General features: G+C 42.5%; 50 protein-coding genes, 1 rRNA gene and 3 pseudogenes. 32 read left to right on the top strand and 22 right to left on the bottom strand.

Annotated features, from left to right (window positions below; all coding sequences use genetic code 11):
• The first annotated feature begins 114 nt into the window (after positions 1-114).
• Positions 115-229: ribosomal RNA gene (gene rrf / locus AVJ20_RS12435) — 5S ribosomal RNA — on the top strand.
• A gap of 139 nt (positions 230-368) precedes the next feature.
• On the opposite strand, the gene AVJ20_RS12440 is transcribed toward rrf, so the two are convergent.
• The 4 genes from AVJ20_RS12440 to AVJ20_RS12455 all read right to left on the bottom strand — a co-directional run bounded on the left by AVJ20_RS12440 (position 369) and on the right by AVJ20_RS12455 (position 3,985).
• Positions 369-1,742, bottom strand: a complete 1,374-nt coding sequence (locus AVJ20_RS12440) for a dihydrolipoyl dehydrogenase (RefSeq protein ID WP_111885463.1) — start codon at positions 1,740-1,742, stop codon at positions 369-371.
• Positions 1,743-1,825: 83 nt separating this feature from the next.
• Positions 1,826-3,031, bottom strand: a complete 1,206-nt coding sequence (locus tag AVJ20_RS12445; RefSeq protein WP_111885428.1) for a hypothetical protein — start codon at positions 3,029-3,031, stop codon at positions 1,826-1,828.
• A 203-nt stretch (positions 3,032-3,234) separates the two neighbouring features.
• Positions 3,235-3,657 (bottom strand): beta-lactamase hydrolase domain-containing protein, encoded by a 423-nt coding sequence (locus tag AVJ20_RS12450; RefSeq protein WP_111885429.1) that lies wholly within the window; start codon positions 3,655-3,657, stop codon positions 3,235-3,237.
• The gene (locus tag AVJ20_RS12455; protein ID WP_111885430.1) at positions 3,650-3,985 is read right to left on the bottom strand and encodes a TIGR01244 family sulfur transferase; all 336 of its coding nucleotides are present in this window, start codon (positions 3,983-3,985) and stop codon (positions 3,650-3,652) included. The genes AVJ20_RS12450 and AVJ20_RS12455 overlap by 8 nt, the downstream gene beginning before the upstream one ends.
• Positions 3,986-4,109: 124 nt before the next feature.
• Here AVJ20_RS12455 and AVJ20_RS12460 point away from each other — a divergent pair, with 124 nt between their 5' ends.
• The 3 genes from AVJ20_RS12460 to AVJ20_RS12470 are packed head-to-tail and all read left to right on the top strand — an operon-like array spanning position 4,110 to position 5,879.
• Positions 4,110-5,006 carry an alpha/beta hydrolase gene (locus tag AVJ20_RS12460; protein WP_111885431.1) on the top strand — a complete coding sequence of 299 codons (897 nt, stop codon included), beginning with the start codon at positions 4,110-4,112 and terminating at the stop codon, positions 5,004-5,006.
• Positions 5,007-5,438: a thioredoxin TrxC gene (trxC, locus tag AVJ20_RS12465; RefSeq protein ID WP_078191319.1), complete on the top strand. Its 432-nt coding sequence runs from the start codon at positions 5,007-5,009 to the stop codon at positions 5,436-5,438.
• Between the two features lie 21 nt (positions 5,439-5,459).
• The gene (locus AVJ20_RS12470) at positions 5,460-5,879 is read left to right on the top strand and encodes an acyl-CoA thioesterase (protein ID WP_078191328.1); all 420 of its coding nucleotides are present in this window, start codon (positions 5,460-5,462) and stop codon (positions 5,877-5,879) included.
• 63 nt (positions 5,880-5,942) lie between these two features.
• Here AVJ20_RS12470 and AVJ20_RS12475 read toward each other — a convergent pair.
• From AVJ20_RS12475 to AVJ20_RS12485, 3 genes and pseudogenes are all read right to left on the bottom strand, one after another.
• A pseudogene (locus AVJ20_RS12475) lies at positions 5,943-6,443 on the bottom strand (ester cyclase).
• A 132-nt stretch (positions 6,444-6,575) separates the two neighbouring features.
• Positions 6,576-7,079 carry a DUF4442 domain-containing protein gene (locus AVJ20_RS12480; RefSeq protein WP_111885433.1) on the bottom strand — a complete coding sequence of 168 codons (504 nt, stop codon included), beginning with the start codon at positions 7,077-7,079 and terminating at the stop codon, positions 6,576-6,578.
• A 27-nt stretch (positions 7,080-7,106) separates the two neighbouring features.
• The gene (locus AVJ20_RS12485; protein WP_078191316.1) at positions 7,107-7,595 is read right to left on the bottom strand and encodes a YajQ family cyclic di-GMP-binding protein; all 489 of its coding nucleotides are present in this window, start codon (positions 7,593-7,595) and stop codon (positions 7,107-7,109) included.
• 92 nt (positions 7,596-7,687) lie between these two features.
• On the opposite strand from AVJ20_RS12485, the gene AVJ20_RS12490 reads away from it, so the two are divergent.
• On the top strand, positions 7,688-8,002 hold the full coding sequence (locus AVJ20_RS12490; RefSeq protein WP_078191315.1) for a rhodanese-like domain-containing protein: 315 nt from the start codon (positions 7,688-7,690) through the stop codon (positions 8,000-8,002).
• A 44-nt stretch (positions 8,003-8,046) separates the two neighbouring features.
• On the opposite strand, the gene mnmC is transcribed toward AVJ20_RS12490, so the two are convergent.
• From mnmC to AVJ20_RS12510, 4 genes are read right to left on the bottom strand one after another with little or no spacing between them, the layout of a single operon-like run.
• Complete coding sequence (mnmC, locus tag AVJ20_RS12495) at positions 8,047-9,993, bottom strand: FAD-dependent 5-carboxymethylaminomethyl-2-thiouridine(34) oxidoreductase MnmC (RefSeq protein ID WP_111885434.1); 1,947 nt, start codon at positions 9,991-9,993, stop codon at positions 8,047-8,049.
• A 37-nt stretch (positions 9,994-10,030) separates the two neighbouring features.
• Positions 10,031-10,546, bottom strand: coding sequence for a hypothetical protein (locus tag AVJ20_RS12500; protein ID WP_111885435.1), 516 nt, complete (start codon positions 10,544-10,546; stop codon positions 10,031-10,033).
• Between the two features lie 5 nt (positions 10,547-10,551).
• On the bottom strand, positions 10,552-10,854 hold the full coding sequence (locus AVJ20_RS12505) for a YciI family protein (RefSeq protein ID WP_111885436.1): 303 nt from the start codon (positions 10,852-10,854) through the stop codon (positions 10,552-10,554).
• 28 nt (positions 10,855-10,882) lie between these two features.
• The gene (locus AVJ20_RS12510; protein ID WP_078191311.1) at positions 10,883-11,494 is read right to left on the bottom strand and encodes an inner membrane-spanning protein YciB; all 612 of its coding nucleotides are present in this window, start codon (positions 11,492-11,494) and stop codon (positions 10,883-10,885) included.
• 44 nt (positions 11,495-11,538) lie between these two features.
• Between AVJ20_RS12510 and AVJ20_RS12515 the strand changes: the two genes are divergently transcribed.
• Positions 11,539-12,396, top strand: coding sequence for a PHP domain-containing protein (locus AVJ20_RS12515; protein ID WP_111885437.1), 858 nt, complete (start codon positions 11,539-11,541; stop codon positions 12,394-12,396).
• Here the strand turns inward: AVJ20_RS12515 and AVJ20_RS12520 are convergent.
• The 3 genes from AVJ20_RS12520 to radC form a co-directional block, all read right to left on the bottom strand.
• The gene (locus AVJ20_RS12520; RefSeq protein ID WP_111885438.1) at positions 12,383-13,432 is read right to left on the bottom strand and encodes a hypothetical protein; all 1,050 of its coding nucleotides are present in this window, start codon (positions 13,430-13,432) and stop codon (positions 12,383-12,385) included. The two genes, AVJ20_RS12515 and AVJ20_RS12520, sit on opposite strands and share 14 nt — an antisense overlap.
• 77 nt (positions 13,433-13,509) lie before the next feature.
• Entirely contained in the window at positions 13,510-14,421 is a 912-nt protein-coding gene (locus AVJ20_RS12525) for a bestrophin family protein (RefSeq protein ID WP_078191309.1), read from the bottom strand.
• Positions 14,422-14,496: 75 nt separating this feature from the next.
• Positions 14,497-15,198: a RadC family protein gene (radC, locus tag AVJ20_RS12530; protein WP_111885439.1), complete on the bottom strand. Its 702-nt coding sequence runs from the start codon at positions 15,196-15,198 to the stop codon at positions 14,497-14,499.
• Positions 15,199-15,310: 112 nt separating this feature from the next.
• Here radC and coaBC point away from each other — a divergent pair, with 112 nt between their 5' ends.
• Together coaBC and AVJ20_RS12540 are read left to right on the top strand one after the other, a co-directional pair.
• Entirely contained in the window at positions 15,311-16,582 is a 1,272-nt protein-coding gene (gene coaBC / locus AVJ20_RS12535; RefSeq protein WP_078191307.1) for a bifunctional phosphopantothenoylcysteine decarboxylase/phosphopantothenate--cysteine ligase CoaBC, read from the top strand.
• Positions 16,583-16,971: 389 nt separating this feature from the next.
• Positions 16,972-17,493, top strand: a complete 522-nt coding sequence (locus tag AVJ20_RS12540; RefSeq protein WP_111885440.1) for an Asp-tRNA(Asn)/Glu-tRNA(Gln) amidotransferase subunit GatC — start codon at positions 16,972-16,974, stop codon at positions 17,491-17,493.
• Positions 17,494-17,611: 118 nt separating this feature from the next.
• Here the strand turns inward: AVJ20_RS12540 and dusA are convergent, their stop codons facing one another.
• Entirely contained in the window at positions 17,612-18,643 is a 1,032-nt protein-coding gene (gene dusA, locus AVJ20_RS12545) for a tRNA dihydrouridine(20/20a) synthase DusA (RefSeq protein ID WP_111885441.1), read from the bottom strand.
• A 284-nt stretch (positions 18,644-18,927) separates the two neighbouring features.
• Here dusA and AVJ20_RS12550 point away from each other — a divergent pair, with 284 nt between their 5' ends.
• The 3 genes from AVJ20_RS12550 to AVJ20_RS12560 all read left to right on the top strand — a co-directional run bounded on the left by AVJ20_RS12550 (position 18,928) and on the right by AVJ20_RS12560 (position 21,684).
• Positions 18,928-20,343 carry a methylenetetrahydrofolate reductase C-terminal domain-containing protein gene (locus AVJ20_RS12550; RefSeq protein ID WP_111885442.1) on the top strand — a complete coding sequence of 472 codons (1,416 nt, stop codon included), beginning with the start codon at positions 18,928-18,930 and terminating at the stop codon, positions 20,341-20,343.
• Between the two features lie 227 nt (positions 20,344-20,570).
• A complete protein-coding gene (locus tag AVJ20_RS12555; protein ID WP_111885443.1) occupies positions 20,571-20,942 on the top strand; it encodes a hypothetical protein in 372 nt (123 codons plus the stop codon).
• A 97-nt stretch (positions 20,943-21,039) separates the two neighbouring features.
• Positions 21,040-21,684 (top strand): HEPN domain-containing protein, encoded by a 645-nt coding sequence (locus tag AVJ20_RS12560; RefSeq protein ID WP_111885444.1) that lies wholly within the window; start codon positions 21,040-21,042, stop codon positions 21,682-21,684.
• Positions 21,685-21,738: 54 nt separating this feature from the next.
• Here AVJ20_RS12560 and AVJ20_RS12565 read toward each other — a convergent pair whose 3' ends face one another.
• Positions 21,739-22,935 carry an MFS transporter gene (locus AVJ20_RS12565; protein WP_111885445.1) on the bottom strand — a complete coding sequence of 399 codons (1,197 nt, stop codon included), beginning with the start codon at positions 22,933-22,935 and terminating at the stop codon, positions 21,739-21,741.
• A 123-nt stretch (positions 22,936-23,058) separates the two neighbouring features.
• Positions 23,059-23,976, bottom strand: coding sequence for a DMT family transporter (locus tag AVJ20_RS12570; protein ID WP_111885446.1), 918 nt, complete (start codon positions 23,974-23,976; stop codon positions 23,059-23,061).
• Between the two features lie 940 nt (positions 23,977-24,916).
• Here AVJ20_RS12570 and AVJ20_RS12580 point away from each other — a divergent pair.
• The 5 genes from AVJ20_RS12580 (at position 24,917) to AVJ20_RS12600 (ending at position 30,128) form a co-directional block, all read left to right on the top strand.
• Positions 24,917-26,044 (top strand): Re/Si-specific NAD(P)(+) transhydrogenase subunit alpha, encoded by a 1,128-nt coding sequence (locus AVJ20_RS12580; protein ID WP_111885447.1) that lies wholly within the window; start codon positions 24,917-24,919, stop codon positions 26,042-26,044.
• Positions 26,045-26,055: 11 nt separating this feature from the next.
• Positions 26,056-26,376 (top strand): proton-translocating transhydrogenase family protein, encoded by a 321-nt coding sequence (locus AVJ20_RS12585; RefSeq protein ID WP_078191287.1) that lies wholly within the window; start codon positions 26,056-26,058, stop codon positions 26,374-26,376.
• 3 nt (positions 26,377-26,379) lie between these two features.
• Positions 26,380-27,834, top strand: coding sequence for an NAD(P)(+) transhydrogenase (Re/Si-specific) subunit beta (locus AVJ20_RS12590; RefSeq protein ID WP_078191286.1), 1,455 nt, complete (start codon positions 26,380-26,382; stop codon positions 27,832-27,834).
• Between the two features lie 331 nt (positions 27,835-28,165).
• The gene (locus AVJ20_RS12595; RefSeq protein ID WP_111885448.1) at positions 28,166-29,497 is read left to right on the top strand and encodes an ammonium transporter; all 1,332 of its coding nucleotides are present in this window, start codon (positions 28,166-28,168) and stop codon (positions 29,495-29,497) included.
• A 13-nt stretch (positions 29,498-29,510) separates the two neighbouring features.
• A complete protein-coding gene (locus AVJ20_RS12600; RefSeq protein ID WP_111885449.1) occupies positions 29,511-30,128 on the top strand; it encodes a hypothetical protein in 618 nt (205 codons plus the stop codon).
• 92 nt (positions 30,129-30,220) lie between these two features.
• Here AVJ20_RS12600 and rsfS read toward each other — a convergent pair whose 3' ends face one another.
• The 5 genes and pseudogenes from rsfS to AVJ20_RS12625 all read right to left on the bottom strand — a co-directional run bounded on the left by rsfS (position 30,221) and on the right by AVJ20_RS12625 (position 36,146).
• Positions 30,221-30,622, bottom strand: a complete 402-nt coding sequence (rsfS, locus tag AVJ20_RS12605; RefSeq protein WP_078191283.1) for a ribosome silencing factor — start codon at positions 30,620-30,622, stop codon at positions 30,221-30,223.
• Positions 30,623-30,695: 73 nt separating this feature from the next.
• The gene (locus AVJ20_RS12610) at positions 30,696-31,493 is read right to left on the bottom strand and encodes a hydroxypyruvate isomerase family protein (RefSeq protein WP_078191282.1); all 798 of its coding nucleotides are present in this window, start codon (positions 31,491-31,493) and stop codon (positions 30,696-30,698) included.
• Between the two features lie 42 nt (positions 31,494-31,535).
• Complete coding sequence (locus AVJ20_RS12615) at positions 31,536-32,405, bottom strand: NAD(P)-dependent oxidoreductase (protein ID WP_111885450.1); 870 nt, start codon at positions 32,403-32,405, stop codon at positions 31,536-31,538.
• Positions 32,406-32,437: 32 nt separating this feature from the next.
• Positions 32,438-33,227: pseudogene (locus AVJ20_RS12620) on the bottom strand (crotonase/enoyl-CoA hydratase family protein).
• A 111-nt stretch (positions 33,228-33,338) separates the two neighbouring features.
• Entirely contained in the window at positions 33,339-36,146 is a 2,808-nt protein-coding gene (locus tag AVJ20_RS12625; RefSeq protein WP_111885451.1) for an ATP-binding protein, read from the bottom strand.
• 153 nt (positions 36,147-36,299) lie between these two features.
• On the opposite strand from AVJ20_RS12625, the gene cysM reads away from it, so the two are divergent.
• From cysM to AVJ20_RS12705, 16 genes and pseudogenes are all read left to right on the top strand, one after another.
• Positions 36,300-37,220: a cysteine synthase CysM gene (gene cysM, locus AVJ20_RS12630; protein WP_111885452.1), complete on the top strand. Its 921-nt coding sequence runs from the start codon at positions 36,300-36,302 to the stop codon at positions 37,218-37,220.
• A 32-nt stretch (positions 37,221-37,252) separates the two neighbouring features.
• On the top strand, positions 37,253-38,071 hold the full coding sequence (locus tag AVJ20_RS12635; RefSeq protein ID WP_078191277.1) for a 3'-5' exonuclease: 819 nt from the start codon (positions 37,253-37,255) through the stop codon (positions 38,069-38,071).
• Positions 38,072-38,077: 6 nt separating this feature from the next.
• A complete protein-coding gene (gene rlmD / locus AVJ20_RS12640; protein WP_111885453.1) occupies positions 38,078-39,466 on the top strand; it encodes a 23S rRNA (uracil(1939)-C(5))-methyltransferase RlmD in 1,389 nt (462 codons plus the stop codon).
• A gap of 33 nt (positions 39,467-39,499) precedes the next feature.
• On the top strand, positions 39,500-41,806 hold the full coding sequence (locus tag AVJ20_RS12645) for a RelA/SpoT family protein (protein WP_078191275.1): 2,307 nt from the start codon (positions 39,500-39,502) through the stop codon (positions 41,804-41,806).
• Positions 41,807-41,999: 193 nt separating this feature from the next.
• A complete protein-coding gene (locus AVJ20_RS12650; protein WP_111885454.1) occupies positions 42,000-42,623 on the top strand; it encodes a beta-ketoacyl synthase chain length factor in 624 nt (207 codons plus the stop codon).
• Positions 42,617-43,429: a lysophospholipid acyltransferase family protein gene (locus AVJ20_RS12655; RefSeq protein ID WP_111885455.1), complete on the top strand. Its 813-nt coding sequence runs from the start codon at positions 42,617-42,619 to the stop codon at positions 43,427-43,429. Before AVJ20_RS12650 ends, AVJ20_RS12655 begins: the two co-directional genes overlap by 7 nt.
• On the top strand, positions 43,413-43,673 hold the full coding sequence (locus AVJ20_RS12660; protein WP_086178413.1) for a phosphopantetheine-binding protein: 261 nt from the start codon (positions 43,413-43,415) through the stop codon (positions 43,671-43,673). The genes AVJ20_RS12655 and AVJ20_RS12660 overlap by 17 nt, the downstream gene beginning before the upstream one ends.
• Positions 43,674-43,682: 9 nt before the next feature.
• Positions 43,683-43,931: an acyl carrier protein gene (locus tag AVJ20_RS12665; RefSeq protein WP_111885456.1), complete on the top strand. Its 249-nt coding sequence runs from the start codon at positions 43,683-43,685 to the stop codon at positions 43,929-43,931.
• A complete protein-coding gene (locus tag AVJ20_RS12670) occupies positions 43,928-44,482 on the top strand; it encodes a septation protein IspZ (RefSeq protein WP_111885457.1) in 555 nt (184 codons plus the stop codon). Before AVJ20_RS12665 ends, AVJ20_RS12670 begins: the two co-directional genes overlap by 4 nt.
• Positions 44,483-44,536: 54 nt before the next feature.
• Positions 44,537-46,204 carry an AMP-binding protein gene (locus AVJ20_RS12675; RefSeq protein ID WP_111885458.1) on the top strand — a complete coding sequence of 556 codons (1,668 nt, stop codon included), beginning with the start codon at positions 44,537-44,539 and terminating at the stop codon, positions 46,202-46,204.
• Between the two features lie 15 nt (positions 46,205-46,219).
• Positions 46,220-46,954: a glycosyltransferase family 2 protein gene (locus AVJ20_RS12680; RefSeq protein ID WP_111885459.1), complete on the top strand. Its 735-nt coding sequence runs from the start codon at positions 46,220-46,222 to the stop codon at positions 46,952-46,954.
• Between the two features lie 68 nt (positions 46,955-47,022).
• Complete coding sequence (locus tag AVJ20_RS12685; protein WP_111885464.1) at positions 47,023-47,901, top strand: acyltransferase; 879 nt, start codon at positions 47,023-47,025, stop codon at positions 47,899-47,901.
• Between the two features lie 5 nt (positions 47,902-47,906).
• Positions 47,907-49,430, top strand: a complete 1,524-nt coding sequence (locus tag AVJ20_RS12690; protein ID WP_111885460.1) for an HAL/PAL/TAL family ammonia-lyase — start codon at positions 47,907-47,909, stop codon at positions 49,428-49,430.
• 15 nt (positions 49,431-49,445) lie between these two features.
• Positions 49,446-49,865, top strand: a complete 420-nt coding sequence (locus AVJ20_RS12695) for an acyl-CoA thioesterase (RefSeq protein ID WP_111885461.1) — start codon at positions 49,446-49,448, stop codon at positions 49,863-49,865.
• A 70-nt stretch (positions 49,866-49,935) separates the two neighbouring features.
• Positions 49,936-50,514: an outer membrane lipoprotein carrier protein LolA gene (locus tag AVJ20_RS12700; protein WP_228157209.1), complete on the top strand. Its 579-nt coding sequence runs from the start codon at positions 49,936-49,938 to the stop codon at positions 50,512-50,514.
• Positions 50,489-51,470, top strand: a pseudogene (locus AVJ20_RS12705) (hypothetical protein); the annotation flags it as partial. The gene AVJ20_RS12700 and the pseudogene AVJ20_RS12705, both read left to right, overlap by 26 nt.

The following is a 51,470-nucleotide window of genomic DNA, read 5'->3' on the forward strand; positions in this document are numbered from 1 at the left end:
CAATGAACACCTTAAATTAACTCAAGTACTTCTGTTAATAACTCATTTGGTAGAAAACTTAGCACGAAGAGCACTGCTCTGAGATTAGACTAAGCAAGTATCCATAACAGTTGTGCTGGCGACAATAGCAAGAGTGAACCACCTGATCCCTTCCCGAACTCAGAAGTGAAACCTCTTAGCGCTGATGGTAGTGTGGGGTTACCCATGTGAGAGTAAGTCATCGCCAGCTCATTATTCGAAAACACCCCCTTCAAAGCGAAGGGGGTGTTTTTTTATGTGGAAGAAAAAGGGAAAGGAAAAAGATAGAGGGGGATACGGAAATTAAGCGTTGGATATCCAACGCTATAAATTTACATAGAGCGATAAAATTATCTTAACTGACGTCGTGCATGCTTTAATGCTGTTCTTAACCCTTCTTCTAAAGTTGGATGATAGAAAGGTTTATCCAAAATTTCATGTATGCTTAGTTCTTCTGAAATCATCCAAGCAAGCAAATGTGCTAAATGTTCAGCTTCTGCACAGAATAGCTCAGCTCCTAATAGTGTATGGTTAATTGTATCCACATATACTTCGGCAGCCCCTTTATTTTTAGCAGCAACAATCGCACGACCTTGTTTTTCGTAAGAAACGAAACCAATGACGAATTCTGTGTTTTTATCTTGTAGTTGCTTATAGCTTTGACCAATAGTTGCCATTTGTGGTGTAGAAAATAAGATGCCTAAAGGGGTTAGCGTCTTGATGGATTTAATTTGTGGAAAGTTTAAACAGTTTTGTACTGTAAATTTACCTTCATGAGCTGCTTCGTGTTGGATAGGGGTATTGGTATGTGCATCACCGACTATAAAAATTGGATAATCAGCTAGTTGCTTTGTATGCGGATTGATCGGTAAATTTTTAATATCTTTAAATTCTGCACTTATACGTTCTAAACCTAAGGTATTTAATAATGTACGTCTGCCAGTTGCAGCTAAAACATAGTCAACTTGTAGCGACTTTTGTACGTTTTCTTCAGTATAGGTTAAATGAATTAGATCGCCTTCAAGAGAGTAATGTTCAGGTAAAATTTCAAACTTTAGCTTTAATTCTTTACTTAACTCTTCCTGTGCGAGCTTTTGTAATATGGGGCTAGTCAATGAGCCAATTTTTCGACTACGTGCAAAAACAGTAGTGTTTACATTGAGGCGTGTTAAAGCCTGAGCCAATTCTAAAGCGATCACGCCACTTCCAATAACTGCGACAGATTTTGGTAGTTGTTCTAATTCGAATATCTGATCGGACGTAATTAATTTATGGCCTAATATTTGTTTTTGTTCAGTATCTATAGCAGGCGTTGTACCTACTGCAAGGATAAATGACTTGGCTTGATATGTTTGGTTATTTACTTGAATTGTATTTGAATCAATAAATTTAGCTTTTCCTGAAATTTTATGTTGGCTTGGCCAACTTTTAACATCTTTTAAGGTGGCTAGTGTAAAACGATCACGTAAGGTTTGAACATGTTGCATGACGCTAGAGGTATCAATTTCACTTTTGACATCTAGCCCTAAATTATTAGCATGTCCTATTTCGTACATACGGTTGGCAGTAGAGATGAGTATTTTACTTGGCATGCAACCGACCCGTGCACAGGTGGTGTCCCAAGGACCATCATTAATGATAAGAATATTCTGTGTTTTTTTGATTGCTTCTTTATAGGCTGAAATGCCTGCTGTTCCTGCACCGATAATGATGATGTCATACATTTGGATATGCTTCATTTCATGAGTTTAGATCTAATATATAAAAAAACCCTCAGTATAGAGGGTTTAATTGCATTTTTTTACACTTAAAATTTAATACCAAAAGGTAATGTTAAACTTGTACTTACAGTTCCTGCATTATTAGTAGATGAACCTTTGAATGTTATTCCATTAATAGCATGTTCAAAACTAAGACTACCACTTGTAGCTTGTTTAAATTTCAAAATGTTCGTCCCTGTTAATTTAATGCTTCCAGTAAATGTCTGGCTATTTAAACTAGAGGCTTCATTCTCAACTCGAGTCCCATCGATTGTTGTGATGCTAGGTAAAATTAGTTCTTGTTCACCTGAAGCTTTCACACGATAACTTGCTGAACTTGTGGTACCTGGTGTTGAGTTTAATACGAATGAAATTGGTTCTGCAAAAGGAATATTTGGGTTATCGTTAATTAATACATTAAATCCTGATCCAGATTGAATATTGTATAAATCTCCATCGAGAGAAGAGAGATCTTTGTAAATACTGATAGCACCTGTTGTTACTTCACGTTCAATATCATCACCAGTTTCTGGATCCGTAACTATTGCTGTTGTTGTAATTTTATAGTCGCTTGTATTGCCATTTATTAAAACAAACCTTTTTTGTTGAGTTTGTTGTATTCCCCAAGACTGTTGAAATGGATAAGCAAATGCACCAGTAATTGTTACATCATGGAAATTTTTATCTCCATTTTCATTTTCAAATACGTAAATGCGAGTATTGGATTCATATTCTTCTAAGTTTGGTGTCACTTCATCATGTTGTAATTTGATGTTTTTTAGATCATTAGCTGTAATATCGAAATCCCAGTTGTCATAACCCGGTAAGACATTTTTAATATCTTCGCCAATAAAAACATAACATGCTCTATAGTCAGTTTTACTTAAATAGAAACATTTATCTCTGTAGTGATAAGTATTTTTATATGAGTTTAAGTTTATTTTTCTAATATCTAAACTTAATTGTAATGGGCCTTGCGCAAATGTATCCATTGAATGATCAATATAGCCTTTTGCTGTTGATGCATCGTTAGGATCATAATTACCGAATAAATATTGCCCTTCACGTTTTAGAATATCTAACTGTGCTTTTGCAATTTCAGTTGGGGTTGTTGTACCACCATTGTTATTATTATTGTTTTGATTAGAAGAATCTGTTCCTTCGTTATTAAAATATCCATCACTACCACCACCACCACAAGCTGTAAGTATAGTGGCTAAAGTAAGTACAAGTGTCCCTTGAACGAATTTCATGAAGTACCCCAAAATAGTTATTTATGTATAGAAAAAGTTATATTGCGTAAAGATACCACACATAAAAAATGGCGCAAATAGCGCCATCTTTATATTCGTCATTTTATAGTGCAGTCCCGACACTTACACCAACGGTTGGACGTACATTCATAGAATTACACCCTGTTAGCAACAACGTTGTAAATAAAACGGTAAACACGAATTTATTCATTGAGCAAACCTTGAGCTTTAGCTTGATTGAAAAGAGATGTCGAACGAGAACCGCTACGACAAATCATCAAAATGGGTTTAGGAAGCTCATTATAGTATTTGGCAAATTCCTTCACGTCTGTTTGAGAAATTTTACCGCTTTGCACAGGTTGATACACAACACTCACATGAGACTTTTCCGCAATGCCTCGTAACTGTAAAACAGTCACTTCATTGCCCGCCTCATTATCTGGTCGATTCACAATTACAGATTTAAATTTAAGTTGTTTGAGTAAACTTGAAAACTTATCTGTGGTCATTTGTCCAGAGACACTTAAATTTGCATTTAAGGGCTGACTGTTATTATCAGAAAATGTGGGTGCAGAAAAGATGCATGTTGCGATCAATAAAGCTTTTTGAATGAAAGCCTTAGTCATCCAAAAGATCCATCTGTTTTGCTAGTTGATATAGATTATTTGAACGGTTACCTGTACGGCAGAACATTAGAACAGGCTTTGGCAATTCATTAAAATGATTAGCAAAGTTACGGACATCTAGCTCAGAAATTTGACCCGCAACAACCGGTTGATGAACATAATCTAAACCAGCGGTACGAGCTGCTTCTTCAATTTGAGCACTGGTTGGTTGCTCAGGACCACCTTCCATGTCAGGGCGGTTATTGATAATCGATTTAAAGCCTTTTTCAACCACTTGCGCTACATGTTCTGGGCCGATTTGACCTGCAAAACCAACATTTTCGCTCATTGAGTCACTCCATAATTTAATTCATAGATTTATGCTTTATGATAGCATTAAGCACAAACTTGAGCAGAATGTTCTTAAATTTTTATAAGCGATTACAACCATAAAATAACGCAATGGAGCGCGTATGCACGCCTATACAGTCGAACCACTGTATGTCAAAAGCGGACAAGATGTTATAGCTGCTGACTTTTATCGTCCAAAATCTGTTGAAAAACCAGCAGTCATTCTCATGGCGCATGGTTTGGCTGCATTACGCCAATTTAAATTAGTGCAATATGCCAAGCGCTTTGTACAAGCGGGCTATGCTGTCGTGTTGTTTGATTATCGCTATTGGGGGGGCAGCACAGGGCGTCCGAGAGAGTTGGTGAATCTTAAAGCCCAACTTGAAGATTGGCGGACCATGATCGATCATTTACAGCAGCGTAAATCGATTGATTCGAGACGCATTGTATTATGGGGAACATCGCTGAGTGGTGGCTATGTACTCAGTTTAGCGGCAGAGCTTAAAAATATTAAAGCGGTGATGGTACAAGTTCCATTTGTCGACGGCGCTGAAAGTGCAAAATTGTATCCCTTACAGCAATTACCCAAAGCGTTAAAATTATCGAGTCAGGACTATATGGGTTCTAAAGTTGGGATGAGCCCAACGACTTTACCTGTAGTTCATCCACATCGATTGTGTTTTTTACAGTCTGAAGACAGTTATGCGGGCTACTTATCGATTGTAAATTCTGATTTTTATTGGAGTGGCGAAATTCCGGCTCGGGCCTTTTTTAAGTTAATCCGTTATCGCCCAATATTGGATGTCCGTAAAATTAACATACCGGTACTTTTTATTGCAGCCAAAGAAGATAGTTTGATTCCCATTGAATCAAGCCGAGAAACTGCGACCAATATTGCACCGTATGTGCAGTATTATGAGTGGGAAATGCAACATTTTGATATTTATCACGGGCAATGGTTTGAAAAAGCCATGGCAACCCAATTAGAATTTTTACATCAACATGTTGGAGTCAGCTAAATGATCGTTGTGTGTCCTGAATGTGGTGCAAAAAACCGTGTACCTGAAGAAAAACTCGAAGTTGGACCTGCATGTGGTCAATGTCACCAAGCATTGATTCCATTGGCGCCCATCGAGTTGAATGAAAAGAACTTTGCAAATTTTATTAGCAATAGTGATTTACCTGTGCTGATCGATTTATGGGCTGAGTGGTGTGGACCATGTAAGATGATGGCGCCACACTTTGCACAAGTTGCAAAATCAAATCCGAAGGTGGTTTTTGCCAAAATTGATACAGAAGCAAACCCTCGATTGAGCGGTGCATTTAATGTTCGCAGTATTCCTACACTGGTTTTGATGAATAAAACCAACGAAATTGCTAGAATAAGCGGTGCAATGCGTGCTGGTGAGTTACAACAATGGCTCAATCAGCAGTTAAATCTACCTCAATAAATGTCAGCGCCAGGAGCTAAAGTGTCAGAAACTCATGTAAAACCTGAAGGAACGCTTTCCCTACAAACCATCGCGATGCCTGCAGACACCAACTGGAGTGGTGATGTTTTCGGTGGTTGGATCGTGTCACAAATGGACTTGGCCGGTGCAATTCACGCAGAGCGTTTCAGTCAAGGACGCTGTGCAACGATTTCAATTAACCAAATGACCTTCCTCGTTCCTGTGAAAGTCGGGGATGTCATCAGTGTATATACCAAAATTTTAAAAGTGGGTAATACATCTATCCAAATGCAGATTGAAGTTTGGGATAGTCATGACAGCTCACGTGATCCAATTCGCGTAACCGAAGGTGTGTTTACATTTGTCGCTGTGGATGTGAAAGGTGCTAAGCGTCAAATTCCTGCGGATGCAAAAGCTAAATTTGCAGCAGATCAAGCTTAATTAAAGTTAGACGCAAAAAAGCCGCTCAATCGAGTGGCTTTTTTATTGATAGCGAATTGGAAATTAGAACATCGTGTTTGAATTGGCACTGGTTTCAGGAATGCTTTGTTGCACATCCCAATGCTCGACGATCTTACCATTTGCAACACGGAAGATATCAATAATGGCTTCTCCACGGTCTTGATTATTTTGCGTAGAGTGCACATGTAAATAGACCAAATCACCTTCGGCAGCAGCACGTTTGATCTGGTTTTTTGCTTCAGGATTTTGTTTAAAATACTCGGTAAAATAATCAACAAAAGGCGCTTTGCCATCAGGAACATGCGGATTATGTTGAATATATTGATTGCCAATATATCGGTCAGCATATGCTTTAACCTGATGTTTAAGAAAAACGCCTTCATAAAAATCAATGACGATTTTCTTATTTTACGCCGCTTGGCTGGTTTGAATATTGCTTTCAGCCACTTGAGTTGAAGTCGTTGGCGTTGCAGGAATTGTGCTTTGGCAAGCTGTTAAAAACACCGCCAGGCTGATGAGTGAAAGGGGAATGATTTTTTTCATAAAGTGCTCAATATATTTGTGTCGTGCAAGCATATTGAGCGGAATTACGGCGTATAAATAGTAAAAAACAGTCTTGATTTTGCTGAAATTTGGTAAAACTTATACTTACCTAAAAGTAAGTTTTATTTACATTTATTTATTTTTCAGAGCGGATTTTGCCACCCACGCCCAGAGCATTTCACATTGAATTGGTGCCTCACCAGATTCATCGGTGACTAAGACCTGTACTAAGGTTTCACCTTTTTCTGTGCTTTGCATTTGTTGTTGCTGTTCAGGTGTAAGTGTTGCGATGGCTTTCATCCCACCTTGGGTTGGACGTTTAAAATCAACTTTCAGACTTTTAATCAGAACAATGGCGCTATCAGGGACGTTCATTGCTGTGACAAATCCTGTGGCTGTTTCTGCGATCAGTGCCATGGCACAGGCATGTACTTGCCCGATATGGTTTTGCATCGCCTTATGATTGGCGATGCTCACCTCAACACGCTCAGGGCTGACATGTTTATACTGGATTTTAGCTGTTCCAACCATGGGTACGACACGACCAAAAGCTCGACTGAGCAAACGACTTTGAATACCTTTGGGTAATTTAGAGCTTGCTTTGACCAGTTTATTTAGACGATTTGGACGTGCCATATTGACCTCAATGGCAGTTGTACTGCCTTAATCTTTAAAGTTGTTAAATTGAAGCGGCACACCAAACTGTTGCTCTTTTAAGAACGCCATCACTTGTTGCAAAGTGTCACGTTTCTTGTCAGTCACACGAATTTTGTCGCCTTGAATAGAAGATTGCACTTTAATGCCGCTTTCTTTAATGGCTTTATTGATTTTTTTTGCAGTATCAGAGTCAAGTCCGTCTTTCAGTTTGATCACTTGAATGACATTTTTACCAGAAGCGGTCATTTTTTGTGGATCGAGCGCTTGAATGTCGACTTTACGTTTGAAGAAATGATTTTCGAGCATGGTATACACTTGCTCACATTGGAAATCGCTTTCTGTTGAGATTTTGATTTCCTTATTTTTCTCATTTAACTCAATTGAAACGTCATGACCGCGGAAGTCAAAACGCGTCGCAATTTCTTTTTGCGTGTTTTGAACTGCATGATTTACTTCAAAAACTTCTAATTCGGAAACAATATCAAAAGAAGGCATAGATTAGACCTTTACAAAGGGAAAGAATATCTGAGATGCTAGGGATGTTTTCTTCATTTGCCAAGTGTTGTTTACATCAAAAGGAGTGCGCAATGATCCGTAAACAAGAAATTACAACATTTGAGTTCCCAGAAGACTCGATTATCTGGGATGTTCGCGATGCAAGTGCTTATGCTGAGGCACATGTGAAAGGTGCGGTTAACCAACCGATCACCGCATTGTCATCAGATGCACTGACTCAGGTGTCAACGGATCAACCCATTTACATTTTATGTGGTGGCGGAAGTAAAGCTCCACGTGCAGCAGAGTTACTAGAGGGTTTTGACAGCTCACGTGAATATGTAATCTTAATGGGCGGCACGCGTGCTGCTCGTGATGCCGGTCTTCCTTTGGAACAAGGGAAATAAGATCGAATCAAAAAAAGCGCCGAAAGGCGCTTTTTTATTGCAAGTTATTTTTCTTGAGGTGGAGATGACGGGATCTGACCTTGAAAATAAGGCTTCTTGGTTTTTTGTTTCGCTTTAGCGCGTCGTATAAAACGTGCTGCATGAATCCTATCTAGTAGCTGTGTTGGAATAGGGCAGGCTTCTTTTAAGACCAGCGCGACAATGATTTCACTACAGAGCGGGGCATACAGGAAACCTTTAGAACCGAGTCCACTACAGCTATAAATTTGCTGATCTTCATGGACTGCACCAATTACAGGGAAAAAGTCTTTTGTCTGTGCGCGAATTGCGGCACGTCCTTGCCATTGCTCAATCGGTGCTAAGGTTTTGGCAAAGTCGGGGAACACACTGTGGATAAGTTCATAGTTATGCACATGATCTTCTGTGAGAACGTCGGTGTCATCACGGCCGGGATAAAATGACGCGCCCATAATCATCTGTTCGGCATCCAGTTGCATGCAATAGCCTCCATAACTATAGGCGGTATGCATATCCATCTGTTGAGCGGGATTGTTCAACCAACTGACTTGTCCACGAATGGCACGCAGCTCTGGATAATCTGTTTGTAGCTGCATACTTTCACGTGCTGCACAGAGAATGACATGCTCGGCAGATGGAAGCTGCTGATCCACTGTAAATAGCGCAACGCCATTTTGTTGCTGTTCAATGCGTTGAATATCTGCTTGTAACAATTCAATGTGTGGATGTGCCAAGATTTGGTCACGAAGCTGATGTGGACTGACTGCGCCTGCTTGTTTGAGGAGCAGGGTTGGATATGTTGAGGCTAATTGATTTAGCGTGCCTTCTTCAGCAGCTAATACCTCTGAAGGATAACTTTGAGCTAAATCAAGGTGTTCTGCTTTATTTTTTAAAATAGATTGGTGAATCTGTAAGGGACGAAATGCCTTGAAGTTTTGATAATGCTTGAGTGCATATAACCAGCTCAAGGTCATCAAATGTTCAGCACTTTGTTCAATTGGACTGAGTTTAGGGTTGAGTAGGGCAAGAGGATTACCCGACCCACCGCTGAGTGGTGCTGATTTCTCGTAAATACGCACTTGATGCCCACGTTGAGCAAATGCCCAAGCACAGCTTAAACCGGCGATGCCAGCGCCAATAATCGCGATTTGACGGGGCTTATGACCTACAGTGATTTCAGGATTTTTTTTTTCGTCTAAAGTGGGTATGTCAGCAGCATTGGATTGATCATCTAACTTTTCAGGTGCGAGCCAAAAGGCTTTGAGCATTTCACGCTTATGAGCAAAGCCACGTGGTCGTGTAATGGTAATGCCATGCTCACGTAAGCCGCGTTTGAGTACACCTGCCACACTAAATGAGGCGAAGGTCGTCCCAATGTCTGATAGACGTACGATATTTTTGAGTACGTTTTCTTCCCACATGTCAGGATTACAGGCGGGTGCAAAACCGTCCAAGAACCATGCATTGACCGTAGCAGTTTTTGCCATGACCGGAAACACGTCGTGTGCATCGCCTAACCAAAGATCAATTGAAAAACGTTCTTCTGGAAAATTGAGTCGATGACATCCCGCAATGGGTTCAGGGTATTGCGCAATCAGTTGCTGTGCCAAAGGTTGTAATTCAGGCCATGCATTTAATGCACGAATGAGGTCTACTTTAGATAAAGGGAATTTTTCTACAGAAATAGCATGCAGATGACTGTGATTATCTGGACGAACCTGTTGCCATAATTGCCACAAGGCCAAAATATTTAAGCCTGTACCAAAACCTGTTTCGCCGACACTGAAATATTCAAAATCAGTCAGTGCCGCAAGGCGAGTGTCGAGGTCATTCCCTTTTAAAAACACATGACGTGTTTCGAGTAGGCCGTTATCCTTCGAAAAATACACATCACCAAACTGTTTAGACACTGGAATATCAATGCCATCGATCATTTGCCAATCGAGATCGGCAGTCTGAATTGCACCTGACAAAACTCAAGCAACCTTTAAATTGAAGTAGAAAAACGAATTACCATTGACGACGACGTTTGGTATAGACGTAACTGGCCAATAAGAAACCTAAAATCACGCCAACACCAAGTGTGGTCCCGCCATATAAAAACATCTGCGCGCTACGTTCACTTTGTAGCACTTGTACTTGTACGCCCAAGCTATCATTTTTAAGTTGTAATTCTTGGTTTTGCGCCAAGGCTTCAAGGTTAGCTTTTTCTAACTGTTGTAAACGTACAGATTGGTCTTTGACCATCGCTTTGACTTTGGCATCTTGCAGTGCTTTATTTTTTGCCAGTTGTTCAATGGTCAATGGATTTGCATCTTGAGGTTGACCATTGGGATTGACAGTTGCCGCCACTTTAATGATGCCCGGTTTATTGGCAGGAATGGTATGCGGCACAGGATTGGGAGGAAGCGTTGCAGTCGTTGCTTGAGCAGCAGGGGCTACAGCAGGTGCAGGAGCCGGTTCTTCAGCCCATGCAGTTGAACAAATTAAAGATAAGCCCAGTAAACTAGAAACAACGACGCGCATGAACCTTATCCTTTAGGAAATGCTTTGTTAAATGGTTTGACATCAATTTGGCCATAAACCCCTTCTTTGAGGAAAGGTTCATCTGCCAACCATTGGTCTAAGTCTTCACGACTATCAAAATCGACAATGATCGTACTGCCATAAAAACCAGCTTGTGGGTTTGCCGGATCTTTAGGCATCGCACCTGCAACAATCAGACGACCTTCATCATCAAGTTTTTGTAGACGTTCAAGATGTTGAGGGCGAACTGCAAGGCGCTTTTCTACTGTACCTTCATTATCTGTACAGCTTACGACGAATAATGGCATGACTTTTCCTGATTTTTGACCGAATGGATTATTCTGAGGTCTTAAAGTATTTACGTAATACAATAAACTGAATAATGATAAAGGAAAACATCACGATCATGTCACCAAAAGCAGTGAATTCACCCCAATATTTTCCGTCTGCAAACAAATAAGCGAAAAAGGTGTGTAAACATGACATCACCACGAACATTGCAGCCCATGCATAGTTCAATCGTTTCCAACCGACAGCGGTTAAATTTAAGACTGGACCAAATAAACGTTCGATGAGCGGTTTCTTATCTTTACTAAACAGTGGAGAAAGTAAAAACGCCCCTGCGAAAACTAAGTTCAGTAAAACGGCTTTTAAGCGAATATAAAAATCATCGCTTAGCATCAGGGTAATACCACCAAAAATCACGGTCATGAACAACACAATCCATTGTTGTTTATCTAGACGGAATTTTTGCATGACAAACAATGCACCATAAACCACAAGCATGGAAATGATGAGACCTGATGTTGCCACAAGAATGTTATTGTTATCGACACCCCCAGCAGAACCAATTAATTGTAATAATGGGTGCTGCGTATCTTTTGGATCTACAGTTTTATATAAATAAAAGAAAATAATGAGTGGCACAAAGTCTAAAAGTGCTTTCATGTTAGAGTATCTAAATCTGATCAAATAAATGACATAGTATAGAGATGCAAGGCGTAGATTTACATACACACAGTAATATTTCTGATGGTACTTTGTCACCAGAGGCTTTGGTGCAGGCCGCAAGTGCTATTGGAATTCATACGCTGGCTTTGACTGATCACGATACGATGGACGGTTTGTTGGCTGCAGAGCAGGTTGCGCATGAATTAAAGCTGCAATTAATCTCTGGTGTGGAGATTTCTAGCCAGTGGTCGAGACCTGCGACCAAAAAAAGTTATGGTGTGCATATCGTCGCTTTAAATATGCAAAATCCTGCGCCCTTACAAGCCTTATTAATGGATCAAAAGCGTATTCGAGCGGAACGTGCTCGGCAGATTTGTGACTTACTGATACCGTTAATTGGTCAAGATATTTATAGCGATGTGGTTGCCAAAGTCGACCATATTCCAGATCGGGTAACACGTACCCATATTGCCAAAACTTTGGTGGAAAAGGGGGTAGTTTCACGTCCACAACAAGCTTTTGATAAATATATTAAAGAAGGCAAAAAAGCTTTTGTAAAATTTGAAGGTCCGAGTCTTGTTGAGACCATTGAGGTGATTCATGCCAGTGGTGGCTTTGCAGTGTTAGCGCATCCAACGCGTTATGATTTATCTGCGACCAATATTCGTTATTTGATTGAAATCTTTGCTGAAGCGGGCGGTGATGCAGTGGAATTACCACCGGCAATTGAGCCATTATCGACTCGTCAAATGGTGGATCGTATGATTGCTGCCTTTAACTTAAAAGTTTCTGTTGGGAGTGATTTTCATGGTGACAATATGCCATGGATCAAACTCGGCAACATCCCTCGAGTGAAAGAAGGGCAAGTTGGAATCTGGGACAGTTTTAAGTCACATTGACATCAGGATCTTCGATAAACGGTGAAGTTCGATAATGCTGAATGTTACGGTAAAGCAGATAGAGGCAGCCCACGGCAACGCATGCCCAGAACCATGCCTTGAACAAAAACGCGATGATAAAAACACTGATGGCGATTATGCACAACAGTAGACTTGTCACGCGTTGAGGATGCCTCTTGGTCAGCAAGGCAGATTGCATGGTAGGTTGATGTTTAAAATTGCGATAAGGAATAAAATCAATGGCGCTTGAGAGTGCCAATTCGAGTTTATCAAAATGCCGTGCCTGTGAACTGATACGATAGCTCTGCCCATAACTGGTTTTCAGTTTGAGGAGATAACCGGGTTGATCTTCTTCACGAACGGCATGAATTTCCGATAAATAAGGTAAATCCAACGTAAGCCGTGTTGGAATCTGCTCAAAATAGATATTCCCCGTATAGGGCATGGCAAAGTAGTTTTTCATTTGATGAAAATCATCAAGCTGATCATGCGCATATAACTGCACGATGGTGCGCGTACGTGCCAAATAATGCACCCAAATCTGTTGCCCAATGAGGGCAGAATTCAATTGCACATGAATGTTTAAAAACAAAGTACTCGCAAAGACTTGATGGAGATCGACGCTAAACCATTTCGCCTCTTCAAGTTCATTGAGCTTTAAGAGCAATTGTTGCTGTTTGCCTTGCCACCAATGTTCACGGACCTCTCGATAATCCACAATCACAGCATCTGAACTGCGTAAGGCGTGTTCTTTTAAATCCAAAGCCAATTTGGGATCAATCAAATGCTGTTGAATCCAAAATGGAAATTTGATTCTTTGCGATTTGTCACGAAATATACTGATGACAAATAGAGCACTCATCAGGAATAAGAATTGCCAATTGCTTTGCCATGATGTGAATAATATGCCTTGCCATGCTAGGAGTAATGCGATGCTAAACAGCAACACAACGAACATGAAAATCACAGCAAGCGCTTTGCAAGGATGCAGAATCGGTTGTGGCTTATAAGTGAAAATCCGTTTTTTTATTTTCATGATTTTTCCTTATTATGGGTGTTGTATGGATCATGGATCTGAATGCGATCCGTGCATTCAGGCGAAACGCATACCAATTATAATAAATTATGATCTTTAGCTTGAATCGGTGGTGGGGTGGGTTTTCCTAAAGTTCCAAGAAGTTCAATTTCAATAGTACGCACCATCGAGTCCAATGGAAGGTCATTACTTTGTGTACCAAAGGGCTCTTCAATCTCAGAACTCAGCGCATCTAAGCCTAAAAAGGTATAGGCCAAAATCCCGACCAAAAGGGGGGTCGCAAGGCCTAAAGTAGAACCCAAGCTAAAGGGTAAGACAAAACAGAAAAAATAAACGGTTCGATTCAGCAAGACTGAATACGCAAACGGTAATGGCGTGGTGGCAATACGGTCACAGCCGGTTTGTACGGTGCTGAGTTCCATCACATGCTGATTCATCTGGGTATAAATAATATCTGAAATCTCACCATCTTTGAGCGCTTGCATTAGCTCCCATTGAATCAAACTCAACGTGTACTGCGGTGCATTGGCCTGTTGGTATAACTGGGTGATGGCATTCGCACTCATGCCGCTGGTTTCAACCAGTTCAGTGGGATTGGCGGTTTGATGGCGGAGTCGGTCACGTAAAACGTTGGCAAAGACGATCACATGTTGAATCACACGTTCACGACGGCCTTGACTGAGTAAACGGCAGTCACGGTCAAAATGTCGCGCGTTGGCAATCAAAATGCCCCATAAACGCCGAGCTTCCCACCAACGGTCATAGCAGGCTGAGTTTTTAAAGCCCAAGAAAATCGACAGCACGACACCAATTAGGGTAAAGCCGACCAAAGGAAATTCGGTAAAATGGAAGATATCGACATAGGATAAGCCGCCCACAATGGCAGACAGCAACATAACGATCCCGAGCGGCGGTAAAACCTTAGGTAAAATCGTTCCTCGCCAAGAAAATAGCAGTTTAAAAATACTCGGTTGGTCACGGACGATCATGTTCGAATGATAATTTCTAGTTTTAAAAAATTATGATGATCTTCGGGTTTGCTCAAGCACTTGTCAATAACTGTTTCATGCAGATGAGTGTGCTTGGAGCAAGCCATGTTCAGCAAAGGAAAAACTCCCTTCTGTTGAGATAATGCAATGATCGATCAGTCGAATTTCCACCAGCTGACAAGCCTGCTGAATGAGTCGAGTCAATTCAAGATCGGCAGCAGAAGGTTCTGCACGACCGAAAGGATGATTATGTGCAATGACAATACTGCTGGCATGTTCAGAAATGACATAACGCAGCAGTTGATTGATGGAAATTTCACAGGTATTGAGGCTGCCATAAAAAAGTTTTTTAAAGTTTATTTTTCTTAAATGCGCATCTAGACAGAGCACGCCAAAGACTTCTTGACGTTCCGCTAAAAATTCAAAGCGAAGAAAATTTTGTAATTGTTCAGAATGTTGCAATTCTAAGGCTTCATTTTGAAAATGTTGACTCACATAGCGTTTACCGAGTTCTTTTACCGCCATGAGCTGCGCATATTTACTGTTTCCGATGCCATGAAACTGGCGCAAATCCTCAAGTGACGCATTCATTAGCGCTTGCAACTGACCAAAATGTTGGATCAGGAGTCGTGCGAGTTCGACAGCAGAGTGCTGCTGGGAACCAGAGCGTAGGAAAATAGCCAGTAGCTCAGCATCGGATAAACTTTGTGCGCCTTTTTGAATCAGGCGCTCACGTGGGCGCTCTTGTTCAGGCCAATTTTTAATTGAATTATTCATTATTCTTAGACTTTTTTATTATCAGTCAATCGGCTATTTCACAGCAGATTGTTGGGTCAGTGCATATTTAATGCTATTGTGAGCGCCACTGCAACAGATAGGTAGCCTGTTCGTGAGCTTTGATTTAAGTGTAATGCCCACAAAAAATATTCTTTTAGGTGTCACTGGTGGTATCGCAGCCTATAAAAGTGCCATTCTTGTCCGTCGGTTAAAAGATGCTGGATTTGATGTGCGCGTGGTGATGACTCAAGGTGCGCAAGCCTTTGTGACCCCGCTAACGTTTCAGGCGCTTTCAGGCAACCCTGTACATACCGAATTACTCAATCCCGAAGCAGAAGCGGGTATGGGGCATATTGAATTGGCACGTTGGGCTGATTTGGTATTGGTTGCTCCTGCAAGTTGCGACACGCTGGCAAAATTTGCGGCGGGTTTAGCAGATGACCTTCTTTCAACACTTTATCTTGCGACTAAAGCACCCGTCTGGGTTGCCCCTGCGATGAATCAGCAAATGTGGGCAGCCAAAGCGACACAGCGTAATTTAAATACACTGGTTGAAGATGGCGTACATGTGATCATGCCCGATGCCGGTTCTCAAGCCTGTGGAGATGTGGGCTTAGGACGTATGCCTGAGCCAGAAGATTTAGCGGATCAAGTGACGGCCTATTTTCATCAAGCACAGCGAGCTATTGCTGAAAAATTTGGCATGCTTGCAGGTAAACATGTAGCGATTACAGCAGGTCCAACACGCGAGTCGATAGATCCTGTTCGTTATATTTCCAACCACAGCACAGGGAAAATGGGTTTTGCACTGGCAGCGGCTTGTTATGCAGCTGGGGCTAAAGTAACGCTGATCGCAGGACCCGTCAGTTTAGATACACCAAATGGTGTACGACGGATTAATGTGCAGTCTGCAATTAAAATGTTAGAGACTAGTCTGCAAATGTTAGATGAAGGCTGTGATATTTTTATCGCAACAGCAGCTGTTGCGGATTATCGCGTGGCAGAAGTTGCAGAGCATAAAATCAAAAAAGCTGGCGATGAACTCAATGTGGCTTTAATTAAAAACCCAGATATCGTTGCAACGATTGCGCAGCAGTCGAAACGTCCATTTATGGTTGGATTTGCTGCCGAGACACGCAATGTCGAGGAGTATGCCGCAGGCAAACTTGTGGCAAAAAAACTCGATATGATCGCTTGCAATGATGTTTCACGTAAAGACATTGGTTTTGCTTCAGACGAAAATGCCATGACCGTGTTCTTCGCCGATCAATATCAAATGGAAAAGCGTGATTTAGAGAAGGCATCAAAACAAGAAATTGCACAGCAATTGGTGGAAGCCATACATGATGCGCTACATCATGAGCCTGAAACGGACGATGAATAATCTCAGTTGATGCCTTAAAAATCCCCGCAATGTTCGGGGATTTTTTATGGCGCCTTTACGATGTTTTATTTCAGGATTTATATTGAAAATTCACAATGGAATCGTTTTCATGTTGAAAATATGAAGGTTAGGAAACTACTACCAAAATGGTCATTTTCAACAAAAATATGTCAGCAAGAGACCAAGGCTGTCAGTGTTTTAAAACAGCAAAAATGCAATTTAAGTGATTGATATCAAAATTAAATATAAAATTGAGAAATCTTGATAATTTGGCTTGTACTGTGTGTTTTATTGGCTATTATGAAGCAAACAATGAGGAATGTTTGGATCGCAATCTGTGATCGGTCTGACTTTTTCATCAAGAATAAATGCATCATGGGGGATGCAATATGTTTCGATGGCTCACCATTTTTTTACTGTTGAGTTTGGCTGGTTGTAGCTATTTTGTCTCGACAGATGAATTATCTCGGCAGATTGAGCAGCAGATGCAGCACGAGTTTGATCAGAATCCAGATTATCGGCAGTACCATTTACGGATTCAAAATATAAAAGTGTTAGAGCGTAAGGGTTTAAGCTTTAAGGCTCAGGCGACATTGCAATACGATGGTCAGCCTTATACAGTTTTGGTCGATATTTACAAAGACCTGCAAGGCTATGCATGGAAAATAGATGAAGAACAATTTGCCTTCATTGACGAAGCTGAAATTGCAAAATATCAGGCGCAGTTAGATCAAGAGTTGAATCATTTGGTTGAGGAATTGGAACAGCCAACCGAAGAGGTTGAACCTGTTACATCGGCGCCTGAGAGTTATGTGGGTATGCGTGAGGAAGAAGATCCATCTGATTATCAATGGACTGGCTATGATGATGAACCTTTTCCCAAAGGGAATATTACGGTCAATAGTCATTGAGTGATGATGTGACTGTTTAGATGATTTAGCTGAGTTGTCGATCTTATCAAGCAAGCACTTTAAGAAACATGAAAAATAAAAAAAGCCCGCAAAATAGCAGGCTTTCACTTTTTGAAGATTAATCTTCTAAAACGACTTTAGGATGATCACGTAAATAGTCTTCTGTACGTTGCATTGCATCCTTAATATTTTGGATGGCATTTTCCACATCTGCAAAGGTTTTGGCATTGCCACCACTTAAAGCCTGACGCCATTTTCGAGCACCTGGTAGATTTTGGAATAAACCTAAAATATGACGGGTAATGATAGAAAGCGGCGCACCTTCTTCCATGCGTTTAGCAATATACGGTAGCATCTGATCGATAATATCGAAACGGTTAGGTAATTCGAGATCCCAAAGCTGACCGATCTCAGCCAATAAATACGGGTTGTGATAAGCCTCACGGCCAATCATCACGCCATCAACATGTTGTAAATGTTGCTGCGTTTCAGCAAAGGTTTTCACCCCGCCATTAATTTCGATCAATAAATTTGGACGTTCTTGTTTCAGACGATAAACATCTTCATAACGTAAAGGTGGCACATCACGGTTTTCTTTTGGCGACAAACCTTGCAGCAGGGCAATACGGGCATGCACGATAAAATTGTCACAGCCAGTCTTTGCCACGGTATCGACAAAATGCAGCATTTCTTCATAAGACTGCATGTCATCAATCCCGATGCGGTGTTTCACGGTCACTGGAATATCAACAGCATTTCGCATTTCAGCAATACATTCAGCCACCAAATCAGGCTCTGCCATCAAGCATGCACCAATTTTATTGTTCTGAACGCGGTCACTCGGACAGCCGACATTGAGGTTTACTTCATCATAGCCCCAGTCCTGTGCCATCTTGGTACAGGTCGCTAAATCTTTGGGATTTGAACCACCAAGCTGTAACACAATCGGGTGTTCTTCGTTGTTATAGTCCAAATGACGATTCGCACCGCCAAATAATATCGCACCTGTGGTGACCATCTCGGTGTAGAGAATCACATTAGGGTTAAACAAGCGTGCAAAGAAACGATAGTCACGAGTCGTCCAATCCATCATTGGCGCAACACTGATTCGTGGTTGAAGTTTATTTTCAATGGGTTGGAGATCAGTCATTAAAAAAACACGCCTTAAAAGAACAAGATGGAAGAACGAAATGGAAAATGGTGAAGAAATTACAAAAGCAGTCCGAAATACGATGAAAAAAACCGCATTTCAAGACGCGCGCAATATTAGCATAAATTGTGGTTTGGGACATGGTCTTGCTAGCGTGACGAATTCAAGGTCAGGCTAGAAAGAGTCGGAAGTGTGGCTTAAGTAATTTAAATTTTTATGTGATTAATCTATAATTTTATAAACTTTATTGTATGGTTTCTTAGCAGATTTGACTGCCTGCCTTTATGTCTTTATTTTCCCAATATCTATTGCAACGCCAGTTTTGTATCTCGTTTGAATATCTAACGACGCAAAAACCGCATCGTGTCCCAACGACATTTGCAGGCTTTCCTGTGTGCATGACATTGGCTGACCGAGTACAAAGTGACACGGATATTGCTCCTTTAGAAGCAATGCAAGACTACCCTCAAAGCATTGAAAAAATTCTGCATTATTCGGGGAAAGGTCGAGATATCTCAGATTTTCAAACTTTTCTGAAAGATGCTCAGCAGCAGGGGGTAGAGAATTTACTTTTGCTCAGTGGTGATAAGCTGAAGCAGCATCAGGATGGGGCAAATGATCCGAGTTTACGGAGTCGTTATTTAGAGTCGGTCAATCAAGTCATGGCAGCCAAAGACTATGGCTGGTTTTATTTAGGGGTAGCATTTAATCCTTTTAAATATGCAGAAGCAGAAAAGGATGCGCAGTTTTTTAAACTGAATAAAAAAATTCAAGCTGGCGCTGACTATGTGATTACACAGTTGGGCTTTGACATGGATGTGCTGATTAGTTACCAACGCTATATGCAGCAATACTATCCACGTGTGCCTGTAATGGCCTGTGTCATGCCGCTGACATTTGCCCGAGCCCGTTTTATGGCCAAGCAAAAAGTTGCAGGCATCGTGCTTTCAGCAGATGTATTAAATTTTTTGCAACAAGAACAGCAAACTGACGCCATACAAGCTGAACAGAATGTCTATGAACGCTGTGCTTTACAAATTTTAATGTGTCAGCATTTGGGCTATGCAGGGGTTCATTTATCAGCTTGCCATAAAGTGGAAGAGCAAGAGAAGTTGCAAAAAGCAATTTTGCAATTTGCCACATTAACGTTTGAACATTTTTTAGCAAAATGGAAAATGCTTTGGCGCTCTAGTGTAGATGTGAACTTCCACCCGACGGGCGCAAATAACCATAAAGCTCCAGTTGAACAAGTTTTGAAATATAAAAGTATGCATGTCATGCATGAGTTATTTTTTAGTTCAAAACTGGCCAAAGGGGTGGGATCTAATATTTTTGCGGCCAAATTATGGCAAAAACCGAAAGCTGATGCAGCCTTGCTGAAAACAGAATTTATCAGTAAACATGGCATCGTGGGCTGTGAAAGTTGCGGACAATGTCGTTTAGGTGAAACCTTGTATATTTGCCCAGAAACCTGCCCCAAAGGATTAGCCAATGGACCCTGTGGTGGCTCCAACCTTGACCGCTGTGAGTTTGAAGACCGTGAGTGTATACACTCGGTCAAAGCGCGGTTGGCGAAAGCCGTGGGTCAAGAAAAAATGCTGAAGCAAGAGCTCATCCCTACCGTTGCAATTGAAACTCGCCATAGTAGCTCTTGGAAAAACTGGTTTGTTCCACCGAATTCGTCACCAACAAAACAATAATTAACTTAAAGCATTATTCAGTCTGAAACCTTCATAAATGTGAATCTTTCAAGCGCTAATCATTCTAAAAATCAGACGAATAGTCGTATAAAAAAATGAAAAAGATGAAAGAAACAATTAAGATCAACAGCAGATGAAAATCAAAAATTAAAAATAGAAATTTGAAGAATTTGGGGAATACCACATGATGAAAAAAGACCTGCTTAGGATTAGCTTTAGTTTTCACATTGTCAGGCACAACAGGCTGTTCAGTTGTCATGGCAAGCAAGCAGCCAAACAAGAAAAATACCGAAATGATTCAACAAGGGCTATCTCGTAACTTGGTGATTGCTGAATTTGGCGCACCGATCACCTCTGAATATAAAAATGGCAAACGCTATGAAATTTATACTTTTACCCAAGGTTATTCGACTGCCAGTAAAGTCGGACGTGCGTTTTGGCATGGTGCTGCAGATGTGGCGACCGTGGGGTTATGGGAACTTTTAGGAACACCTGCCGAATCCGTTTTTAATGGAAAGAAAATGTCTTATGAATTGATTTTTGATGAAAATGATCTCTTAGAACGTTATACCTATCTCACACAAGATGAAACCAAATAGTTGAATACAGAGATATTTTAATTGCATGCCAGTAAACAATTGCGCTAAGTTCAAATGGTAGAAAAATAAACGAATTATCCATTGGAATTTAGCAGGCATGATGCTACTTGAAGAAATATTCAAAAGTAAAAAGTCGGAACATACCGACCAATTTAATTTACGCATTCATCGAGGTTTAAGTTGGCTGAAAAAGTCGATTGATCTTCAAGATGATCTCGATTTGCAATTTATCAGTTTGTGGGTGTCCTTCAACGCAATATACGCACAAGATATACAGATTGCGCAGGACAAGCAAAGCTTAAGGCAGTTTTTATATCTGATTTGCCAACAGGATGCAGAGCATAAAATCTATAATATTTTATGGGAGCGTTTTAGCCAGCCGATACGGTTGTTTTTGGATAATCCCTATGTTTATCAGGGTTTTTGGGATTATCAAAATCAAAAAATTAGCCATGACGCATGCAAAGAGGGTTTGGCGCATGAAAAACAAAAAGTACTGCACGCGCTTAAAGAAAAAGATTCCGTTGATATTTTAATGGTGCTGTTCAATCGCATGTATACGCTACGCAATCAAATGGTTCATGGCGGCGCGACCTATAAAAGTTCGGTCAATCGCAAACAGCTTCAAGATGGCTGCACAATACTGTCGGCACTCTTACCGGTATTTATGGTGATTCTTTTAGAAAATGCAGAAACCTTGGATTTAGGCAAACCCTTTTATCCTGTGGTGCAGGTCAGTTAATTTCAAAAACATAAAGCCACAGTAATGTGGCTTTATTGCGGTGATGAATACTTCTCATTGTGGATATTTTAGTTGCCGCGCAGTATAGAGTTGATCGATCAATACAAAAAATCCAGCAGCAATGACTAAAGCAATCCCTGTCATGCAGGTGGTGGTCCAGCCGCCATGATGCCATGCAAATACGCCCAAAGCTGAACCACATGCACCACCGACAAAATAAAAAGTCATATAAATTGAATTGATTCGAGAGCGTGCAATCGGGTTGAGTTGGAAAATAATATTTTGATTACAGCTATGCACCATTGCCAAACCTAGATTGATTAAACCATAGCCCAAAATATAAAAAGCAAGAGATGATCCACCCAAATACAGCAGTCCCCAACTGAGGGCTAAGATGCTGCAACCGAGCCAAGTTAATTTTCGGTTAAAGCCAAAATCTGCCCAACGGCCAATCCACTGTGTTGAAAGGGCACCAAACACACCAACTAAAGTCACGACACCGACCCAAACATCGGCCAACTGAAAAGGTGGCTCAGTCAGTAACATAGCAATGGTGGAAAATAGCATACTCATCGCGGCAAAGACACAGCCCCCAATCAGAGATCGGAAAATTAACCGTGGCTCATGTTTGAGTAATGCGCCCATTGACTGGAAAACTTGGCTGTAGGGCATCCGTGTGATGCTGACCACAGGCAGACGCTTTTTGAGTAAGACAGCTAATACCAACATCAAGAGCGCACTGAGGATGTAAATCGATTTCCAATGAAACAGATAAGACAATAAGCCAGAGAGACTGGTCGATAACAGAATACCGACCAATAACCCACTCATTAAAAAGCCAACAACAGCCCCAATTTTTTCAGGTCGTATCGCAACCGTGACCAAAGGGATAAGAACCTGAGCAGCCACGGAAAATAGCCCCGTAATAATTGTTCCTGCCCAAAGCATGTATAGATTGGTCGAAAAAGCACAGAGGGCTAAACCCACAGTCGCACCAAGCATGAGTAATGGAATAAATTTGGCTTTATTCACAATATCGCCTATCGGCACAATAAAGAGTAGCCCCAAAGCATAAGAAATTTGCGCAAAGGTGACGGTTAGCGCCACTTCTGATTGAGGAATTTGAAAGCTTTGTTGGATAGAAGCCACTAAAGGTTGGCAATAATAATTGGCACCCGCACATAAACCACATGCAGCAGCCATAAGCCACAACAGGGTTTTATCATGGCTAATGTCGATCGAGGCTTTCATAAATTGTCCAGATTTTGGGCGGAAGCATATGCAAAGAATTTGCTGCCAAGCTGTTGTGGTCACTATAAGGAAAATCAAACAGGTCTTAAAGTGTTTCTCTGTGAATTGTATCCACTCACCCGTTTAGGATTTCTTACTGAGACTGATCATCAAGACACCCAGCATATTCAGACCGCAACCGACCCATTGCCATAGGTTTAAATGTTCATTCAGTAACACGACGGCCAGTAAAATCGTTAAAATGGGCCCGATAGAGGCAATCATGGCCGATTGTGCTGCCCCGAGTCGGACGATACTTTGCATCATCAAAATGGTTGGAAGCACAGTAACCAATAGTCCGAGCGCTAAACCATACAGCCAGACTTGACTCGGGAGTTGTTGGAGCAAGGCGATAGGCTGCGGTGTTGCAAATAGAAAATGAATAATCGTCCCAACGCAGGCAATGCTCAGAGCTAGACCGGTAAAGTGTAAAGAACCAAACTTTTGCATGAGGCCTGGCGTGAGTAATAAATAAATCGCAAACAACACGGCACTGGCAAAAACCAAACTACATCCGAGCCAAAAGTACTGATCATGTGGTGTGGCATTTTGTTCTTGTAGCATCACTAAAACTGTCCCGCCATAACTTAAAATCAGGGCAAGAATGGTTTTAAAACTTAGTGGCTTTTTGAATAAAACAGCGGAAGCCAGCACGGTTAATGTGGGATATAGGAAAAGTATAATTCGTTCAAGCGAAGCACTGATATACATCAAGCCACGGAAGTCGAGCCAGCTCGAAAAGTAATAGCCGATTAATCCTGAAATGAGCAAGAGCACCCAATCTTTTCGTTGAATCGTTTGATAAGAACGTCGACTCAGCCATGCAATGACCAAGAAAAACGGCAATGCACTCATCATGCGTAAAGCCATGAGGACAGTGGCATCGACAAGAGGAGAAAGTGCATAGGCTTGCTTAATAAAAATTGCTTTGGTACTAAACAAGAAGGCAGCAATCAGCGCAAAAATTGCACCGATGAAGTGCGGACTAAGGTTTCTTGACATAAGTTAAGGTGTGCCTCATGACGACTGAACGAATTCGACAGCATTGATCCGATAAGTTTGAACTATCATTTTGATTATAAAAAATGCATCGTGTGAGTAAAAATGCAAAAAAAGAATAGTACTTATTCCTTTATGCATAAGGGATTGCTAGATCAAACATGAAAAACAGTGGAAGAAATGACCAATTTGGTTTTGAATTTTTTAATCTCAACATGACTCGACAGGTCAAATATATCAGGCTGAAACATTTAAGGTGAAAATTGCACATAAATGGTGCAATTATTGTTTTTGGTGATACAAAGCCAATAGCGATATCATAATGCTAAATATTCAAAAAATTATTTTTTAGCTAAAAAAGCCAATTCTAAGACTTAAGGCGAAGCATCAGGTGGGGAGGGCAAGACTTCGATAAACCCGAAACGTGCGCAAAAATTCATCGAATATTCAAGCTGACCGATTTGACTAGACTGTGGTAGAAAAAAGTCAGTTTTCAATACCAGTCAGCACGTCAAAACTGTCAAATGAGTCAACGAGCTGATGCAGTTTGAATGAACGACTGGCTTTACCTGACTTAAGTCGATTTGTAACGACAAGTTCGAATCATTAGTTGTCGAATGAAAATGTCACAATGATCAACGCGCTGAAACAATACGCGCTAAAACCGACTAAATTATTTATGTTTTGAGTCTTAAGTAATATTAAAAAGTTATAAGTAGAATAAAAATGAGTAATAAATCGACAAATAAAACTGAATAAATGAAATATCGCATCATTCTTTTCATGAATCATGAGTTCAAAATATGGGCATTTATTAAATAAATATTGGGTAGTATTTTAAAAAAGTTCAATTAGAATCCAAAAATTGTACAAAAACACATCCTGAGGGGAGACATCGCGGATTGCGATGTTTACTTAAGAAAAATTAGCTTGAGGAACGCTCATGCAGATCGGAATTCCAGCCGAAACTGTTGTCGGTGAAAATCGCGTCGCTGCGACGCCTGAAACAGTAAAGAAGTTGATCAGCGCTGGTCATAGCGTCGTTATTGAACGTGGAGCAGGGGTAAACGCTGCTTACATCGATAGCGCCTATGAACAAGTTGGTGCCAAAATTACGGATGATGCCTATACCGGTAGTCAAATGATTTTGAAAGTTCGTGCGCCTAAAGGTGACGAAATTCAAAAACTCACAGCGGGCACCACCGTTGTGGGGATGTTTGACCCTTACCGCAACACCGAACTTGACCAATTTGCGTCACAAAACGTGTCTGCATTTGCATTGGAACTTTTGCCACGGACCTTATCTCGTGCGCAAAACATGGACGTACTTTCATCTCAAGCCAACCTTTCAGGTTATAAATCTGTGCTTTTGGCTGCGGCAGAATATCAACGTATGTTCCCAATGCTGATGACAGCAGCTGGTACAGTAAAACCTGCACGGGTTGTGATCATGGGCGTAGGTGTTGCAGGCTTACAAGCCATTGCAACAGCGAAACGTTTAGGTGCCGTAGTTGAAGCAACTGACTTACGTCCTACAGCACGTGACCAAGTTGAATCTTTAGGTGGTAAATGGTTAGACGTACCAATGTCACCAGAAGAGCAACAAAAAGCAGCTGATGCTGCGAAAAATGGTTATGGCTGGATGCCGGGTGAAGACTACATTCGCGATCAAGCGATTATTGTTGATAAAGCCGTATCGAATGCTGACATCGTGATTACGACTGCATTATTACCGGGTCGTGACGCACCACGTTTAATCAAAGCAGAAACCGTTGCCAAAATGAAACCGGGCTCAATCATTTTAGATATGGCGGTTGAAACAGGCGGTAACGTTGAAGGTTCTGTTTGCGGCGAAAATGTTGTGACTGCCAATGGTGTGAAAATTCTTGGTATTCCAAATATTCCTTCAACAGTTTCGACTGAAGCGTCGGCACTGTATGCACGTAACGTTTTGAATTTCATTGAAACCCTGTTTGATAGCGAAAAGAACTTCGCAATTAACCCTGAAGAAGAAATTCAAAAAGCACTACTTGTCACTCATGGCGGCCAAGTGCTGCTGAAACGTGGTTAAGGAGAATCATCATGGTTGAAACGATTACTATTTTTGTCTTGGCAATCTTTGTTGGTTACTACGTGGTTTGGGGGGTAACACCTGCGCTACACACACCATTAATGGCTGTAACCAATGCTTTGTCATCGATCATTATCGTTGGTGCGATGATTCAAACCGTTGGTATCCCAGGTATTGTGGATGCAAGCGTACAGTTCCAAAGCATTAACGTGGTGAGTATTTTAGGTGCGATTGCCGTTTTCCTTGCAAGTATCAACATTTTTGGTGGCTTTGCGGTGACTGCACGTATGCTTGAAATGTTCAAACCTAAGCAAAAGAAAAAAGAGGGTTAATCCATGGAATTCATTAAAGAATATGCGGATTGGTTCTACCTGATTGGTGCCGTTCTTTTTATCTTAACGTTGCGTGGTTTGTCTGGTCCAAAAACTGCGATTCAAGGTAACCGTTATGGCATGATCGCAATGGCAATTGCTGTAATTACTACATTCTTTGTCGCAGATCATCCAGTGATTTGGATGATTGTGGGTGCAATGGTGTTGGGTGCGGTCGTTGGTATTGCACGTGCAAAAACAGTTCCGATGACGCAAATGCCTGAAACTGTGGCACTGATGCACTCATTGGTCGGTTTGGCTGCGGTACTGATTGCGATCGCTGCGATTCTACATAACAACCAATTGACTGCGGCATTCGCGGAGAATGAAGCGGTATTAACAGCAGCGGGTGTAGAACATGCCCACATGAGCAAAGTTCATTTATTTGAATTGTTTGTAGGCTGTTTCGTTGGTGCGATTACATTCACAGCGTCGGTATTTGCTTACGGTAAATTGGCTGCGAAGAAATGGGCAAAAACCATTTCAGGTGGATGGGTAAAACCTGTTCAAGCCTTAATTTTCCTTGCGATGTTGGCGTGTGGTATCTACTTCTTTACCACAGGCAACATGAACGCATTCTGGGCAATGACTGTTCTTGCACTTGCATTTGGTTGGGTATGGATTGCGCCAGTAGGCGGTGGTGATATGCCAGTGGTGGTATCGTTACTAAACTCGTTCTCAGGTTGGGCAGCAGCAGGGATTGGTTTCACGCTTGAAAACAACATGCTGATTGTTGCAGGTTCACTGGTTGGTTCATCGGGTGCAATTCTGTCTTACATCATGTGTAAAGCCATGAACCGTTCAATCATCAACGTTTTGTTTGGTGGTGCAATGGGTGGTACAGCAGTAGCTGCAGCGGATAATGGTGAAAAAGCACAGCGTAATCACCGTTCAGGTTCTGCAGACGATGCTGGCTTCTTGATGTCAAATGCGGACAGCGTAGTGATCGTACCGGGTTATGGTATGGCGCAAGGTCGTGCACAAAATGCCGTGAAAGAATTGTGTGAAATCTTAAAAGAGCAAGGTGTAAAAGTTCGTTTTGCGATTCACCCTGTGGCAGGTCGTATGCCGGGCCACATGAACGTACTTTTAGCTGAAGCTGACGTTGCATATGAAGACATTCTTGAAATGGATGAGATCAACTCAGACTTCCCTGCAACAGATGTAGTACTGGTGATTGGTGCGAATGACGTTGTGAACCCAGCGGCAAAAGACGATCCAAGTTCTCCAATTTACGGCATGCCAATCCTTGAAGCACATAAAGCACGTACCATTATGGTGATCAAACGTTCTATGGCTACAGGCTACGCAGGTCTAGATAATGACTTGTTCTATAATGATAAAACGATGATGATCTTCGGTGATGCGAAGAAAGTTGTGGAAGATATGACAAAAGCCATTAATGGCGGCGGTCATTAATCCATATTGCCAAAGTCCCGCTGTGATAAAGCGGGATTGAGGAAGATTTAAACCACCTTCGGGTGGTTTTTTGTTTTGTTCGCTTTTGATTAATTGATGCTTCACACTAAAAGTGCACAAATATTTAGCGCATCAGGTGCTTGAATCAAATTGATGCGTGTTTTGAAACAAAGGTGCAGATTGATGCGCTGTTTTGTTTCATTAAATTCAATCTCAGTGATTCAAAATATTGTCGCGAACTTATTTTGTGACGCAATGCATTGAAAAATAATTAATTGTCTGAAATTTGGTATTCTTTTTGCAAAGCATGGTTATTCTTGGGGGAATAATCATGAAAAAAACATACTTGATGGCACTGTTTCTGAGTGTCCTGACATCGACTGCATGGGCAGTTGACCCGCAAATCGCCAGTAATATTCAAGACATTCGTATCTCGCTCGACAGTATTTGGGTGGTACTGGGCGGTATCTTGGTGTTCTTTATGCAAGCCGGATTTGCCATGATCGAAAGTGGTTCAGTTCGCAGTAAAAATACCGTGAATGTACTCATGAAAAACTACATGGATGCCTGCTTGGGTGGTCTGGTGTTTTGGTTGGTGGGTTTTGGTCTGATGTTTGGGGTCAATACCACGGGCTGGTTTGGCTTCAGTCATTTTGCACCCGATCAACTGGATGATTGGCACTGGAACCTTCTATTTTTCCAAATGATGTTTGCTGCAACGGCAACCACCATTGCCAGTGGTGCAATGGCAGAGCGGATTCATTTTGTCGCTTATGTGGTGAGTGCGGCCGTTGTCTCAGGTCTGATTTATCCTGTCTTTGGTAGTTGGGCATGGGGCAGTTTATTTGGCGGAGACGGTTGGTTAAAAGCACTCGGATTTATCGACTTTGCAGGTTCGACCGTGGTGCATTCAATGGGCGGCTGGGTTGCCTTGGCTGGCATCATTGTATTGGGACCACGTTTGGGTCGATTTGGACGCAATGGGCAAAGCCATTATTTACCAGGGCATAACTTACCTTTGGTAGCATTAGGCGGTTTTATTTTATGGTTAGCATGGTTTGGTTTTAATGCAGGCTCGACCATTAATGCCAATGTCAGCGTAGGACGTATTGCTTTAAATACGCATCTTGCGGCGTGTGCTGCCGTGGTTGCATATATGTTGCTCTGTCTCATCCGATCTAAAGCCATTTTGATTCGCAGTACGATCAATGCCTCACTGGGTGGTTTAGTTGCCATTACGGCAGGCTGTGCAACGATGTCTCCACTCTATGCGGTCATCACCGGTTTATGTGCAGGTGTCATGGTGACCTTCCTGCCAATGCTTATGGAAAAAATGAAACTGGATGATGTGGTGGATGCGGTGACGGTACATGGTTTCTGTGGCGCATGGGGAACATTGGCGGCAGGGATCTTCCTTGAAAATAATATGTTTAATGGCGATATCATCGCGATACAAGGGCTTGGGGTGATTGCAGCCTTTTTATGGGGCTTTAGCGTTGCGTTCATTGTATTTAAGGTCTTGGACAAATTGTTGGGTGGCTTACGGGTGAGTAAGCAACATGAACAACGGGGTTTGGACTATACCGAACATGCTGAATTGTCTTATCCCGAGTTTCAAAAAGATGTGACTTTTGAAACGGATGATATGACCAAGCGTCATTAACAGGAGTAAAGCAATGAGCACCGAACTGTTGAATTTGGCACAACGCCGCGAAGCTTTAGAAAAAGGCTTACAACAATTTATTCATGGGACGTTACTCGACAGTGCGCTACGGCACTGGGAGCAGCAGTACAGCATGAAACCGTCATTTGTCTTAAATCGCTTCTTAAATGATATCTGTACCACAGAGGAGCTTCGCTTTTATCGTAAAGATATGCTGAAGCAAGTCTTGTATGAGTTATCTACCTTAGAAAAGCAGGAACTGTTAAGGGTTGAAAAACCGCAGGAGCAGGAGCAAGAAGACGAGCTCATTGCAGAGACCATTAGCGAAGCTTTTTTAGGCTTTATCGAGTCAGTCATGCTGACGGTGAAATCTACAGATCAGGCTGATTTCACCCAAGATGTGATTGAGCAATTAGAAGAAATCGGACTGGCAATTGCGGCAAATGCACAAATTAATTCAGCGAGTTTTGTCGAGTTTTTGCCCTTGACCAGTTATGCCAAAGTTTTAACGAGCATTTATGAAGTGTATTGTGACTTTTATGGCCCGATGCGTGCAGACCAAGTTTATGCACAAACCAAGCTGAAAATTAAAGCCAATTATCCTGAGGTGGATTTACATCAACTGCTTTAGTGTATGGGGTAAAACACCATGAAGCTGATTGTCCGTGTATAAAATCAAGGGATAAAAAAAGCGACCTAATTAGGTCGCTTTTTTCTGGAAGCTTAAGCTACAGTTTCTGGAGCTGTACGCCATAAGCTTTCTAAATCATAGAATTTACGTGCTGTAGGTAACATCACATGTACCACTACAAAACCGAGATCAATCAGGATCCATTCTGCATCACGTTCGCCTTCAACACCGATAGGGCGGAATCCAGCTTTACGTGCTTCTTCTGCCACGTTGTCTGCAAGAGACTTAATGTGACGAGTTGAAGTACCGCTCGCAATAACAATCGCATCTGCTACGTTGCTGATAGTGCTGATATCAAGTTCAATAATATCTTTGGCTTTTACATCTTCAAGTGCTTCACGTACAACAGCTAAGCAAGCTTGTACGTCTTTGATTTGCGTTGATTTTGCGAGATCGAGAGAATTAGAAGCGCTGGGCGATGGTTCTAAATTCATAGAGGGTATGATTTCCTGACAATTTTACATGATCTAATATAGCGGTTTTGTTGCTGAATTTCAAATCAACACGTCATTGACCATTAGCTAAATGAGGGAAGTATTTGTCTTTCCACGCAAAAGAATGTGATGAGTTGCTTCGTGGTCGGTATTCAGCCGCGATGTAACCTGTATATTGGCTTTGATCTAACCATTTAAAAATCTCTGCAAATGGAATCTGCGCTGAGTCAGGTTCATGTCGCCCCGGACAGTCAGCAAACTGTATGTGACCGATATCCTGAATATTTTCTGCCAAAGTACTGAGAATATCTTCACCCATCATCGCCATGTGGTAGCAGTCATATTGCATCTTCAAAGTAGAGTGTTGTACAGCTTCAAGCATTTCCTGAGCTTGGGCAATATTTTGCACCAAAAAGCGCGGCATATCAGTGCCATTAATCATTTCAAATACCGGTTGAATATGATGTTCGGACAACATGTGGCATGCCAGTTTAAGGTTGCTCGACAAGGTATTTAAACATGGGAGTAAATCTGCATCTTGGGGCTGTTTGCCGGCTAAAATATTGACACTCGGTACATTTAACGCAGTGGCATAGCGAATACATTGCTCTAAGGCCTGATGAAATTGATTTTCACGCCCCGGAACTCCCGCAAGACCATCGCCGCCTTGCATCAAATCACCCGCAGGGACATTAATTAAACACAGGCTTAAATCATTGATAGTGAGCTGGGTTTGGATTTGCTCAATACTCAGCTCATACGGAAACTGAATTTCTACATGCTTAAAACCATGTTCACGAGCCAAAGCAAAACGCTCTAACAACGGCACTTCGGTAAAAATCATGGATAAATTAACCGCGAGCTGAGTCATGTATATCGTCCTTGAAGCAATTTACTTCTAAAGTGAAAGTCGTTAGTTTTGTTCGACATGTTGAATGATGGTGGCTAAATCTTTTTCTGCAAAACCATTGTCCTGATGGGCTTTGAGTTGCGATAAAGCAAGGCTGGCAACAGGGATGCTTAACTCAAACTCGGCGGCCAGTTGGACTGCATTATTCAGGTCTTTAGATAAAGTTTGAACTTTCCATTGCACAGGCTCGAACTGATGCGTTGCCATGCGTGGGGTTAAAATCTGAAAAGGCTTTGAATCTGCAAATCCACCTGCAAGCGCTGGTGCTAATAACGTGGTGTCTACACCTGATTTCTCGGCCAATGCGACAGCTTCTGCGATTAACGTGCTATTGGCAGCGACGATCAGCTGATTACAAATTTTGGTGGCTTGACCTGTACCTGAGTCGCCCATGCGAGTAACACGTTGAGATAAAACATTGTAAATCAGACTCAAATCTTGAATCGTTTCAGCATCACCACCGGCAAAGATGACCAAGGTGCCTTGTTCAGCACCGGCTGTGCCCCCCGAAACAGGAGAGTCAATCCAAGTGACTTGTTTCAACGTTGCAGTATGAGCCAATTGATGGGTTTGATTTACAGAAAGACTCGAGAAGTCGACAATAATTTGTCCTGCCGCTAAATGGGTTTCGATGCTTGCATACACCGCGGCAACAGCAGCATCATCTGCGAGACAAGATAAAACCACAGGATAATGGGCAATATTCTCCAATTGAAGCGCCGTCGCGCCAATCGCAATCAACTCATCACACGCAGCGGCAGTTCTGTTCCACACCGCAACTTCAAATCCTGCCTGAATGAGGCGCGTGGCCATGCGGCTACCCATCAGCCCCATACCTAGAAATGCAATTTTTGTATTACGATCAAACGCCATGTGCTGTACTCAATCTATCCTGTGTGACTATTTTACTTATATTGGCGTGGTAAAAACTGAACCTCTGGGTTCTTGTCTTTTTTACGTGCCAATTGGCTGTTTTTGCCGAGCAGTAATTTAAATTGCCAGATTTTTTCTAAGCGTAAAGATCGTTTTGGACTATGTTCCATGGCATCTAGTACTTGTTTTGCCGCTGCCAAGGCATCTGGTGAGCGTTGTGATAATTCTTCGGCTAATTGCTGCGCCTGAAGCAAAGGCTGTTCATTTAAATGTGTTACTAAACCAATATCCTTGGCATATTCTGCGTCAAAAATACGTGCCGTAAGGGTTAATTCCTTGGCTAAATCCAGTCCAATCACACCTTTGAGCGAGCGGGTTAAACCCATATCAGGGACTAAGCCCCAACGACTTTCCATAATCGACATTTGCGTTTTCGGGTGGGCAATACGGATATCGGCAGCCAAGGCAAGTTGCATGCCTGCACCAAAACAAAAGCCTTCAAGTGCGGCAATCACCGGCACAGGAAGTTGTTGCCAAATCAGAAAGGCTTTTTGAAATAAACTTTGACCGGGCTTTAACAGTTCCCACGCGGCATAGGCACGATTTTTTGGATCATTGAGGTCAGCCAAATCAATGCCAGCACTAAATACATTGGCTTCACCCGTTAAAATGACACAGCGTAAGCTACGATCTTTTTTTTAATTTTTCAGCGGTGCTGACCAATTCTTTGAGCAATGCAAAGCTCATTGCATTACGTTTTTCTGGACGGTTTAAGTAAACCGTTGCAATGCCATTATTTTTTTCTACACGTAATAAAGCCATGGTAATTACTCTTGTTGTTTCTGCGCCCGAGCATAGCATGCACCCTGACAGGATACATGACAGTGCAGTCACAACAGAAGCTGGACGGCACTGACTTTAGTCGGACTGCGCTTAATTATTTTGTTTGGCTAAGATTTGTTGAGCCGCGTGTTCAACTTGAGCCATGACATTTTTTAACTCATCAAAACGGTTCAGGGTTTCTTGAACAAAAGCTTCATCTGCTTTACGGCGTTCCTTACGTAAGGTCGATACAAATTGCTCAAATTGACCTGAAACCTCTTGGAGGGTCGGAGCGCCCACATAGCGGGTTGCACCATAAAGCCGATGTAGCACATGCTCTAATTGTGGAAAATCTTCATCTTCGATGAGCTGTGCCATTTCATGGGTTTCTTGCTCAAAGCTATCGACGAGCATTTTCAGTAAATCGACCGCAAGGTCTTCTTTATTCGCGGCCAACTGCAAGCTTTGCTGCCAATCTAAAATACTTGGCTCTAGGGCTTCAATCACCGAACTGAGCTCTAAAACCGGTACTTTCTTAAAGTTATCGGTAGTCCATTGAGTCAAGATTTGAATAATTTGATCCATTTGAATGGGCTTGGTGACATAGTCATCCATACCGCTTTGTAGGAGCTTTTGTTTTTCATCAGAGAGCGCATGTGCCGTCAAAGCAATAATTGGAAGGCGCTTATGATTTTCAAAGGTCGACTCAAGTGATCGAATGGCACGCGTGGTATCAACACCTGACATCACAGGCATTTGAATATCCATAAAGATGAGGTCAAAAGCTGCCAAACCTTGCTCTTGGCGAGCTTGAATGATTTCAATGGCTTCTTGTCCACTTAAAGCCTTGGTGGTTTTCACATTCAGCTCAGAGAGCAGGGCTTCAAGTACAATCAGGTTTGGTAAATGGTCGTCGACAGCCAAAATGTGCAGACCTTGACCATTAAATTCTTCATGTTGCTCTTGATCAAACCACGGCTCATTACTCAACAACTGAATCAGCGCTGTACGGCTGAGTGGTTGATGCAATGGACGGGCACGGTACTCGTTCAACATGTTTGGATCGAGCATCATTTGGTAGCCATAAACCGCTAAGTTACCGCTATAACGATGACGAATTTCTTTCAGTAAGGCTTCGGAGTCACCACTGTGATCGACGATCAACCAGGTATTTTCGTTGGTTTGCAACTGATTGAGTCGGCTAAATAAATCTAGGATTGACTGCGTTTCAATATGTTCAACATCATAATTTTCTAAATAATGACGTAGGACATTGGCAGTTGCTGGGTGCGCCAAATAAGACACAACTTGTAGATTGCTAAATTGTGGATGCACAATTTCAATTTCATCATCCACCACAAAGCGCGCAGTAAACCAGAAGGTTGAGCCTTTTTCTGTTGGGGCACGTTCTTGGTTATCTTCAAAACCAATTTGTCCATGCATTAGGCTGACCAATTGTTTGGAAATGGCAAGACCTAAACCTGTACCGCCAAATTGGCGGGTCACAGATGCATCACCTTGTGAGAAGGATTCAAACAGTTTCTTACGGTCGGTACCGCTTAGGCCGATACCACTGTCTTGGACACTAAAATGCAGCAGACATTGACCGATGTCATTATGCTCCATACGGACACGGACAATAATTTCACCATCTGGGGTGAACTTAATCGCATTTGAAATTAAGTTGGTCAAAATTTGCTTGAAGCGTAGGGCATCACCAACCACAAATTTCGGCACATTGTCCGCATAGTAGAAGGTCATATCAATATGCTTTTGCGCTGCCAATGGCGACAACATATCCATCACATCAAAGACGGCTTCTTCTAAGTCGAATTGCGCAGTTTCGAGTTCTAGTTTGCCTGCATCGATTTTGGAGAAATCAAGCACGTCATTAATTAAAGCCAATAAATGCGCTGAAGATTTACGAATCGTTTGTAGATATAAATTTTGCTCATTACTGAGGTTGCCTTGGCGCAGTAAAAGATGAATAAAGCCATCAATACTGTTAAGTGGCGTGCGCAGTTCATGGGAAATATTGGCTAAGAACACCGACTTCGACTGATTGGCATGGATTGCTTGGTCACGTGCTTGACGGTAGGTAATATTTTGCACTTCTAAAGTATCAAGCGTGCGTCTTAAGTCATCTTCCGTTTGTTCGGTATGTTCACGTAGCTCTAAGAAACTGAAATGTAAGCGTTTAACCACATTGGCTATATCACGCTGTAATAACCGGAGTTCTCCAGTACTGTTAATGATCATGTGCTGATCTAGAGTGTCGGCATTTAAACGTTGTAACTGCATGCGAATTTCGTACATTGGTGCGATCCAACGACGTGAATAAAAATTCAAACACAGCAAAAGTAATAAAAGCGTCAATAAGCCTGTTGCAATCAATACGATTAACACGCGATAGCGGGCAATTTGCAGCGGTTGATTATCCAGTTCAATGCTTAACCATGCCGGCGTCTGGGTTGAATCTGAAATTTTCAGGGCATAAATATGGTTACCCTGATGTGCAATCGGTCCGATAAAAGATGCTTTACTATCAAAAGTAGGCCAAATATCTTGATCTTGAAAGCCAATGCTCAGGCGGTTGTTGCCTTTGAAATCTAAAATCGCGGCACGAATCAAATGTTTTTCGTTCAACATGCTTTGCATGGCGTTGCGAGCTTGATCGAACTGCCACGGATAATGGTTGAGCAACTCTATGGCAGATTCTGACGTGGGTTGATAGCGCGTCAGGATCGCGACAGCCATTTGTTTTTGTTGTGCTTTGGCTGCATTTGAGGTTTCTGTTATTACCAACATCGCACCGACACAGGCCAAAATGGTGATCGGCACGAAAATAAGTGCAATCAACTGACCATAGGCATGATTTAAGTGTAGGCGTTTAAAAAGCTTTTTGTTGATATTTGACATGGTTTAAGCAGTTTATTCCTTATGCCCCGAATATTAGCATGGATTATTTAAAACTGATTGCGCTTTAATCACTTTCGCGAAAAAGCGAGGCAAATGGGTGCAGGCAAAGGCATTTTTTCATACAATAGGCGCACCTCGATATAGGTGTGAATAATGAGTAATACAACCCCTGATTTTCAAGCAGACGATTTTTTATTAGACCATTACGTCGGCAACACGCCGTTAGTGCGTTTACAGCGTCTGGCAAGTCATACTCAAGCAACAGTATTAGCCAAGTTAGAAGGCAATAACCCAGCGGGTTCGGTCAAAGATCGCCCTGCATATAACATGATTATGCAAGCGGAAAAGCGTGGTCAGATTAAACCGGGTGATACGTTGATTGAAGCGACGAGCGGAAATACGGGGATTGCTTTAGCTATGGTTGCAGCAATGCGTGGCTATAAAATGACCTTGATTATGCCTGCAAGTTCTAGCCAAGAGCGTAAAGATGCCATGCGTGCCTACGGTGCTGAACTGATCGAATCAGAAAACATGGAAGAAGCACGTGATCTTGCCCTTCAAATGGAAAAAGACGGCAAAGGTTTAGTCTTAAACCAGTTTGGTAACCCAGACAATGTGGAAGCACATTACCTCACTACGGGGCCTGAGATTTGGAAACAAACAGGCGGTAAAATTACACATTTCGTCAGCTCAATGGGAACCACCGGGACCATTATGGGGATTTCGAAATATTTAAAAGAACAAAATCCGGATATTCAAATTGTCGGTTTACAACCGTCTGAAGGCTCAAACATTGCTGGTATTCGCCGTTGGCCACAAGAATATCTTCCTACGATTTTTGACCCTTCACGTGTTGATCGCATTATGGATATTCCGCAAATTGAAGCGGAAAAAACGGCTCGTCGTTTAGCACGTACAGAAGGTATCAGTGCAGGTACTTCATCGGGTGGTGCGGTATGGGCTTCAGTTAAATTGGCTGAAGAAAATCCGGATGCCATGATTGTTTGCATCGTATGTGACCGTGGAGACCGCTACTTGTCTACTGGTCTATTCTCTGTTGTGGATCCTGAATAATTACAGTGGCCGATCGGCACTGGTGAGTACTTATGCGTTTACCTGTTTTAATTTTTGATATAGAAACACTGACAGATTTGAAGTCAGGTGCGCATTTGTATGGACTGGATCTGCCTGAGGTGGATCTAGATGCTGCGCTGACTAAACTGCGTCGCCAAGAGGCGGGCACGGATTTTCAGCGTTTGGCCTTGCATGAAATTGTCTGTATCTCTGGACTATGGATTGATGAAAAGGGCATGAAGTTGTTTTCATTTAGCCGTGAAGACAATAGCGAAGCTGAAATTTTAAAAAAATTCGTTTCTATTTTTGAAAAGCGTCATCCGACCTTGGTTAGTTGGAACGGTTCGCAGTTTGATTTGCCTGTAATTTTGTTCCGTGCCATGTATCACGGACTATCTGCACCAAGTTTGTTCGATCAGGGCGAGATTGATACGCAAAAGCGCTATAATAACTACCAGAATCGTTATCATCATCGTCATGTAGATTTGATGGATGTCATGGCCATGTTCCATGGTCGTCATTTTCAAAAGCTCGACGATGCAGCACATTTACTTGGTTTCCCCGGTAAACGTGGTGATGGTGGCTACCATGTGCCTGAATATGTACGTGAACAACAGTGGACGGAACTGACCAGCTACTGTGAAGGCGATGTGCTCAATACATGGTTGATTTATTTACGCTGGCTGTTGCTGAAAGGGCAGTTATTGTTGAATGATCATCAGCACCTGATTCAAAGTACGATTCAATATTTACAAACTCAGCCGCAACACGCTGACTTTTTATCGGTATGGCAGCAAACCTCGCAGCGTACCGAATTCACTCAATCTGATTTCCCATCTTCCACACATTAGGTACGCATGAAACACAAAGCCAAACCCCAAAAAGCCCAACAACCCATTTATACATTTCAGGTTGAATCGCTTTCACATGAGGGGCGAGGCATAGCGCACTTTGGCACGCATCCAGATCATCCTGCAGAAAAACACGGTAAGAAAGTCTTTATCCGTTATGCCTTGCCGGGTGAAACAGTGCGTGCGCGTATTACCAATGTCGTTAAGCGTCTCGAAGAAGCAGACAGTCTGGAATTGCTGAGTGAAGAGTCTGCTCTACGGGTAAAACCTACCTGTCCACATTATGGGGTCTGTGGTGGATGTAGCATGCAACATATCCATCCCGACGAGCAAATTCGTTTAAAACAAGATGTTTTACAATCACATTTGCAACATTTTGCCTGCATTCAGCCTGATCAATGGTTAGCTCCTTTACGTTCATTGCGTGAAGACTACCGTCGCAAAGCACGTATTGGTGTGCGTTACCTACCTGCAAAAGATAAGCTCGTGGTCGGCTTTCGTGAGAGCCAGTCAAATAAGCTGACTTCGATTGACCGTTGTATGGTGTTGGATCGTGAGTTTGGCTCAATCACCACACTCAAACAATTGTTACAAAGTTTGCAAGGTAAAGCAGATATTGGGCATATGGAACTGGCTATGGGAGATCAAGAAATTGCTCTCCTGATTCGTCATACGGCGGAACTTTGCGCGGAAGATGTCAACCAATTAGTAAAATTTGCGTTACATAAAGAGTGGCAACTGTACTTACAACCTGAAGGGCCAGACAGCTTACATCGTGTGGATCATCCCGATGCACCGATGCGTCTGCACTATGGTCTAAGTGACTTTGCTGTGAAATTTGGCTTTAATCCTCAGGACTTCACGCAAGTGAATTCCACGATTAATCCGCAAATGGTGAAACTGGCATGTGAATTGCTTCAGTTACAACAGGGTGAGCGAGTTCTAGATCTGTTTTGTGGCTTAGGAAACTTTTCTTTACCACTTGCTCAATGTGTGGGTTCAACGGGTCAAGTCGTTGCAGTTGAAGGGAGTGAAGAAATGGTTCAGCGTGGTGCAGAAAATGCACAAAACAATGGCCTTTCGCAACTGAAATTTTATTCACAAGATTTAACAAAAGATTTTTCGCATCATTCTTGGGCAAAACAAGGATTTGATGCATTATTGATAGACCCACCACGTTCTGGTGCAGAAGAAATAATGCGTTATGTGCCCAAATTTGGTGCAAAAAGAATCGTTTATGTGTCATGTAATCCTGCAACACTAGCACGCGATGCTGGAATGCTGGTACAACAAGGCTACCGTTTGAAAAAAGCGGGTGTCATGGACATGTTTACCCATACAGGGCATGTCGAATCGATTGCTTTGTTCGAAAAAGAAAATCAGATAAACGATTAAAAGTTATGAAGCGTAGAAAACTAGGAGTAGGGTATGGTCACAGTACGTGAACAATTACCTGGACGTCTCAATGAGCTGTCTCAGGAAACGACTGTAGAACATGCCGAGCAAGCACAGCATGATTTGGCTGAATGGCTAGAGCGTGTGAGTGGCATGTTTGACGGGGCTCCTCTAAAGCAACTCGAAGAAGTTGCACATCTGACCTTACAGAATGAACTTGAAACAACGGTCAACCATCGCTCGAATACCTTCTATACGGGTATTGAAATGGCGGATATTCTTGCTCATCTGTATGCGGATGAAGATACGTTATCAGCAGCCATGCTGTATCGAAGTGTTCGTGAAGGCGTAACCAGTTTAGAAGAAGTCCAAAGCAAATTTGGCGATCAAGTGCATGCTTTGGTGAAAGGCACGCTTGCCATGGGTAAGTTGTCTGACCTGATTGAGCAAAATAAACGTCTAGAAGATCATTTTAATAATAACCAACGTGAACATTTGACCGGCATTTATAAAATGCTGATTTCGGTGACCGAAGATGTACGTGTTGTATTAATCAAACTTTCTGAACGTACCTATGCATTACGTGAGTTGGCGCACTCAACCAAAGAGCGTCAAGAGCGTGTCGCACGAGAAATTTTAACCATTTACTCGCCGCTTGCGCACCGTTTAGGGATTGCACAGCTTAAGTGGGAGCTAGAAGATCTCGCTTTCCGTTATCTAGCACCTGAACGCTATAAAGAAATTGCATCCTTACTAAATGAAAAACGTTTAGAGCGTGAACAATATATTCAGTTCGTGACAGAAAAGTTACGTAAAGAACTATTAGATCATGGCATTGAGGCCGAGATTAATGGTCGGGTGAAACACATTTATTCGATTTATCGAAAAATGAAGAGTAAGAACCTGAGCTTTGATCAGCTTTATGACATTCGAGCGGTTCGTGTTCTGGTGGATAATGTACCTGAGTGTTATCACACACTGGGGATCGTTCATCAGATTTGGCGTCATATTCCGCATCAGTTCGATGATTATATTACCAACCCGAAAGCCAATGGTTATCGCTCACTGCATACGGCCGTGATTGCAGAGAACAAATCTTTAGAAGTGCAAATTCGTACGCACAATATGCACGAAGAAGCTGAACTCGGGGTGTGTTCGCACTTTAACTATAAAGAAGGCTCTAAAACCACAGATTATTCATTTAATCATCGCTTACATTCTTTGCGTGCAGTGCTTGAACATTATCAAGAACGAAATGATGCTAGCGCCCATAAAGAAGATGAAGATTCTGAAAACTTCGAACAAATCCAAGAGTTTGAAGATTTTGAGAAAATCTATGTGTTTAGTCGTGATGGTGATATCAAAGAATTACCACGTGGTTCGACTGTGCTCGACTTTGCCTATCATGTGCATACTGAAGTGGGTAACAAGTGCTATGCAGCACGGGTGAACCAACGTTATGTGCCTCTAACCTATACCCTAAAAACTGGGGAGCAGGTCGAGATTTTAACCAAGAAAGATCGTGAACCGAACCGAGATTGGTTGGTGAACTCGCTGGGTTATATCAAGACGGCTCGTGCACGTGACAAGTTGCGTCATTGGTTCCGTCAGCAAGACCGTAGTAAAAACTTGGAAGTGGGACGTGAGATTCTGAATAAAGAATTGTCACGTTTGGCGATTCACCCGAAAAGTATCGATTTGAATGATTACTGCAATCATTTTAATGTGAAATTGGGTGAAGATATCTTGATTGGCTTGGTGAGTGGTGACATTAGCCTGCATGCCTTAATCAATCAGGTTAACCGTCATATGCACCTCGATCAGGATGAGCCTGAACTGGTGTTAAAACCGACATTGAACCCTCGTGCAAGTCATACGCTTTCGGCGCATGGTATTTTGATTGATGGTCTGGACAATGTAGAACTACACATTGCTCAGTGTTGTCAGCCTGTGCATGGTGAATCGATTGCCGGTTATATCACCCTGAATCGTGGCGTGAGTATCCATAAGGTCGCATGTCCGGATTATATCCGTATGATTGGACAAGAGCCTGAACGTGCGGTTGAAGCGGATTGGGAAATGCAGCCAACCCGTGGTCAAAGTGTGCAAATCGTGGTGGAAGCTTATGACCGTCGTGGTTTGCTTAAAGATTTGACTCAAGTGATTTTCTCAGACCAAATCAACATTCGTCAGGTGAATACGATTTCCGAAAGTGATGGTATTGCCAATATGAAGTTATTGATTGAAGTGAAGGGATTGGCGCAGTTGTCGAAACTGTTGGCACGTCTAGAGCAACAACCGGGCATTATCAGCGCACGTCGCTTGGTACAAGGTAGCTAAAAATAAAATTGTATAAAAAACCCGCTGCGTGCGGGTTTTTTATATTTTGGCTTTTATATTATTTCATGGGGAAATATAACTAAATCTATGATATTTCAAACGGTCAACATATATTCTGTAAAAAAAAAATCGTCAATGCTATAATCCGCGCCATTCTGAAATATATGTTTTAAAGGCTAAGGAAATACAGCGCATGGTGCTTATGAATATGTCTCGGCTGGTGATGAGCCGGGCCGATGAGGTATTTCCTGCCTTAGAGCAAATTCCTGCAATGCAGCGTCGCCGTTTGTCATTGGTGGCGAAGCTGGCTTTAAACTCGGCTATGCAGGTTTTGGCAAAACAGCGCGTTGACTATATTGTATGGGTTTCGCAGTATGGTGATGAAACCAAGACCCTGAAAATTTTAGAAGATGTGCTGCATGAGCAAACACCATCGCCGACGCAGTTTTCAACTTCTGTACATAACGCTGTATCCGGTCTGTATTCGATCTTATGCAAAGACGCTACTCCTTCAACCAGTTTAGCTGGTTCTTGGAATGATGCATTGATTGAAGCCTATGCTTGGCTCAAGACGATGCCCGAAGCCAGCCGCGCGTTGGTGGTGTATTATGATGAAGCCTTACCTGAACTGTATGCTGAACATCAGCCCTTTACTGCTTTTGCTATGAGCGCATTGGTTTCACTGCAACCTGAAAATTTAAAGCTGGATCTTTCTCACCATTCGGACATACAGACGTATTTTCAGCAGGCATTACAATTTTATCATTTCTGGCAAGATGACAGTCAATTTGAAAGCGCTGCGTGGACAAAATGCTGAACTTAAAAAATATCAAGAAAAAAGCCAATTATGTCTGGCGTGTCGGTGCGACAGGCTTTAGTTTTGCCAGCTTTGGAGCAGGTGGAGTAGCGATAGGTGGCCTTGTTGCGCCTTTGGTGAAACTCAGTACCCAAGATGAAGCCTTACGCATACAGCGCACGCAAAAAGTCATTAAGCACAGCTTTAAAGGCTTTACTGAAATGATGGTTAAGCTAGGCATTATGACCTATGAAGTTGAAGGGCTGGAAAAACTGCAGCACAGTCAGCAGGAGTTGGTGATTGCCAATCATCCGACACTGATTGACGTTGTGATATTAATTGGTTTAATGGAACAGGCAAATTGCGTGGTCAAACAGACGCTGTGGTCTAACCCATTTACCAAAGGCCCTGTGCAGAGTGCGGGCTATATTCTAAATGCAGGTTCAGAACAATTTATTCAGGATTGCGTGAACAAACTGCAGCAGGATAAAGCGGCATCATTATTGATTTTCCCAGAAGGGACACGGACTGAAAAAGATAAGCAGCTGAATGACTTTCAGCGCGGCGCTGCCAATATTGCCTTGCGCGCAGGTGTGCCGATTCGGCCAGTACTGATTACATGTACACCTTCGACCCTGACCAAAAATGAAAAGTGGTATCACATCCCAGAACAGCCTTTTCATATTCACGTGAAAGTTTTGGATGCGATCCAAGTGGAAGACGTATTGGATGATGTAACGGTCAATCCAAAAAATGTACGTCAATTAAATCAACAATTACAGTGGTTTTTTAACCAAGAGTTATCCTTAAATGAACAATCTTGCTGATGAATTGAAGCAAATGATTATTGATGTGCTTGCCCTAGAAGACATCACCATTGCAGACATTGAAACAGAAGCGCCTTTATTTGGCGACGGTCTGGGTTTGGATTCAATTGATGCATTGGAGCTGGGCTTGGCATTGAAAAAGCGTTACGGCATTCATTTAAATGCAGAGTCTGCAGAAACCAAAGAACACTTTAAATCAATTCAAAGCTTAGTGGCTTTAGTTGAAGCTCAGAAAACAGCATAAGAGGTTGCTATGCTTGCACAAGAAACCGTTTTAGAAAAATTGCGCGAATGGATGGACGAATTGTTTGAAATCGCGCCTGAAGATGTACAGCTTGAGTCCAATCTGGCAACAGATTTGGATGTAGACAGCATCGATGCGATTGATTTGGTCGTAAAGATTAAAGAATTAACCGGTAAGCAAGTAAATCCGGAAGATTTTAAAAATGTCCGCACCGTACAGGACGTTGTAGCCGTCATTCAGAATATGTCAGCTGAATGAATGCAGTTTTTAAAGGGATAGCAGTAATCGGATTGATTCTCTATCCTTTTTTTGTCGGCTATGGTTTGGCAAAAGGCCACTATTCATGGGTGAGTGTGCTGCTGATTGCACTGGGCATGATGCGCATGTTCAGCAAGGGCAATGCTTTGCTGTGGCCTTTGACCGGCTTTGCTATACTCTGCGGTGGGCTAAGCTTGATACTTAAAGATCATGCGTGGCTAAAACTGTACCCAGTCTGCATGAATGTGGGTGCTTTGATTATTTTCAGTATGACCTTAATCAAACCGCCATCCATGATTGAGCGCTTTGCGCGGTTAGCTGAGCCAGAATTACCGCCAGAAGGCGTGCATTGGACACGTCAAGTCACCAAAGTGTGGTGCGGATTTTTTGCTATCAATGCGCTGATTGCATTATGGACGGTGTATTTTGTGTCAATGAAGATTTGGGTGCTGTATAACGGTTTTATTTCCTATGTGTTGATGGGTATTTTATTGCTCGGAGAGTACTTGCTGCGCAAACGCCAGCAGCGATTGCATCAGGCGCAAAAATAGCGTCATTTTCATTTTTTTAATTTAGAAAATAATCACGGTTTAGAAATAACATTTATGTCTTGTCATTTTCAGCACCATCTGCATTCATCCCGAACTTTATGTATTCAGTCTGATCTACGTGAAATTTCATTTCAGGATTTTTGGCAGGATGTTGCGCTGCAGGCAATTCAGATCCGCATGTCATCTGAACCTGTTTGGGCGCTGTGGGAACAAGACAGCTATGAGTTTTTGGTGCTGCTATTTGCTGCTTTGCAGGCAAAAAAACAGGTATTGCTGCCGCCCAACCGTGTCAGTGACTTAGAAAAAGAATTGGCTGCCGAGCAGATCTATTTTTTAAAACGCAGTGAAATCTCAGATAAAAAACATCAAGAAACTTTTGAATTTGATGACGCCTTTTTAAATCAGGCGCAGGTGTATTTTTATACCTCAGGCTCTACGGGCCAACCGAAAAAAATTCCTCGTACCTTACAGCAGCTGTTTAATGAAGTTTGCGGCCTAGATGCCAGCTTTGCTTTGCCCGAACAGGCCGTCGCAATTGCAACAGTCAGCCATCAGCATATCTATGGCTTATTGTTTAAACTGCTGTGGCCTTTAGCGAGTGGGCGCAGCTTTTATCAAAAGCAATTGGCCTTTCCAGAAGATGTAGCAGATATTCAAAAGAAAATCGCGCATTTACTGCTGCCAAACTATGTGATTTCCAGCCCAGCCTTGCTTAAACGCTGGACCAAGGATGTACTGCTGCAAGACTGTATTATGGTGTATTCCTCTGGCGGCAAGCTGGATGCGGGTGTCCGCCCATATTTGAACAGTCCCATTACAGAAGTGTTTGGCAGTTCTGAAACAGGCGGAATTGCGCATCGTCAGCAGGATGATGCCTTATGGACTCCTTTTGCCAATGTTGATATTCAGGCTCAGGAACAGCAAGAATTGGCAGTCAAAACCAATCATGCATTTAGTACAGACTGGATTTTGACGGGTGATAAAGTCGAACTGACAGAAACGGCGAACCCTAAGGGTCCATTTCGATTGCTGGGCCGTTTAGACCGAATTGTGAAACTGGAAGAAAAGCGTTTAAGCCTCGATGCCATTGAACTGAAAATTTCAGATTTAGAGGCTGTACAGCAATGTCATGTATTAGTTTATGAAAAAGAGCACCGTCAAATTTTAGCCGCGGTGGCTGTGCTGACGGATGAAGCGCGTCAGCATCTGCAGGAAATGGGCAAAGCGGCATTCGTAGCGCATTTAAAAAAACAGTTAAGTGAAAAGCTGGAGAGTATTGCCATTCCGCGGCAATGGCGTTTCTTGTCTCTGATGCCGCAAAATGCGCAATCAAAACTCAATAAGCAGTATTTAAAGTCTTTGTTTCAGCTGATGCAGCTGCCTGTAGTTTTGACACAGCAGATACACGATGAGCAGCTTAATTTAGCGCTGGAATTCAGTCCTGAGTTAGAATGTTTTAAAGGACATTTTCCGAATTTTCCAATTTATCCAGGCGTTGGTCAAATTGGCTTCATTCAGCATTTTGCAAAGCAGCATTGGGCAGATTTGCAATGGTGCAATGGTTTTGAGCAGTTAAAATTTCAGGACTTGATTCGTCCTTATCAATGTGTGGATTTATCCTTAGTGCGAAAGGCGCACAAAGTCAGTTTTGAACTGAAACAACACGATAAAACATTGGCTTCTGGGCGGCTGCTGTTTGCTGTTTCAGCGGCAGAAGAATAAGCCGAGGGTATAAGAATGCAGCATTGCTTTGTAATTCCAGTTTATAACCATCCGCATTATTTGGCGGCCTTAACTGAACATCTAAACGTTTTTCAGTTGCCTATTATTATGGTGAATGATGGCAGTGATGCTGAATGTACAGCGGTGCTGCGGTCATTGGCTGCAGATAACCCTTTACTGGATTTGGTTGAGCATGAAGTTAATCAAGGCAAGGGCGGGGCGGTTATGACGGGGCTGCAGCATGCATATAAGCAGGGCTATAGTCACGCCTTGCAATTAGACTCGGATGGTCAGCACGATTGGAATGATATTCAGCGCTTTTTAGATGCCTCGACGCAGCATCCAGAAGCGATGGTGATTGGTCAGCCTGTATTTGATGCGACTGTCCCGAAAAAACGCTTATATGGACGTTATGCAACACATATTTGGGTCTGGATTAACAGCCTATCTTTTGAAATAAAAGACAGTATGTGCGGTTTTCGAGTTTATCCGCTGGCGCAGACAGTAAACGTACTGAATAGCGCTAAATTTCAGCCGCGCATGGGCTTTGACTCAGAAATTTTGGTGCGCTTGAAATGGGAAAATGTACATTTTGTGAATGTGCCTACGCGGGTCATCTATCCTGAAGATGGTATTTCGCATTTTAATGTTTGGCGAGATAATTTAGGAATGGCTCGCGCGCATAGCCGCTTATTGGGCGGCATGCTGCTGCGCTTACCCAAATTGCTGTATTACAAAGTGAAAGGCTAAGCGTGTCAGAGCAAAAAAAGACAGAAAAAAGCACTCCCAAATGGAGCAGCATCAAAGAGCGTGGCGGCATGTTGCCACTGATGCTGATGCTCGGCTTTTACCGATTGGGTGGACGCTGGCTGTGCAGATTGGTGCTGTATTTTGTGATTATGTGGTATTGGCTGTTTTCAAACACAGCACGCCAAGCTTCTTTACTGTATTTAAAAAAGCTGCATCATTTTGCAGGCAGTCAATCGCCTTTTGCGTCTGAGCCGCATATGGGGCAGACCTATACGCATTTAATGCAGTTTGGCGAATGCATTTTAGATAAAATTGAAGGCTGGCTGGGCAATGTGGCTGAGCAGGAACTGCAATTACATGGGCATGAACATTTCCGTGCGCATTACCAAAAAGGCGCAGTGATTGTTGTTTCACATTTTGGCAATATTGAGCTGCTGCGTGCGGTGAAGTCTGAACATGCACAAAAAATTAATGTGCTGGTCTATCAAAAGCACGCGACAAAATTTAATGAATTTTTAAAGAAGCTGAATGAGCATGCAGATGTGAATTTGGTTTCGGTAGATGAGCTGGGTATAGAAACCGCATTGATTTTGCAAGATAAGCTGGATCAAGGCGAATGGGTGATTGTGGCTGCCGACCGTGTGCCTGTGCAGTCTGGCCGTGTCCAGCCTGTTGAGTTTTTAGGGGAACAGGCGCTGTGGCCGCAAGGCGCGTGGATTTTGGCAAGTTTGCTGACAGCGCCCGTTTTGGCGGTGTTTTGCTATCGGGTGCAAGCGCATTTTGAAGTGCATATTCATAAAGTGGCAGATCAGCTGAACTGGCCGCGTAAAGAGCGCATGCAAGCCATGCAGCAGACCACTCGGCAATATGTGCAGCTGCTGGAACAGCATTGCATGCGTGCGCCGTATCAATGGTTTAATTTTTATAATTTTTGGAATAAAGGATAAGTCTTGTGTTAACGATTGGGGAATTCGCTCTCAGCATTGAAGATATTGTGGCTGTTGCGCGTAAAGAACATCAAGTAGCACTGCCTGCTTCAGATGAGTGGAATGCATTGATTCAGCGCGGCGCAGATTTTCTCGATCAGTTATTGCAGGATGAAGGCGTTATTTATGGCGTAACCACAGGCTATGGCGATTCTTGCCTTGTGGAAATTCCACCGCATCAAGTAAATGAACTGCCTTTGCATTTGTCACGCTTTCATGGCTGCGGTATGGGCCAAAATTTGGATTTAATCACCGCGCGTGCAGTGGTCGCAGTGCGTTTATGTTCGCTGGCACGCGGCTATTCAGGTGTATCGCACGCCTTGCTGCAGCGTTTGGCGTGGATGCTGAATGAAGATGTGATTCCCGTCATTCCATCGGAAGGTTCTGTCGGCGCTAGCGGTGATTTAACCCCATTGTCTTATATTGCGGGTGCGCTGGTAGGCGAGCGTGATGTGTATTATCAAGACAAGATTGTACCCATTGCAGAGGTCTATGCCGAAAAAGGCATGCAGCCTTTAGTGATGCGCCCTAAAGAAGGTTTGGCCTTGATGAATGGTACAGCGGTGATGACTGCCATTGCGTGCCTGAACTATAAAAAAGCAGAACAGATTGCCTTGGCTAGCACCATGGTAACGGCATTGAATGTCTTGGCGCTGGAAGGAAATCCAAGCCATTTTGATGAAGTACTGTTTGCGCAAAAACCACATCCAGGTCAGCAGCAAATTGCAACCCAACTGCGTGTATGGTTGAACAGCCAAGTGCAAACTGAACATCAAAGTTCACGTCTGCAGGACCGTTACTCACTGCGCTGTGCACCGCATATTATTGGCGTATTTGAAGACTCCAAAGTGTGGCTGCGCCAGTTTATTGAAAATGAATTAAATTCCAGCAATGACAATCCATTGATTGATCCGGTGAATTTGCGTGTACTGCATGGCGGACATTTCTATGGCGGTCATATTTCGCAGGCCATGGACAGTTTAAAAATCATGATTGCCAATATTGCAGACTTGATGGACCGCCAGCTCGCGCAATTGGTCGATTACAAAATGAATAACGGCCTGCCGCGCAACTTGACGGGTTCAAGCCCAGAACGCATGCCGTTGAATCATGGATTTAAAGCCGTGCAAATTGGGGTGTCGGCATGGACAGCAGAAGCGCTGAAACAGACTTTGTCAGCATCCATTTTTTCTCGTTCAACTGAATGTCATAATCAAGATAAAGTCAGTATGGGAACCATTGCAGCGCGTGATGCGAGTCGTGTGATTACGCTGACTGAACAGGTAATGGCGGCATTGAGCTGTGCTGCGGTGCAGGCGGTTCAATTGAAAGGTTTAGATACAGAACTCAGTCTAGTATTAACAGCATTTCAACAGTGGGTGCTTCAAAGCTTCAACTATGTGGAGGAAGATCGCCCTTTACAAAACGAGCTGCAGGCGCTGGTCAACCGTTTTGAAAATTTAGAACTTTTGAACAGCATTGCTGTATAAGCCAAGGATAAAGCGATGCATGCAGATGTGATTATTGATGTTCCTTTTCATGATGTGGACACCATGAATGTGGTTTGGCATGGGCATTATTTAAAATATTTTGAAATTGCCCGCTGTAAGCTGCTGGATCAGTTTCATTATAACTATACGCAAATGCGTGATTCAGGCTATGCATGGCCTGTAATTGAAAGCCATGTGCGCTACGTGCAGGGCATCGAATTTGAACAAAAAATCCGTGTACGCGCAATTTTAAAAGAATGGGAAAACCGTCTGAAAATTGAGTATCAGATTTTTGATGCAATTTCGGGCAGACGCCTCACTAAAGGTTATACCACGCAAGTGGCAGTGAAGATTGCAACACGTGAAATGTGTTACCAGTCGCCTCAAATTTTATTGGACTGTTTAAATGTATGGTCTGAATTTAAAGCGGAGTAGTAGGATGAATATTCGATCTCCTATTTTAAAAGCAGTATTGCCGCTGTGTTTGATTACAGCTTCTGCTCTGATGACATCTGCAGGTCATGCGCAGAATACTGAATTGAAGCAGGTCTTTTCACAGTTGGCGGCTACACCAGTGGTACGCGCCAATTTTGAACAGCAGAAAAAATTGGCTTCGCTGAATAAAACCTATGTTTCGAAAGGCGAAGTGCTGTTCAGTAAAAATCAGGGTGTGTTGTGGCAAATACAAAGCCCTGTGAAAGCAGATTTAATCGTGACGCCGCGTAAGCTGGTGCAAAAAACGCAGCGCACTTCAAGCCAAATTGCAGTTGATAAAACGCCTTATGGTTCTGTTGCGACCATGTTTTTACAGCTGATGTCTGGAAATGAAACTGCACTGGCAAAAAACTTTAATGTGGTTTCAGCCAATTACAGTCCTGCACAGTGGAATGTGGTGCTGACGCCAAAGAGCAGTTTATTTAAAAAACTGTTTGTCCGTGTTGATGCTCAAGGTCAGCGTTATGTGAACCGCATTGTGATTCAGGAACAGGCCAATAACAGTACGGTCATCCGTTTTAGTCAGCAAAGCGCTCAACCTCAAACTTTAACGGCTGCGGAAAATGCGCTTTTCCAATTGGCAAAATAAATTTACCGCCATTTGGCTGGTCATACTCTGTGTCATTGCGGTTGTTTTAGCTGCGGCATGGCTGAACAATGGCATTAAAATTCAGACCAATATTTTTGCCTTGCTGCCAGAAACACATCAAGATGCGAATCTGGAGCGTGCGCAGAACTATGTCAGCAATCAGCTGAATGACAAAGTCTTTGTGGTACTGGATGCTCAAAATGACCAGCAGCTGGATCAAGCCACAAAAGTACTGAAAACGCAGGCCAATCAAAGCCAGCTATTTCAGTCTGTACGCCCTCAGCTGGACTATGACAAATTTGCCAAACTGCTGTATCAGCACAAGGCAGGGCTGTTAACCCAGAGCGATCGTGAACTGCTGCAGCACAAAGATTACGCGGCATTAGCAGAGCAAGGCTTATTGCAATTGATGAGTCCGGGTATGCCAGTCACGGCGGAAATGCTGCAAAGTGATCCGCTCTTGCTGTTTCCACGTTATGCGATGGGGCTTAGCGCGTTACAGAACAATTCGGATATTAGCCTAGAACAAGGCTTTGCCACCAAGCGCGATGAACAGGGCATTTCCAGATTGGTGGTGCTGCAGCTTAAGAACAGTCCTTACAGCATTGCCTATCAAGAACAGACCGATGCTTTTATTCAGCAGATGAATCAGCAGCTGCGCCAATTGCAGGTTAAACCGCATTGGACAGGAACACTGCTGTTTGCGCAATTTGGCACAAACTCTGCGAAAGAAGAAATTTCGACGATTGGTGTCGGTTCAACCCTAGGCATTCTGCTTTTGGTGTGGTTTGGCTTCCGTTCTATCCGCCCCATGCTGACAGAAATGGTCGCTGTGGGAACGGGCAGCTTGGTTGCATTTGCCGTTACATATAGTATTTTTGGCGAAATTCATTTAATGACTTTGGTCTTTGGCGCCAGTTTGATTGGTGTCTGTGTGGATTTTTCATTTTACTTTA

The sequence above is a fragment of the Acinetobacter sp. CFCC 11171 genome (assembly GCF_003268405.1).
Lineage (GTDB): Bacteria > Pseudomonadota > Gammaproteobacteria > Pseudomonadales > Moraxellaceae > Acinetobacter > Acinetobacter amyesii.

Excerpts from the sequence above, each read along its gene's own strand:
- AVJ20_RS12440 (WP_111885463.1), bottom strand. The coding sequence starts at position 1,742 with ATGTATGACATCATCATTATCGGTGCAGGAACAGCAGGCATTTCAGCC.
- AVJ20_RS12445 (WP_111885428.1), bottom strand. The coding sequence starts at position 3,031 with ATGAAATTCGTTCAAGGGACACTTGTACTTACTTTAGCCACTATACTT.
- AVJ20_RS12450 (WP_111885429.1), bottom strand. The coding sequence starts at position 3,657 with ATGACTAAGGCTTTCATTCAAAAAGCTTTATTGATCGCAACATGCATC.
- AVJ20_RS12455 (WP_111885430.1), bottom strand. The coding sequence starts at position 3,985 with ATGAGCGAAAATGTTGGTTTTGCAGGTCAAATCGGCCCAGAACATGTA.
- AVJ20_RS12460 (WP_111885431.1), top strand. The coding sequence starts at position 4,110 with ATGCACGCCTATACAGTCGAACCACTGTATGTCAAAAGCGGACAAGAT.
- trxC (WP_078191319.1), top strand. The coding sequence starts at position 5,007 with ATGATCGTTGTGTGTCCTGAATGTGGTGCAAAAAACCGTGTACCTGAA.
- AVJ20_RS12480 (WP_111885433.1), bottom strand. The coding sequence starts at position 7,079 with ATGGCACGTCCAAATCGTCTAAATAAACTGGTCAAAGCAAGCTCTAAA.
- AVJ20_RS12485 (WP_078191316.1), bottom strand. The coding sequence starts at position 7,595 with ATGCCTTCTTTTGATATTGTTTCCGAATTAGAAGTTTTTGAAGTAAAT.
- AVJ20_RS12490 (WP_078191315.1), top strand. The coding sequence starts at position 7,688 with ATGATCCGTAAACAAGAAATTACAACATTTGAGTTCCCAGAAGACTCG.
- AVJ20_RS12500 (WP_111885435.1), bottom strand. The coding sequence starts at position 10,546 with ATGCGCGTCGTTGTTTCTAGTTTACTGGGCTTATCTTTAATTTGTTCA.
- AVJ20_RS12505 (WP_111885436.1), bottom strand. The coding sequence starts at position 10,854 with ATGCCATTATTCGTCGTAAGCTGTACAGATAATGAAGGTACAGTAGAA.
- AVJ20_RS12510 (WP_078191311.1), bottom strand. The coding sequence starts at position 11,494 with ATGAAAGCACTTTTAGACTTTGTGCCACTCATTATTTTCTTTTATTTA.
- AVJ20_RS12515 (WP_111885437.1), top strand. The coding sequence starts at position 11,539 with ATGCAAGGCGTAGATTTACATACACACAGTAATATTTCTGATGGTACT.
- AVJ20_RS12520 (WP_111885438.1), bottom strand. The coding sequence starts at position 13,432 with ATGAAAATAAAAAAACGGATTTTCACTTATAAGCCACAACCGATTCTG.
- AVJ20_RS12525 (WP_078191309.1), bottom strand. The coding sequence starts at position 14,421 with ATGATCGTCCGTGACCAACCGAGTATTTTTAAACTGCTATTTTCTTGG.
- radC (WP_111885439.1), bottom strand. The coding sequence starts at position 15,198 with ATGAATAATTCAATTAAAAATTGGCCTGAACAAGAGCGCCCACGTGAG.
- AVJ20_RS12540 (WP_111885440.1), top strand. The coding sequence starts at position 16,972 with ATGTTTCGATGGCTCACCATTTTTTTACTGTTGAGTTTGGCTGGTTGT.
- dusA (WP_111885441.1), bottom strand. The coding sequence starts at position 18,643 with ATGACTGATCTCCAACCCATTGAAAATAAACTTCAACCACGAATCAGT.
- AVJ20_RS12550 (WP_111885442.1), top strand. The coding sequence starts at position 18,928 with ATGTCTTTATTTTCCCAATATCTATTGCAACGCCAGTTTTGTATCTCG.
- AVJ20_RS12560 (WP_111885444.1), top strand. The coding sequence starts at position 21,040 with ATGATGCTACTTGAAGAAATATTCAAAAGTAAAAAGTCGGAACATACC.
- AVJ20_RS12565 (WP_111885445.1), bottom strand. The coding sequence starts at position 22,935 with ATGAAAGCCTCGATCGACATTAGCCATGATAAAACCCTGTTGTGGCTT.
- AVJ20_RS12570 (WP_111885446.1), bottom strand. The coding sequence starts at position 23,976 with ATGTCAAGAAACCTTAGTCCGCACTTCATCGGTGCAATTTTTGCGCTG.
- AVJ20_RS12580 (WP_111885447.1), top strand. The coding sequence starts at position 24,917 with ATGCAGATCGGAATTCCAGCCGAAACTGTTGTCGGTGAAAATCGCGTC.
- AVJ20_RS12585 (WP_078191287.1), top strand. The coding sequence starts at position 26,056 with ATGGTTGAAACGATTACTATTTTTGTCTTGGCAATCTTTGTTGGTTAC.
- AVJ20_RS12590 (WP_078191286.1), top strand. The coding sequence starts at position 26,380 with ATGGAATTCATTAAAGAATATGCGGATTGGTTCTACCTGATTGGTGCC.
- AVJ20_RS12595 (WP_111885448.1), top strand. The coding sequence starts at position 28,166 with ATGAAAAAAACATACTTGATGGCACTGTTTCTGAGTGTCCTGACATCG.
- AVJ20_RS12600 (WP_111885449.1), top strand. The coding sequence starts at position 29,511 with ATGAGCACCGAACTGTTGAATTTGGCACAACGCCGCGAAGCTTTAGAA.
- rsfS (WP_078191283.1), bottom strand. The coding sequence starts at position 30,622 with ATGAATTTAGAACCATCGCCCAGCGCTTCTAATTCTCTCGATCTCGCA.
- AVJ20_RS12610 (WP_078191282.1), bottom strand. The coding sequence starts at position 31,493 with ATGACTCAGCTCGCGGTTAATTTATCCATGATTTTTACCGAAGTGCCG.
- AVJ20_RS12615 (WP_111885450.1), bottom strand. The coding sequence starts at position 32,405 with ATGGCGTTTGATCGTAATACAAAAATTGCATTTCTAGGTATGGGGCTG.
- AVJ20_RS12625 (WP_111885451.1), bottom strand. The coding sequence starts at position 36,146 with ATGTCAAATATCAACAAAAAGCTTTTTAAACGCCTACACTTAAATCAT.
- cysM (WP_111885452.1), top strand. The coding sequence starts at position 36,300 with ATGAGTAATACAACCCCTGATTTTCAAGCAGACGATTTTTTATTAGAC.
- AVJ20_RS12635 (WP_078191277.1), top strand. The coding sequence starts at position 37,253 with ATGCGTTTACCTGTTTTAATTTTTGATATAGAAACACTGACAGATTTG.
- rlmD (WP_111885453.1), top strand. The coding sequence starts at position 38,078 with ATGAAACACAAAGCCAAACCCCAAAAAGCCCAACAACCCATTTATACA.
- AVJ20_RS12645 (WP_078191275.1), top strand. The coding sequence starts at position 39,500 with ATGGTCACAGTACGTGAACAATTACCTGGACGTCTCAATGAGCTGTCT.
- AVJ20_RS12650 (WP_111885454.1), top strand. The coding sequence starts at position 42,000 with ATGGTGCTTATGAATATGTCTCGGCTGGTGATGAGCCGGGCCGATGAG.
- AVJ20_RS12655 (WP_111885455.1), top strand. The coding sequence starts at position 42,617 with ATGCTGAACTTAAAAAATATCAAGAAAAAAGCCAATTATGTCTGGCGT.
- AVJ20_RS12660 (WP_086178413.1), top strand. The coding sequence starts at position 43,413 with ATGAACAATCTTGCTGATGAATTGAAGCAAATGATTATTGATGTGCTT.
- AVJ20_RS12665 (WP_111885456.1), top strand. The coding sequence starts at position 43,683 with ATGCTTGCACAAGAAACCGTTTTAGAAAAATTGCGCGAATGGATGGAC.
- AVJ20_RS12670 (WP_111885457.1), top strand. The coding sequence starts at position 43,928 with ATGAATGCAGTTTTTAAAGGGATAGCAGTAATCGGATTGATTCTCTAT.
- AVJ20_RS12675 (WP_111885458.1), top strand. The coding sequence starts at position 44,537 with ATGTCTTGTCATTTTCAGCACCATCTGCATTCATCCCGAACTTTATGT.
- AVJ20_RS12680 (WP_111885459.1), top strand. The coding sequence starts at position 46,220 with ATGCAGCATTGCTTTGTAATTCCAGTTTATAACCATCCGCATTATTTG.
- AVJ20_RS12685 (WP_111885464.1), top strand. The coding sequence starts at position 47,023 with ATGTTGCCACTGATGCTGATGCTCGGCTTTTACCGATTGGGTGGACGC.
- AVJ20_RS12695 (WP_111885461.1), top strand. The coding sequence starts at position 49,446 with ATGCATGCAGATGTGATTATTGATGTTCCTTTTCATGATGTGGACACC.
- AVJ20_RS12700 (WP_228157209.1), top strand. The coding sequence starts at position 49,936 with ATGACATCTGCAGGTCATGCGCAGAATACTGAATTGAAGCAGGTCTTT.